The organism is Candidatus Neomarinimicrobiota bacterium, from assembly GCA_030743815.1.
Taxonomy (GTDB): domain Bacteria; phylum Fidelibacterota; class Marinisomatia; order Marinisomatales; family S15-B10; genus UBA2146.
On sequence record JASLRT010000103.1, the window covers coordinates 1 to 44,805 of the forward strand.

Consider the following 44,805-nt stretch of genomic DNA (forward strand, 5'->3'; position numbering starts at 1 on the left):
ACGTCTCGCGGTGAGGGTGGCTTCGGCAGCACCGGTTCATGAGCAAAATTAAAGATAAGAAACTGACGCGGGAAGGCCGCCGGGCGCTAGAGTGGGCCAGTGATAATATGCCTATTCTGGCGACGATTCGGGACCGGTTCGAAAAAGAGAAACCGCTGGCGGGAATAGCCGTCGGAGTGGCTATGCACCTGGAGCAGAAAACAGGTATTTTCCTGAAGACGCTTCAGGCCGGTGGGGCAAAGGTGTGTGCCGCTTCATGTAATCCCCTCACCACAGATGATGCTGTGGCGGCGGCCCTGGCTGAGGAGATGGACGTCTTCGCGTGGTCGGGCCAGACAGATAAGGAATACTACGAATGCCTCGGCTTGGTTCTTGAGTCGGCGCCGATAATCACCATAGACGACGGTGGCGATCTTAACTTACTGCTCCATTCAGAATATCCTGATAATATGAAAGATATTATTGGCGGCTGTGAAGAGACGACCACAGGTGTTCTCCGGCTGAAGGCCATGAGCGACGCGGGAAAACTTAAGATACCTATTCTGGCAGTAAACAACGCCTATTCCAAGTATCTTTTTGATAACCGTTATGGCACAGGCCAGAGCGTTATCGATGCCATAGTATCAGCCACAAATAAGCTCATTGCGGGAAAGACGGTGGTTGTGGTTGGCTACGGTTGGGTGGGACGCGGCGTTGCTTTACGTCTGCGGGGAATGGGTGCGCGTGTCATCGTGGTAGAGACAGGTGCCGCTCTGGGCGAAGGTCCATCAGGCTATCACCGGGGCCTGGAAGCCCTCTACGACGGCAATTGGGTTATGTCAATGAAAGAGGCGGCACCACAGGGAGATATATTCATCACGGCCACTGGAAACAAGCATGTAATCTCTAAACAGCACTTTAGCGCAATGAAAAACAATGCCATCCTTGCTAATGTGGGACATTTCAACCATGAGATCGATGTTGCATCTCTAGAGACAATAAGTAGTGAGAAGTCGGAGGTGATGCCGAATGTGGTGAAGTATCATCTGGAAAACGGCAACTGGCTGATGCTTCTGGCGGATGGACGGCTGGTCAATCTTGTGAGACCGGCAGGACGGGGTCATCCTGTTGAAATCATGGACGGGAGTTTTGCCGTCCAGGCCCTCTGTGCGGAATATCTAGCCGAGAAAAGTGAAGATCTAAAACCTGACGTCTACGATGTCCCTTCATCCATCGATGAAGAGGTCGCCCGCCTTGCTCTGGAGTCCCAGGGAATTTCTCTTCAGAAACCTACGCACCAACAGATTCAATATTCACGTTCGTGGAGAGAGGGTACTTGAGGCAGCGGATGCACGCTTATCCCGCGTATCTATTATTACCTTCTTAGCACTCTCTAAAGCAGTCTGCTAAAAAAGTGTTGACTTCAGCTTTCTCTGTATAGTAAATTCCATGCTGAAATCAGGGGTAAATCAAAACTGATAACAATAGATAGGAGTTAAACGAAAATGGCACTCAAGATTAAGCCTTTAGCTGACCGTGTAGTTGTTGAGCCCGCCGAGGCGGAAGATGTTTCCTCAGGCGGTATTATTCTACCCGATACAGCGCAAGAAAAGCCCCAGCAGGGGAAAGTGATGGCTGTTGGTCCCGGTAAGGTTAGTGATGCCGGAAATCTCATCAAACCTTCAGTGAAGACAGGTGATAAAGTTCTATATGGTAAATACTCTGGAACTGAAGTTACAGTAGATAGCACTGAATATGTCATCATGAAAGAGAGCGATATCCTCGCAATCTTATAGCATAATCATAGTCAATTGAATAAGGAGATTGAGTAATGGCGAAACAGATTGAGTTCAATGCCGAAGCGCGATCCAAGCTCAAGGCCGGTGTAGACAAGCTCGCCGATGCGGTGAAGGTTACTCTCGGACCGAGAGGTCGCAATGTCGTCATTGAAAAGAAGTTCGGTGCTCCTACATCCACCAAAGACGGTGTTACGGTGGCGAAGGAAGTAGAACTTGAAAATAATGTAGAGAATATGGGTGCTCAGATGGTGAAGGAAGTAGCTTCCAAGACATCCGACGTGGCCGGTGACGGCACCACCACCGCTACCTTGTTCGCGCAGGCGATTATCCGTGAAGGGATGAAGAACGTTACGGCCGGTGCGAATCCCATGGAGATCAAGCGCGGTATCGATGCTGCTGTGTCAGTAGTAGTGGAAGAGCTGAAGAGTCAGAGCCGCGACCTTCCGGGAAAAACTGAAATTGCCCAGGTCGCGTCCATCTCCGCCAACAACGATGTGGAGATCGGAGACCTCATCGCCGATGCTATGGAGAAAGTCGGCAAGGACGGCGTCATCACTGTGGAAGAGGCTAAGTCGACTGAAACTTCCCTCGAAGTTGTGGAAGGAATGCAGTTCGACCGCGGCTACTTATCGCCCTACTTCGTGACCGATTCGGAAAACATGGAAGCGATCCTCGACGATCCCAGCATCCTTATCCATGACAAGAAGATTAGTAATATGAAAGATCTTCTGCCGATTCTTGAGAAGAGCTCCCAGGCTGGCAAGAGTATGCTGATTATTGCCGAAGATGTGGAAGGCGAGGCGCTTGCTACGCTGGTAGTGAACAAGCTGCGCGGTACACTGAAGGTCGCTGCCGTCAAGGCACCGGGATTTGGTGACCGTCGCAAGTCGATGCTCCAGGATGTAGCTGTCCTGACAGGTGGGACGGTTATCTCCGAGGAACAGGGCTACAAGCTGGAAAATGCCACGCTCTCGTATCTCGGTAACGCCAAACGGATTGTCATCGACAAGGATAACACTACCATTGTCTCAGGTGCAGGCGAAACAGACATGATTAAGGCCCGCATCAACGAGATTAAGGTTCAGATCGACAAGAGCACTTCCGATTACGACAAGGAGAAGCTGCAGGAACGTCTGGCGAAGCTCTCCGGTGGTGTGGCTGTGCTGAATGTCGGCGCAGCTACCGAAGTGGAAATGAAAGAGAAAAAGGCCCGCGTTGAGGATGCTCTTCACGCTACACGCGCTGCGGTAGAAGAAGGGATCGTTCCCGGCGGTGGTGTCGCTTTGTTGCGGACGCTCGGAAAGGTTGAGAAAATGAAGCTGTCTGACGAACAGATGGTCGGCGCCAGGATTGTCCTTCGAGCTCTAGAAGAGCCGATGCGCCATATCGTTCAGAACGCCGGACATGAGCCTTCAATCGTTGTTCAGAATGTCAAGGAAGGCAAGGGCGACTACGGATTCGATGCGTTCAGCGAAACATACGTACAGATGTTCGATGCTGGCATCATCGATCCCACAAAGGTGACTCGTGTTGCCATTCAGAACGCCAGTTCCATCGCCGGACTAATGTTGACAACTGAGGCGCTGGTTGCTGAGATTCCTGAAAAAGATCCGCCAATGCCGATGCCTCCGGGTGGAGACATGGGTGGCATGGGTGGAATGATGTAATTCACCCGAATTACTTGTAATCATAAAAGCCCTGTTCTTGTGAACGGGGCTTTTTTTTACTCGGATAGCGTCACGGAACTTCTTAACCTTGCCTCTCCTTAATGGGACGCATAAATTAAATAGTAAAAAGTAGGAGATTCTGAATGGGAAAAATTCGTCTTAAAGATATGCTTTTCTACGGCTACCACGGCGTTGACGAATCAGAACAGAAGCGAGGCGGCACTTTTGAAGTGGATCTGGAAATGCGAAAGAACCTGTCTGAGGCTGTTACTTCAGATAGTCTTCATTCTACAGTAGATTATGCTGCCGTTTATCAAACTGTTCACAACTGTCTGACAGGTACTAAGTATTATCTGCTTGAAAGGCTGGCCGGTCACATCGCAAAGACGTTACTGGCAGATTTTGACCTTGACAGCGTTAAGGTTACAGTCAGGAAGAGGCATGCGCCGGTTCGGGGTGTCATGGGTGATGTAGAAGTTGAGATTGAGAGAAAACCCGAAGATTTCAATACGTAAGAAAATTTTCCTGAGTTTTGGGTCGAATATCAACGACCGATACAGAAACTTACAGGAGGCAATTTCCCGGCTAGACGAGTCGGGTCATCTCGAAATCTGTGCTGTCTCGCCAGTGTATGAGACAGAGCCCCTCTACAACACAGATCAGAAGGAATTTCTGAACTGCATGGTAGAGATCACGACTGACGGCTCCCCAGAGAATCTGCTTATGCTGTGCAAGCAGGTTGAGCAAGAAATGGGGAGGGAACCAGACAGTCAGAAGAATGAACCACGAGTCATTGATATTGATATAGTTTTTTTTGATGACAGGGTGATGCAGACAGAAAACCTAACAATACCACACTCGAATTACAGCGAAAGAAAATTTGTTCTAGTGCCGTTATGTGATCTTGCTCCCCAATTTACTTGTCCCCTTTGCGGCGATTCCATCAGCGATATCCTGGCGCGATGTCCCGATACGTCACTGGTGCATCGCTACAAATTGGTGGAGACAGCTTGAGAAACCTCTATTATGTAGCGATTGAAGGTGTTATCGGTGTCGGTAAGACGAGCCTGGCCGAACTCCTTGCCGATCATCTCAATGCAAGACTCATACTGGAAAAGTTCGAAGAGAACCCATTCCTGCCTGATTTCTATACCGACCCTGACCGTCACGCCTTCCAGACACAGCTGTTCTTTCTGCTCAGTCGTTATCGACAGCAACAGGAACTGAGACAGACGGACGTCTTCCACCAACTCTATATCACCGACTATATGTTCGTGAAAGATCGACTTTTTGCTTCTCTCAATCTCGATGAAAAGGAGATGTCGCTTTACGATTCAGTGGCAAGTATGCTGGAGCGGAATGTGCTCAATCCCGACATGGTCATTTATCTCCAGGCAGATACCGACCGCCTGATGCAGAGGATCACTTCACGAGACAGGGATTTCGAGAAAGGAATTTCGCGAGATTATATCGACGCCCTTAACCAGGTCTATAATGAATATTTCTTCCGCTATCAGGAATCTCCTCTCCTTATCATCAATACGAATGATATCGACTTTGTCCATAACCAGAAAGACCTGAAGGAAGTGATCCGCTATATACGTCAGCCTGTAAGTGGCACGAAGTTCTTCAATCCCGCCGCAAATCTCTGATGTTTAAGACAATTCTGATTTTCTTAATGGGTTACCTCTTTTACAGAGTAGTAAAAGGTCAACTTACGGTCAAGAAATCCCAATCCAGGTTCGAGAATGGATCAGAGCGGGAAGAGTCACTGGGAATTTCGGAAGAAGATATTCGGGACGCGAAATTTACTGATATAAACGAAGAGGAGAACTGATGCTGTCATCTATTGAGGTTCTGTATAAGAATCGCCTCGATTTCGGCCTGTTGCTTCTCCGCTCAGTATCAGGATACATGATCCTGGTGAATCACGGCTACAGCAAGATAACCGCCGGTGCCGAGAAATGGGAAAGACTGGGCGGCGCTATGACGAGGCTGGGAATCGATTTTTTTCCAACCTTTTGGGGATTTATGGCGTCCTTCTCGGAATCCTTCTGTGGGGCGTTCCTCATCCTCGGACTTTTCACTATTCCCGCATCATTTCTCCTCTCCATGACGATGTTCGTGGCCGCGTATGGACATCTGGTTACGGGAAGAGGGAGCCCTGAAATGGCGCTCATTTACGGGACAGTCTATCTCACCCTTCTTGTGATCGGGCCGGGCAGATTCAGCCTCGACTGGAAGCTATTTAAGCGAACGTGATGAAAGCGGTACGGATCCACGAACACGGCGGGCCAGATGTTCTAAGATGGGAAGAGATAGCCGATCCTGAATGTCCGCCCGATAGGGTAATCCTCAGAATCAAGGCGAGTTCTATTAATCACCTCGATATCTGGGTTCGCAACGGCTTTCCCGGAATTCCGCTGCCTTTCATCCCGGGAAGTGACGGCAGTGGTGTCGTTCATGAAGTGGGGGCGGAGGTAAAGGATTGGGAGCCGGGAGATGAGGTGATGATTCAGCCGGGAACATACTGCAGTGAATGCAGATTCTGTCGGAGGGGGAAGGAGAATCACTGTATTACATTCGGTATCATGGGCGAATCTGAGGACGGTACCGATTGCGAGTATATGGTTATCGAGCCGAAGTATCTCGGCCGCAAACCGGAATCGCTCTCCTTTGAGGAAGCGGCGGCATTTCCACTCGTGTTTCTCACAGCCTACACCATGTTAGTGCGTCGGGCCCGAATAGAAGAGGGTGAAATCGTTCTGGTGCTGGGCGGAGCTTCGGGCGTCGGCAGTGCGGCGATTCAGATCGCAAAACTTTTCGGATCTACCGTGATTGCCACCGGCGGCAATGAAGACAAACTGGCGCTGTCTACAGAATTAGGCGCAGACCACGTCATCAATCATTCAAAGGAAGTGATCCACGAGAGAGTTGGTGAAATCACCGACAGGTGGGGCGCCGACATTGTGTTCGAACACGTGGGGGAGGCAACATGGAATTCAAGTCTGCGGTCGCTGGCGAAGGGGGGCAGGCTGGTCACATGCGGCGCCACTACCGGTCCCAAGGGCGCCGTCGATATGCGCCACCTTTTTTCCAAGCATCAGTCAGTGATGGGATCAACCATGGGCGATGCTGCTGCATTCACAGAGTTACTCGCCCTCCTCAAGGAAGGACGACTGAAGCCTGTCCTCGACAAGACGTTCCCTATGTCTGAAATTGGCGAAGCTCACCGCTATCTGGAGAGCCGACAGCAACTGGGGAAAGTGGTTCTGGTTCCACGTTAGACGCCGTTGAATAAATGGAGAATCATCGTGTAATGTCGAACCTCTACGTCTAACACATGAAAGGTAAATACGACCGACACATTTTCGTCTGTATCAACGATCGTCCCGAGGACAGTCCGAAAGAGTGTTGTGCTGCCAAAGGGGGAAAGAACATCCGTTTCGAGTTCGTCAAGCTCATCAGCCAGCACGGACTGAAAGGGAAAGTCAGGTCGAACAAATCGGGATGTCTTGATGCATGTGAGCTGGGACCCATAGTGGTAGTCTATCCCGAAGGCTTCTGGTACACTGGGGTGTCGCTGGAGGACGTGCCGGAAATCTTCGAAAAGTCTGTCCTCAAAGGAGAACCGATGGATAGATTGCTGGCGATGGAAAAGACTTGGCAGGAATTAGAGAGAATCAGGGATGGCAGTTAACAGCTTCAATATGTGACGAATTCATTAAAGAGTACTCCTATCACAGACACCATCGATAACCCAGCCAGCCAGAACAGTAGAGAATAGTGCAAGTAAAGACAGGGAACAAATTCCTCGAGGGCTCGCGATTTCACGAGCGGCGACCTTCACTTGACGATCCCCAGTTCTTCTAGAACATTCTTTGTGATCTCAAGTCTCGGCTCCAGTATTTCAGTAAAATTTTGCCCTTCAATGTTGAGGGCAAAGAAATATACATTATCACTCTTCTCAACATAGCCGACATACCAGCCCAGGGCCGCTCTCTGGTCTCCACCCATATTGCCGCCACCTGTTTTGGCGCTTAGTGTATAATCCTCTGTCTGTTCCTGAATCAATATGCTCTTAACTAATTTGATTGTTCTCGGAGAGACCTTCAGTTGACCATTATAGAACTTCTTCAAGAACTCTATCTGTTCCAATGCTGATATTCTAAGGCTGCCGTTTAACCAGAAATTATCGGTGCCGGATGAGATATCTCTGTTTCCATAATCAAAACTTGCCACATAGCTCTTCATCTTCTCACGGTCAATCTGTTTTGCAATATGGCGATAGACCGGCACTACTGAATACTTGATTGCACTCTTAAGATTATGCTCACCTCCCCATGTTTTCGGCCACCAATCTTCTCTTGGATATGCTTGCTCATCCCATCGGACAATTTGATCTGTATCTGAAATGACTCTTGTTTCGAGTGCAATAATTGAATGAGGGATCTTATAGGTTGAGAAGGGTGAATAGCGAGTCTTGGCTCTTTCCTCATTAAAGATTGTATAGATGTTAGATTTCTGATCATGAACAACGATTGTGCCCCGGAAGTTTTTGAAATGCTCATCCAGTTCGTTCTGGGCAGATAAAGCGGAGATCGAAGCCAACAGGACTAAAGATACTACACACATCTTATTCATGAGTCAGTCGATTGATTCTGACTTCTGACCACGTAATGAGTGAATCTACCGGCTTGTATTGTACGCCGTGGGCAACCTGATGCTTGCGCTTCAGTTCCGCCAAAGACGAGGATGGAGAGAGTATGACGCGGTATTCCGATGTCATTTCCGTCGTTTGACCCCCGAGTGGAATTGTCTTCAGGACTTATACAGGCTGTCCGCCATCTCCGCCGAAGTCAGGATCCCCTTGATCATGGCAGAACTGAAGCCTTGATGCTCCATCTCGTTCAGCCCTGCGATGGTGCATCCTCGCGGGGTCGTCACCTTATCGATCTCTGACTCGGGGTGTTCTTCCGCATCTAGGACGAGGGAAGCGGCGCCGAGGGCAGTCTGAGCGGCCAGCAGGAGAGCTTCGTGGGTGTGAAAGCCGATCTCGATCCCCCCCTGAGATGCCGCACGGATAGACCTCAGGAAGAATGCTACACCGCAAGCTGCCAGCGCAGTGGCCGGAATCATGTGATTTTCATTGACGACGAGTGTCTTACCGACGCTATCGAAGATGTGCTGGGCGTGCTCAAGTGTGGGACTGTCACCTTCTGCAGAGGCGAGACAGGTCATGGACTGGCATATAGCAATGGCGGTATTAGGCATAGCTCTCACAACGGGGACGCCGTTGCCCAACTGCTGACTGATCTCCGCGATGGTGACGCCGGTCACCACAGAAATTATCGTATGCTTGTCCGCTTCTAGACTGTCTCTGATTTCTTCTAACAGAGCCACTAGCTGTTGCGGTTGAACAGCAATAACCACTACCTCAGATTCAGCAACAGCTTTGCTGTTATCGGCGTGAACCAGAAAACCGTTCTCCGCATAGTCATCGAGGAGTTTCGGATTTCTGCGAGTGATGGTTATCTGTGACGAAGGAAAATTCCCCGTTGCCACGAAACCTCTCGCCATGGCTGTCCCGATATTGCCACCCCCAAGAATGGCAATGCTTTCTGATTCTGCTTTCTTCTTTTTATTCATAATTGATAGATCCCATGTTTGGTTAGCCCGAAAGTGTTTTTCAATCTGATATGGTAACAGGGAAGTTATTAGATATTTATCTTTTTTCAGTCATTCATTCAACTCGCAAATACGACTCGTTATACGTTTGTGAGATGGAAATAGTTGTCATCCCAGCCAGGCGGATGAAAAGTGCCGGTATGGTATCGGAGTGCAGTGGAACCTGCTTCATAAGTCAGGTGAAAACAAAGTTGACCAGACAGATCACATTACAACGTCAGCAGTCGACCGCCGTCAATAGGAAGGTTGATTCCGTTGATGTAAGATGCCGCCGGTGATGCGAGGAAGGCGATGGCGCAAGCGATCTCCTCAGGCTCCGCAATCCTACCTGACGGAATCTCCCTTTTCCACTCATCAGCGATGACGTCTGCGGATACACCCCGTCTGTCCGCCATTTCCTGAAAGAGTGAGAATAGGCGGGCGGTATTCGTTGTACCTGGGAGGATGTTGTTTACGGTGATCCCGAATGGCGCCACTTCTCTCGACAGCGTTTTGGCCCAACTAGCGACAGCGCCTCGTGTGGTATTGGAGACGCCTAAGTTCGGAATGGGTTGTTTGACGGAGGTTGAAATAATGTTGATAATGCGGCCGTACTTTTCGCTTTTCATTCCCGGCAGAACCGCCTGGGCCATGATCTGGTTACAGAGGAGATGTCTTGAAAATGCCTTGAGGAACGCATCGCTGTCGGCGGCTGTGATCTCACCGGAAGGCGGTCCGCCCGAATTGTTCACAAGGATGTGGAACGGCCCGTTTTCTTCAATGTGAACTGTGATTTTATGGCGCAAATTCTCACTTTCGTCGAAATCGGCACAGACAGTGTCGTGGCCGGCATCTCCCGGCAGCGAATCACGAACCTCCTTCAGCGAAGATTCATTGCGGGCCACAAGAGTGACGGCAGATCCTAAACTTGCCAGTTCCACGGCCGCTGCCCGGCCCATGCCCTGTGTGCTCCCGCAGACGATTGCCTTCTTGTCTGTCAAATTGAGATTCATTATGCAGCTTATCCTTTCTTAATTTCTAGCTGGGTGTAGGTCTACTTACACTTAATTTTAATTTAGCTTCGCCTCACGAATGGGAAAAGTAATTAGCGCAATTCGGTTTCCCCATTTCTTCCTTAACAATTTATCTGTAAATTTGCCATCGCTTTTAATAAATAGACATTAATGAGTGAGGTATAATTTCGTGCGAAAAGTCGTTTTAGCTCTCATTTTAGCTTTCTCTGTCAGTCACACTTCAACGCCCAGGGCGAAACTGGTTGTGTTCATTGTGGTGGATATGATGCGTGAAGACACGTTCGACCGCCTCGGCGATCTTTTCTCAGGCGGATTCAAATATCTTCAGGAAAGTGGCACTTATTTCAGTGAAGCGCGACATGGGATAGCCTATACTGTTACCGGTCCCGGTCATTTCATTCTCGGCTCAGGAAGAAATCCCAGCGCCAGCGGCATTGTGGGCAATTTCTGGTATGATCGTTCCGCAAAGGAGCAAGTATACTGTGTGACCGATCCTGAGACAAAGCTCGTGGGTAACGGGAAATCTCCTGAGGGGAGGAAGGTTTCCTATCGCTATGTGAACTCTGATGCACTGGGCGACTGGGTTAAATCAGCCAATGGTCAATCAAAAGTCTTCGCCGTTGCCGGAAAGGATCGATCGGCGATTCTGTTGGGAGGCAAGAATCCTGATGGTGTTTACTGGTTTAACTTTGACCAAGGTGAATTTATTTCTTCTGATTACTACGGCGCCGCATTGCCTGCGTGGCTCAATGAGTTCAACAGACAGCGTCATCCCGCCGCTTACTTCGGTACTGAGTGGAATCGCCTTCTAGCCGACGAGGCAGTCTATCTGAAGCATTCCAGGGAGGATGATTTCGCACCGGAACGAGACAAGAACGGAGGAGGGGACACAACTTTTCCACATCGTCTGCCGAAAGCGAAGGAGTTCATCAAGCCGGACTACAACCAGTTGTGGAGTTTCCCTTGGTTGGACGAAGTTACACTGAATCTCGCGAGGACCATCGTCGAAGAGGAAGAGCTCGGAATGGACGAAGCTCCGGATATTCTCTGCGTGGGGCTCTCAATCAACGACGGAGTAGGTCACCGTTATGGGCCCTTTAGTCAGGAGCAGATGGATGGATTCCTGAGGATGGACGGCTGGCTGGGCGAGTTCTTTGACGCAATTGATCATCGTGTCGGTCTGGACAATACTCTCATTGTACTCACCGCGGACCACGGCGCTACCATGATGCCGGAAATGGCACAGGACAGGGGCCTCGATGCCGGTCGATTTCGCAAACAATACAAGAACTTCGTTGCTGACTTCAATGCCGCACTGAGCCGGAAGTGGGGTGATGGTGACTATATCGAAGCTGTGGCCGGGTCAGCCATCTATTACAATTATGATCTCTTGAAACAAAAGGGAATTTCGTTGCAGGAGATGGATAGTTCCCTCTTGCCTCTACTTCGAGATCAGGTCTGGCTGGGAAAAGTCTATTCCCGTGCCCAACTTGCTGGCGATGAAGCTCTGGATCAAGCTGGCCTCTTCTGGCGCAACAATTTCCATTCCGAGAACAGCGGCGATCTGTTTCTTGTACCAACGGAAAACTATATTCACATGGACTCGACCGGAACTACTCACGGCACAGCTCACGATTGTGACACGCACATTCCCCTTATCATCGCCGGCTCAGGGATAAAGAAAACTATGCGGCAAGACCCCGTCTGGACAGTTGATGTCGCTCCAACAGTGGCGGCATATCTCGGCATCTCCACCCCCGATGATCTGGACGGGTCCGATCTTGGATTGAGAAGTTCCGTCGACAGCGTAACGACGCATTAGACTCGAAGGGAGTGACATCTTAGTCATGTGTAGAAAACAATCACTGATTTTGCTTGCCGGGATTCTGATCTCAAGCTGTGTTCCTCCTGTTGATGGACCGGTAGAGAGGAGACAGGGGAAGAAGGAGGAGACCAATCCATTCTATTCCGGACCTAATCGTATAATCCCGTTTGCGGAATTAAGTGTAGGTGACATTACTGCGGCGACAGACAGGGCACTCGATGATGCGGAACAGCTTCTGACGAGTATTGTTCGGGCAGAGCCAGAGGGGCGCACTTTTGCTAATACGATGCTGAAGCTGGATGATCTGACTGCAGTTATCTCAAGGGTTTGGAATCCGGCCTATTTGATGGGTGCGGTTCACGTTAATGAGAACATTCGCTCTGAAGCTGACAGCAGTCACGTCCGTTTCTCGAAGTTCGTGAACGAGATGTCGGCGAACGAAGACCTGTACAATGCCGTGTTGACCTATTCCGAGACTGAAGAGGCTGAGAATCTTGAAGGAGAGAAGAGGAAATATTTGGAAGAGACTTTGCTTGGATTCCGTCGCAGCGGATTCGATCTGGGGCAGAAAAAGCGCGAAGAGGTAAAACGGATAAACAATAAACTGTCTGAGATTGGTCTCAAATTCAACAGGAATATCGCTCAGTATCAGGACACACTCTTTGCAACCACGGCGGAAGTGGCAGGATTGCCGCAATCGTACGTGGAGTCTCGAATGCTTCCCGACGGCAAGTGCGCTATTGATATGTCTTACCCTTCATATTTTTCATTCATGGATTTCTCAGAATCCGACGATGCACGCCGCCGCCTGAGCTATAAATTCCTCAATCGGGCGAGAGAGGAAAATCTGGCAGTGTTGGACGATATGATCCGTAATCGGCGTGAGTTGGTCGATGTTCTGGGATACGAAACTTTTGCCGATTATCAGACCGAAGTCAGAATGGCCAAGGATGCGGAGTCTGTCTGGCAATTCGAGAACAATCTGAATTCGTCCCTGCGCCAGAAAGCGAATCGGGACTACGTTGAGATGGTGGTGCTCAAGTCAGAGACGATTGGTCGGCAGGCGACACAAATCCAGCCGTGGGAGAAATACTATTACGACAAGAAGTTGCTGCGGGTGAAGTATCAGGTGGACGCTGAGAAGGTAAAAGAGTATTTTCCAATGGAAAGCGTGGTGTCAGGCCTTTTTGATCTGTATCAGGAACTCTTCGGGCTGGAGTTTAGAGAGGTGGAGAATCCATCGGTCTGGCACGAGGACGTCACCATGTATGAGCTGTACGATAACGCCAGTGGCAACCTGATCGGTCACTTCTATCTTGATCTATTCCCGCGGGCGAACAAATATCAGCACGCGGCACAGTTTGATGTCAGATCTGCAAAAATGTACCCCGCAGGACGGCAGACGCCGGTGGCGGTGCTGGTATGCAATTTCCCGAAGCCCACCGCCGACGAACCGTCTCTTTTGCCTCACGACGATGTAGAAACATTCTTTCACGAGTTCGGTCATCTTCTCCATGCGCTGTTGAACAGAGGTGAACTGGAAGGTCTCTCAGTTCCGCGAGACTTTGTGGAAGCGCCGTCTCAAATGCTCGAAAACTGGGTGTGGCAGAAAGCGTCGCTGAAACGTTTTGCGAGACACTACCGAACAGGTGAAACGATCCCCGACGATCTGGTGGAGAGAATGATCGCCGCTAAAAACCTCAATTCAGGTGTGAATGCACTTCAGCAGGTGTATTATGCCATACTTGATCTTACGCTGCATGACGGCTACTCCCCCGATGACGACCGGTCTACGACTGATATCGTTCGCGATCTGCAGAATGAGATCACGCTTTATCCCTACCAGGATGACACTCACTTCCAGGCGGCCTTTGGTCATCTTTACGGTTACGCAGCGGCGTACTACGGATATATGTGGTCAAAGGTATATGCTCAAGACATGTTTTCAGTCTTTGAGGAAAATGGCATTCTCGATGAGGAGACAGGGATGCGGTATCGCAAAATAATCTTGGAGAAGGGGGGAACGGAGGATCCCCTTGAACTGGTGAAGGCGTTCTTGGGCAGGGAGCTGAACAACGAAGCATTTATGAGGAGTCTGGGACTCTAGGAGGTACATGGAGATGGCAAAAGCGAATAAACTGGCAATCCACGGCGGCACCCCAGTCAGGACCGAACCTTTTCCATCCTGGCCGCGCTCCACAACGGAGATGCGTGATAGTCTTGTCCATACGCTTGAACATGAGAAGTGGGGCGTCGGCAGTGAGGCTGTAAAAAGATTCGAAGAGGAATTTGCAAAGTTTCACGACGCCCGGTTTGCCCTTTCAACCAATTCGGGAACGGCCGCCCTCTGGATTGCTCTCAAGGCGGCAGGCGTGAAGGCCGGGGATGAAGTGATCATTCCCGCGTACACATTCATTGCCACCGCCTCAGCCGTCCTAATGGCGAATGCGATACCGGTATTTGTTGACATTGATGCCGAGACACTCAATATGGATCCCGATCTGATTGAAGGCGCCATCAGCGAAAAGACGCGCGTTATCATGCCGGTTCACATCGCTGGCAATCCCTGTCATCTGACACGTATAGGAGAAGTCGCTGCACGTCACAGAATTGCAATGATCGAAGACGCGGCCCAGGCCCATGGAGCCGAATGGAGCGGAAGGAAAATCGGCGCTCTTGGATCCGGTGGAATCTTCAGTTTTCAGTCGACAAAGAATATGTCGGCGGGAGAGGGCGGCATCATTGTCTCAGATGATGAGGCATTCATCGATACCTGTTTCTCCTATCAGAACGCCGGCCGTGTGCGGAGTGGAGCGTGGTACGAACATCGCTATCTCGGGGGAAACTTCAGATTGTCAGCTTTTCCCGCCGCGCTCCTGCTGGCCCAGTTTGAAATGCTGGAATCAGATATGAATGTGAGGGATGCCAACGCGGCAATGCTCGACGATGCTCTGGAGAAGATTCCCGGTTTGTCATGTCAGAGACGTTACTCTGAGACGACACGAGTATCCCATCACCTCTATATCGTGCTGTACGATAAGTCCGCATATGGGGACACATCGAGGGATGAGTTTATGAAAGCTGTTTCAGCGGAAGGGATTCCGGTCCATACCGGTTATAAGCCGATCTACCGCGAGAAACTCTTCGATCTCGATGAAGAGGAATTTCCCTGGCTGAAAGAGACTGATTTTTCAGCTACAACACTCCCGGTAACTGAACGGGTGAGCGATGAGGAGGCTATCTGGCTGAAGCAGAGTTGCCTGCTGGGGGGAAGCGAAGATACTCTTGATATCGTCCGTGCATTTGAGAAAGTAGCAGAAGTTTATTCCTCAGTATAGATAGTCTCAGCGAAAAGAGAGTGCTTTTTCCCACAGTGAGGAGCAGATGTCTCCGCCTATCTTGCGGGCGATGTGAACATGGATGAGTGCCCGGAACAGGAATCGAACCTGCACCTCCTTACAGAGACATGGTCCTGAACCATGCGCGTCTACCTATTCCGCCATCCGGGCAAAAAGCGGCACGAAATTATGTTCCGCACACACATTATTCAAGGATTAAGCTTGTAATCAGAAGGGCTCAAATCTAAATTCGCTGACCGTCTTGAATGTCTGATGAAATCACAATCGTTACCACTAACCGCAAGGCTTTCCACGATTTTAAAATCTTGGAAAAGTTTGAAGCAGGTATAGAACTCGTCGGAAGCGAAGTTAAAAGTCTGCGCGAAGGGAGGGCCAATCTTAAGGATGCCTACGCATCCTTACGTGAAGGTGAAGTGATGCTGGTTGGAATGCACATCGGTCCATATTCCCATACCAGCCATAGCGGACATGAACCGTATCGAGATAGAAGACTTCTTCTTCATCGGCAAGAAATCCGAAAACTGAAGCGCAAGGTTTCAGCCAAAGGTCATACAATAGTTCCTTTAAAGGTATACTTTAATCGGAGCTGGGCAAAAGTAGAAATTGCGTTAGCTACAGGCAAGAGAAGTTATGACAAAAAAGCGGTAATTGCCCGGCGGGATCAAGAGCGGGCTTTGGAACGGGAACTGAGAAATAAACGTCGAGTGTGATGTCGAATTTTCCACCTATAAAAGAACAGATGAAACTCATCCGGCGCGGGGTGGATGAAATCATTCCCGAAGAACAGTTGGAGAAGAAACTACAGCAAGTCGAGGATTCGGGTGAACCGCTCGTGGTGAAACTCGGATGCGACCCGAGCAGGCCCGATCTGCATATTGGTCACGCCGTCGTCTTGCGCAAACTGCGTCACTTCCAGGATCTTGGTCATCAGTCCGTGCTGGTCATCGGCGATTTCACCGCGCTCATCGGAGATCCTTCGGGGAGGAACAAGACTCGTCCTCAACTAACTGAACAGGAGGTAGCAGAATTCGGCAAAACCTATGTAGATCAGGCGTCCCATATTCTCGATCTTGATACACTGAAAATTGTACATAATTCAAAGTGGCTTAGTGCCATGAACTTCAATGATGTGATCCGCCTATCCAGTCGATACACTGTCGCCAGGATGCTGGAGCGCGATGATTTCGAGAAACGATATCGGAGTGAGGTGCCCATCTCCATTCATGAATTTATGTATCCGTTGGCTCAGGCGATGGACTCAATCCAGCTGAATGCCGATATTGAACTGGGGGGCACCGATCAGAAATTCAATTTACTGGTGGGGCGGGATCTGCAGCGGGATCACGGACAGGAGCCTCAGGTGGTAATCACCACACCCCTGCTGGAAGGGACTGATGGTGTGCAAAAAATGTCTAAGTCTTACGAGAATTATATCGCCATTACCGACAGTCCAAAGGAGATGTACGGCAAGACCATGTCCATACCTGACAACCTCATGGAGACATATTTCGAGTTCGCTACAGATGTCCAAGGGAGTGAATTGACATCTATCCGGAAACAGCTTAAGGATTCTTCTCTAAATCCGAGGGATTTGAAAAGACGATTGGCCCGCGATATTGTGACGCTCTACCATTCTGATGCAGCAGCAGAATCTGCCGAAAGGGAGTTCGATACAATCTTTGTCAGGGATGAAGTCCCTGAAGATATGAAAACTTGGCATGCTGCCGGGAATCCAATCGGGATTCTGGAGCTTCTGGCAGAATCCGGCCTCGCCAGTTCCAAACGGGATGCCCGCAGGTTGATTGAGCAAGGAGCGGTCAGGGTGGACGGGGAGAGAGTCTCCGAGATTACGGCTGAGATTGATGTGGCGGAAGACCGCATCCTGAAAGTAGGCAAACGGAAATTTCTCAAAATTACAAGTTAGATTCATACTGTATCACTTCTCTGTCAGGACGCGATTTGTCTACCGTTGCTTGTATTGTGCCTATCAACAATTGTGCACTCCAGAACTGAATCCCTGCCGATTGTAACTTTCTGCAGTTTGATGAATAACCGTACTCTTCCTATATTTGACAGTTGGAAAAACGTTAATATAGTTAACTGAAATGGGAGTATAATGAGTAAAAACATAGGAGAATTAACGGATAACAATTTTAAGGCGGATGTTTTACAGTCTGATCTGCCTGTTCTTGTGGACTTCTGGGCTGAATGGTGCGGTCCTTGTCATGCTGTTGCGCCTGTTGTAGAAGAAATCGCGGGGGAGTACGCGGGAAAGATAAAAGTGGGTAAAGTAAATGTTGATCATAATCCGGAGACGGCGATGAAATATGGCATAAGGAGTATCCCAAGCTTGCTTGTTTTTAAGGACGGTGATGTCTCTGATCAGATCGTCGGTGCAGTTCCTAAACAGAATATCACACAAGTGTTGGATAAAGTTCTGGAAGAGTAATGGTTAGAAAGGTCGTCATCATTGGTTCCGGCCCCGCGGGGCTCACGGCAGCGCTCTATTGCGCTAGAGCAAATCTCGATCCGATTGTTCTTGAAGGTAATCAGCCTGGTGGTCAGCTGACCATCACGACGGATGTGGAGAATTATCCCGGATTCCCGGAGGGAATCATGGGACCGGAATTGATGGACCTGTTCCGAAAACAGGCTACCAGATTTGGTGCAACATGTGAATTCAAGCATGTCACTAAGGTAGACCTGTCCGAAAGACCCTTTAAGGTTTGGGTCGGTGAAGATGTTTATGAGTCTGAGGTTATAGTTATATCCACGGGAGCATCTGCCAGACTGCTTGGTCTGGAGTCTGAAAAGAAGCTGATGGGGCACGGTGTTTCAGCCTGCGCAACGTGTGACGGCTTTTTCTTCAAGGATAAAGAAGTGATGGTTGTAGGTGGCGGTGACTCCGCCATTGAGGAAGCCAATTTCCTGACAAAGTTTGCCAGGAAAGTTACTGTTATCCACAGGCGAGATGAATTACGAGCCTCGAAAATCATGCAGAAGCGTGCCTTCGATAATCCTAAGATCGACTTTGCTTGGGATGCCGTGGTCGAAGATATATTAGGAGATGCGAAAAAGGGAGTGACTGGAGTTCGTCTGAAGGATACTGTGACGTTTGAAACACGCGAAGTTTCCTGTGACGGAGTATTTATGGCAATTGGTCATACTCCCAATACTTCTCTTTTCGAAGGACAGATTGAGATGGATGATAAAGGATATCTCATCACGCGGAACGGCTCGACTCAGACTTCAGTAGAAGGTGTTCTTGCTGCGGGTGACGTGCAGGATCATGTGTATCGTCAGGCTGTAACTGCCGCCGGCAGTGGCTGCATGGCAGCACTCGACGCAGAAAAATACCTGGAATCACTTCACTAAACCTCCCAACCACCTTACTCGGAACAGCGCCGGCCTAACTACGGACTGGAGAAAAATCCAGCCTTCTGTATGACTCAGTGAAGTCGAAAGGAGTGAATGATGAATAGAATACAAGTTCCGATTTTTGAATTGGAGAACACGCGGGTTGATATTGGTGGAAGGTCGATCCTGAAAATAGGGAAGTTTCAATTCCATCGGGGAACTATCTACGGTATTGTCGGTTCGGTAGGCGCTGGTAAGACGACACTGCTTAGTTTGCTTGCGGGAAGAATGGTCCCCACGGAAGGTTCCGTATTATATGAGAAAGAACCGTTTGAGAAATCTTGGCTGGGTAAGCTTAAGGTACCGACGGATATATATATGCTTGATAATGAAGGTGCTGCCGCACAGGGTTCTGTCACAAGTTTCTTCAAACAAAGTGTGCCGCAACGGCTTGAATATATCCAGAGTCAATACTACTCCAAGCCGGCTTACGCTCAGGATTGGGAAATGGCGGTCAATAAATTGTCGCGCGGACAAGTCTACAGGATGAATATGATTGCTGCTATCGAATCTGATCCCAAGGTGCTCATCGCGGACGATTACGGTCTTCATTTCGACAAATCTATAAGCAGAGATTTCAACCGCCGTATCAATCATAGCGCTAAATCGAGAGGTACGACCGCAATTCTATCAAGCACAAGTATGTTTGATCTCAAGAGTGTAGCCGCAGTTGTGATAACGCTGGACAACGGTCACATTTCTCAAGTTCGCTCTCTGAAAAAATAGAATCTTTTCTTGTGACGACAGGGATCGTATACTCGGAAAGATATAAGGACCACGTGACGGGCTCCTACCACCCGGAATCTCCTGCGCGTATGAGCGCTGTCATGGAAGGATTGAGAAACTCACCGCTATGGACTTCTGTTAAACAGATTGATCCCATCCTCGCCGAGACAAAACTGATACAGTTGGTTCACCCCGAATCTCACGTCAGCAAAGTGAAGGACATCTGTCTCTCTGGTATTTCGTTGCTTGATGGGGGAGACACAACTGTATGTGAAGACTCTTATTCTATTGCGCTGCTGGCGGCTGGCGGTATTAAAGCCGGTGTTGACGGTATTTTCTCGGAAGATATCCGCAACGCCTTCTGCGTGATCCGCCCGCCGGGGCACCATGCGGAACTGACTCAGTGCATGGGCTTCTGCCTGTTTAATAATGCCGCAATCGCCGCTCGCTATGCTCAGCATCAATATGGGGCGGAAAAGATCTTCATCCTCGATTGGGATGTACACCACGGCAATGGGACTCAGCATCTCTTCGAAAATGATGCTACTGTTTTCTATCTCAGTCTTCATCAGTTTCCCTATTATCCGGGGACTGGCGATTCATCAGAAACGGGACGCGGAGACGGTCTCGGAACTACCCGGAACTTCCCGCTGTCCACCGGTTCTGGTGATGAATCTTATCTCGATATTTTCGAGAATTCCATTCCTGAGATTATGACGTCTTTTTCTCCCGACTTGATCATTCTCTCCACTGGATTCGATGCCCATTTTCGCGATCCCCTGGCCAATATGAATGTCTCGACCGAAGCTTTTCACCGCATGTCGGAGGTGGTGGTCAGCCTGGCTGACGAAGTATGTAACGGAAGGATCCTCTCCATACTGGAGGGAGGTTATGATCCTGCGGCCCTTGCGAAAAGTAGTGAAGCTCATGTACAGGCTCTAATGGCAGCCGGCGACTGATCGAAAAGTTATGGCAACAGCTAGGCAAAAGTTTATCCTCATTATTCTCGATGGTCTCGGATTACGGGATGCGCGGGAAGCGAACGCCTTCGTTCTTGCAAGAACACCGATATTTGATCGCCTTTTCTCGACCTGTCCATGGACATCCATCGAGGCGTCCGGAGAAGCGGTGGGGTTGCCGACGGGCGTAATCGGTAATTCAGAAGTTGGACATACGACAATCGGTGCGGGGCGGATCGTCAAGCACGACCTGATCAGAGTAAACGATGCTGTGGATGACAGGTCGCTTGGGAAGAGGAGTGAGTTTGCCGCCGTTATCGACTATGTGCGCCAAAAAGAGTGTTCACTCCATCTTATGGGACTTGTTTCAGACGGGGGTGTTCACAGTCATATTGATCATTGTCTTGAACTGCTCTCTGTTGTTAAGGAAACCGGCCTGGAAAATGTGTGCCTCCACGCCATCACGGATGGCCGAGATACTTCACCTCGTGGCGGCAAGGATTATGTGAGACAGATTATTGACAGAATGAACGAACTTGAGCTCGGGGAAATATCTACCATTACAGGCAGATACTTTGCCATGGATCGAGACAAACGTTGGGACAGGACTGAGAAAGCTTACCGGGCTATGATGGCAGGTGAAGGTGAACCGGCATCAGACGCCATCATAGCGATAGAGAAATCGTACGCCAACGGTGTTACAGACGAGTTTATCGAACCGATAATCGTAACGGACGACTCTGAAAAAATCTCAACTGTCGGCCCAGATGATGCTCTCTTCTGTTTCAATTTCCGCGCTGACAGGATGAGGCAGATATGCCGTGCAATAGGCGACGAGCGGTTTGACAAATTCACTACGGTGCAGCAGCCGGTTTTTCTTACGAGCATGACCAGTTATGACAGTTCATTTTCCTTCCCGGTCATGTTCGAGCCAGTAGAGATTTCACAGCAGCTTGGCACCTTGTTGCAAGAAAGTGGGTATCGACAGCTTCGGGTGGCCGAAACAGAAAAATATGCTCACGTCACCTATTTCTTCAATTGTGGTGAAGAATCGCCATTTCCCAATGAGAAAAGGATTCTGGTGCAATCACCCAGGGTAGCCACATACGATCTGATGCCTGAAATGAGTGCCTACGGAATTCAAGATACAGTCCTGCGTGCCTTTGATTCTGATCAATTCGACTGCGCTGTCATGAATCTTGCCAATCCTGATATGGTGGGTCATACAGGCAATCTTGAAGCGGCTGTAAGAGCGACAGAGGTGTCTGATTCTGTTCTCGGAGAAGTGCTCGATGCTGTTATAGATTCTGGAGCGATGGCGATAGTTACGGCAGATCACGGCAATTGCGAAATGATGATTGATGAGCAGACCGGTGATGAGCACACCGCTCACACGATGAATCCTGTCCCATTTGTCCTTGTGAATGCTGATTCTTCCACGGGTCTGAGGCAGGGAGGCGGTCTGGCGGATGTAGCCCCCACAATACTCGATCTGCTGAATATTCCCGCGCCGGAGGAAATGACGGGGAGATCTCTTCTACTAAAACAATGAAATCTGATCGATACAGAGAGCTGGAATCGCATTTTGAGTCGAAAAAGGTGCTAGTGGTAGGTGATCTTATGCTCGATAATTATCTGTGGGGTGACGCTGACAGAATTTCGCCTGAAGCGCCTGTTCCCGTGGTGAAGATCAGTTCTTCCAGTGCAAACCCTGGTGGTGCAGGCAATGTGGCTTACAACTTGAGTTCTCTTGGAGCGGATGCGCATCTAGTCGGCGTGGTGGGCGACGACAAGGACGGCACCACTCTTCACACAATCCTGAAGAATCTGAAGGTTAACGTGAACGGTATCATCGCAGATCCCGGCAGGCAAACTACGGTGAAGACGCGCATCATAGCTCATAGCCAGCAGGTCGTGCGGACAGATTGGGAAACTTCAGATTATGTGGCGGATGATTTGAAAGATCGATTACTGGCGATAGTGAATGAAAAACTTGCCGTCTGTGACGCTGTTATTCTGCAAGACTACAACAAGGGTGTCCTTTCGCCACAGATGATTGAAGCAATTATAAGCACCGCCCGGGAACAGAATGTTCCTATTTACGCGGATCCGAAGTTCGACCACTTTTTCAGCTATGCGAATGTTACTATGATGAAACCTAATCTCGGTGAGGCTTCTCAGGCTGCCGGCGTTGATCTGACGGCGGAAGGTATACTAGAACAGGAAGGGCCGAAACTTCGTCAAAAACTTGACTGTGAATTACTTCTCATTACCCGTGGTGAAAAGGGGATGTCTCTATTCGATGGAACGGGGCATCGGGCAATCCCAACGAAGGCGAGGCAGGTACACGATGTATCCGGTGCCGGAGATACAGTTATTGCAACCTTCAGCCTTTCTCATATCGCCGGTGGTTCACCCGATGAAGCAGCAGAAATCGCTATTTTTGCGGCTGGCGCCGTGTGTGAAGAAGTGGGTGTTGTACCCATTACAAAGGAGAATCTTCACGAAATCATCATTTCGGATAACGTGTAGCTCAATCCTATTCCGCCGCGTAAGGCCTCTCTCAGTTGTAGCCCTTTCATGCCTGACGAGCTTAATAGCTCAGAAGGATGTGCGCTACGATCCGTGGGATTGGATAACATATAAAAACAGCAACTTCGTTTCATCTATTGCCGAGGGGCAGGAGTATATCTACTTCGGTACCAACGGCGGTGTCGTCCGCTATCACATTTTCGGCAAATTCTGGGACTTCCCCATCACACGCTCTCAAGGACTCCCTGATGATGAGATAACCGCCGTCTACTATGATTTGCAGACAGATATTCTTTGGGCTGCGTCAGAGACTACTTTGAGTCTCTCAATGGACGGAGGACGACTGTGGCATACGACTACTAAAGAAGAACTCGGCTTAAGACCAGCGGAAAGAATCATCAGACTTGGGTCGACATCCATTGATGTCTTGTGTGTCACTACAGGCCAGATACTCAGGATAGACCGTCTCTCTGGATTCGTTATCTCTCCTTACGCTCAGATACCGCAGGAGGATGTAAACTGGGGAAGTCGACCGCAGACCGGGGCCGGGCGAGTGGAATCTGTACTGAACGATTTCACGGCGACACAGGGGTGGGTAAACGACTTGGGGATTTTTCATGGACCGGGGTTTCAGGAAGCAGCCGTTTCAACAATGCTTGTGGATCGGTTTGGCGATATCTGGGTCGGGACATGGGGAGGGCCCATCTTCTACGGCAATTTCCAGATGAGACTTCTGGAACCTCTTGAGTACGGTCCAACGCAGACCAATGCCGAGACTATTTTACCTTCAGCGGACGGTTTATGGACAGCGGGCGTTGCGGCAGGGAGTGACCGATCGGGTATCACACTTTACGATCCCCGGCGCGGAATATGGGATTACTACCGGGACGGTACTGAAATAATGTTTGGTGAGGCCGACGTCCTGTGTGCGGTACTTGTGGAGCAAGAGTGGTGGTTCGGTACAACTTCCGGGATTCAGGTTTTTACGCCGGAGAAAGATTCGTGGTTTCTGATCTCGGAAGCGAAGGGGTTACCTGACATCCATGTTACCAGGATCGCCTATGACGGTCAATATGTTTATGCCGGGACACCCTCGGGAATCGTCAGAATCCAGCCGCTTACGAGAAAGCGAGTGCCGTGGGAACTGGCTGGAGCATTCAGGAATTTGCCTGTCAGAGAACTCCACTGGGATGGTGATTATCTGTGGCTTTCTAGCAGCTTCGATCTCTGGCGGTGGCAATCTTCCGCGGGTGAAAGCAGGAGGCTGGCGTTAACTAATTCAAGATTACCGGGTCTAACTGAAAAAGAGACAGGACTTCTCTCGCCTGTCAGCGCTATTGCATCTTCTGATAGGATGGTTTATTTTGGCGATGAGTTTGGACTCCTCTCCTATGATAAAATCACTGGTAAATGGAGCAGATTTTCTGGCAAAGCAGGTCTCGTTGGTTTTGAGATACTGTCACTGGCGCTGAGCGGGAATCCGTCATCAGACGATGTCATCATCTGGATGGGAACCACAAAAGGTGTTATAGCCTTTAATAGTGCAACAGGATATGTCAGGCATTTTACAGAGAAAGACGGTTTGTCATCTGATAGAGTCCGTACAGTCATCATCGATGGAAAAACAGCGTGGTTCGGAACACCGGAAGGACTTGTTCGTTTTCAGTGGGAGGAGTATCTGAAATGAATCGGTTCTTAGTCTGGGTTACTTTTTTTGCCATTCTGCCGTCGATTGGTCTGTCTCAGAGGTTCAGATCGAAGCAGAAGACACTGGGCATCCCGTATTTCCAGGTTATCGTTCCCGGCTATCCTACCGCAAATCCTGATTCAGTGAGAATTGACGTTATTGCGCGAGTCCCCTTCGACGCCATACAGTTTCTCAAGAAAGAGGGAACATTTGAGGCACAGTTTGAACTATCTATCGACATCCTCAATGAAGATGAAAAGAAGGTTAGCGGTAAGATTTCCAGCTACTCGGTCAACAGTAACGAATTCCGCCAGACGATTTCTCCGAAAAGCTACGAACTGGTGAGAGAGTCTTTTGTTGTTGCTACGGGTGAGTACAGTTGTGAAGTGTCGGTTACGGATAAGGATACGCACAAATCCGGCCACCAGACTATTAAACTTGATCTGATGCGTTTCGGCGAGGGAGTTGCATTGAGTGATTTACTATTGATCGATCCTCAAGACATGAGCGATTTGTCCGCGGGTGGAATTCCACGAATCCCGTATCATCTGACAGGAACTGATACGGTTTTCTATCTCTACTATGAAGCGCGAGTGACTCCAGGGGAATTTGAGCTTACAGTGGATATGATTACGGTGGATGACGAATCACTGAGCAATGAGACATTGACCCGATCGTCAGGTGAAGGAGTCATGAGAGAAATACTCAAACTACTCAGGCCGGCCAGTGCCGGGAACAAGTTTAAGATTCAATTATCGCTTGCCCAGGGAGAGGAGAAATCGACTACAGATATCGTGGTTGAAAGCAGGTGGAGAGGTCTGACATCGCGTGTTTCGAATATGGAGGATGCTATTGAACAGGTCAGATATATCGCCACATCGAAAGAGTACAAAAAACTGAGGAAAGCAAAAAAAGACAAGAAAGAACAGTTCTTTAAGGAATTCTGGCAAAATAGAGATCCATCTCCCGAAACGCCCGAAAATGAACTGATGGATGAATACTATCGTAGAGTTCAATACTGCAACAACAAGTTCGGTTCATGGCAAAACGGGTGGAAGACACCTATGGGAATGATATTCATTCTTTTCGGCCCACCTGACGATATTGAGATAAATCTCCACGCCAGGGACGGCCGCTCTTATCAGAGGTGGCACTATTATGCTATTAGCCGGTCGTTCCTCTTTGTCGATTTTAACGGTTTTGGCGATTACGAACTCGTGGAACCCTACAATTCTCCCTACGGTACACGCCGATTCTGACATGGCCATGAAGCTAGCTGTTATCCCCGGAGATGGAGTCGGCCCAGAAATCGTAAACGAGGCGGTAAAACTTTTGAAAACGGTGGACGAACTCAACAATCTCGGTATCGAAATGATGGAGTTTGATCTCAGCGCCAGTCATTACGCAGAAACGGGGCTGGCCCTTCCTAATACTGTCATTAAGACATTGTCAGAACAGGCGGATGCTGTCTTACTCGGTCCTCTTGGAGATCCCGCCATTTCAGATGGACGCTACGCCCGGGAGGTCGTTTCCGGGCTGGTAACAAACCTCAATTTTCCCATCGTCCTCCGCGAGGTGAAACTCCTGTCAGCTGATCTCTCTCCAATGACCACTCTTGCGGAAGGCGATCTCGATTTTTCACTGATTACTGAGGGGACAACCGGTTTTCAGTCTAACTTGGGAGGGACTGTTGATGCGGGACACGAGAACGAGGTTGTAATAGAGCAGGAGGTCAATACCCGCCGCCGGATTGAAAGGGCGGTACGCTTTGCATTTGACTGGGCAGTCAAACAGGAGCGAAACACGGTGACTATGGTCTACGGAGCGAAAACTCAAAAGTACAGTCAGGAATTGTGGCTGCGTATTTTCAAAGAGGTTGGTGAATCATTTGATAAAATATCCACTGTCACGATTCGCCCCGACGCTTTCATCCAGCGCTTCGTCAACACTCCTGATCAGTTCGACGTGGTTGTCACTGAGCACACGTTTGGCTCGGTAATCTCTTCTCTCGCCACAGCGTTTGTCGGCGGTCACGGACTGGCTTCTGTGGCGCATGTCAATCCAGACGGGAAGGGTCTCTTCCGTCCACTGCATCCGCTTTCGACCAAGTATGCAGGCAAGGATTACGCTAATCCCATGGGCATCATGATGGGGGTTAGTTTGCTCTTGAAGCTAGATGGGCATGCAGAAATCACCAGTTCTATTGAAGCTTCGCTCAAGAAAGCGGTGGAAAGCGGCTGGACCACTCGCGATTTAAGTGGGAGTATGGGAACAAGCGAACTGGGTGACTACATCTGTTCCTATTTGACAGAAAGACACGCATGAAACGTCCGTTTTCGCATTCCAGTCTTTCTTCCTTCGAACGGTGTCCTGCAAAGTACAAGTTTTATTATCTGGAAGGGATCGAGAAACCGCACGAAAGTGTAGAATCGTTTCTTGGGAGGCGTGTTCATGAATCACTCGAATTTCTCTACGGTGAGGTTGGTGACGGTAAGACACTGTTCTTTGATCATATCAGCGATCATTTTAGAAATTCGTGGGAGACCGCATGGCATAAACATATCGTCATCGTTGATCCGCAACTGTCGCCCCGCGACTATTTCCAGATAGGTGAACAGTGCCTGGCGTGGTACTTTAGAACGTATCATCCGTTTGAAGAATCTGTTGAAGGGATCGAGGTAGAAATCGTCTTCAAACTGGCCGAAGATGATAAGTTCAAGATAAAAGGCATTATTGACCGTCTCGATAGAAATGACGGCAAATGGGAGATACACGACTACAAAACTTCCAAACGTGCAATGACTCAAGCCGCGGCCGATAAAGACAGGCAACTAGCCCTTTATCAGATCGGTCTTGAAAATCTGTACGATGAAGTTGAAGAGGTGGACCTTATCTGGCATTTTGTGAGGAAAGGTGATACCGTCCGAACTCGCAAGACCCCGCATCAGATTGATGAGTTGAAATCTTCTATTCGTAAACTGGTAGCAAAGATTGAGGAGCGGATCGTGAGAGGAGGACCTTTTCTGCCACGACCGACACCGCTGTGCAACTGGTGTTATTACTGGGATGAATGCCCCGCCAAGCGAGAGCATAATCCCTTTGTGAAAGCCGGCGCCACAGCCTAATTTCTCCGCCGTTATGATCCAGTTTTCCCGTCGAGAAAAAAATCTCCTGCAGCAACTGTTCGCGCCCGATTCCATAGAAAAATTGATGGAAATCGTCCCGGAGACCAACAAGAGCGACTGGGAAGCGCTGCGAGCTAAAATTGTCGGTGGTGAGGGGAAATCGATCCCACTGATACTTTATGTAGATGGTGCGGCAGATTTGAAGGCCAAAAACGCTGGCATCGGCGGCATTATTTTGCGCAATGATAATAGTAAAGAGGAGCTGTTCACTTTTTCTGATAACATTGGTCAGGCGACAAATAATGAAGCCGAATACAAAGCCCTCATTAGAGGACTCGAATATGCCGCTGAATTGAACGGAACAGACATTGTTGTTTACAGTGATAGTGAACTGATCGTCAATCAGGTGAATCTGGAGTACAAAGTCAAGAACAAGAGGATGTTATCGTTACACAGAAAGGCACGCTCAATTCTCGAAAAGTTCGGGTCGTGGCAGGTGCGGCACATTCCACGCGATGATAACCGGAAGGCAGACAGTCTCAGCAAGATGGCACTGGTAGAAGAACAGGTGAAGAGATGAAAGCATTGATTACGGCCGGTGGTCATGGAACGCGACTAAGGCCTATCACTCACACCAAGAACAAGCATCTCATCCCGATAGCCAACAGACCGATGCTGGCTTACGCCCTGGAGTACGCACACAAGGCCGGTATCGAGGAGGTTGGGATCGTCGTCAACGAGGGTGATAAGGAGATCAGCGCTACGTTTGGCGATGGCAACGATCTGAACGTGAACATAACTTATATCGAGCAGAAGGCTCCCCTCGGATTGGCTCACGTGGTGAAAATAGCTGAATCGTACATCGATGGAGATGAATTCATCTTCTATCTGGGAGATAATATTCTTGTGGGCGGTATAAAGAAATTCATCGATGAATTCCACGAGAATCGTTCGAGCTGTCACCTCGTTCTGAGCAAAGTCCCTGACCCGGAGCGGTTTGGTGTCCCAGAGATTAAGGTCAATCAGATCGTGGCGGTAGAGGAAAAACCGACATCACCCAAAAGCAATTATGCTGTCACCGGCATTTATCTTTACGACCAGAATATTTTTGAGGCGGTGAACAGTATTATACCTTCAGTCAGAGGTGAGCTGGAGATTTCTGACGCCCATCAGTACCTGCTTGATAAAGGACTGAGCGTTACATATTCCGAGATAACAGGGTGGTGGAAAGACACCGGCAAATCAGCGGACTTGTTGGAAGCGAACCGGCTAGTGCTTGACAATGTTGACGGTCCCAGCAGTGCTGAAATTGATAACCAGTCAAAAATGACTGGCCGCGTCGTGTCCGGCACCGGGACAAAAATCGTCCGCAGTACCATAAGGGGACCTGTCATACTGGGTCAAGATGTGATCGTGAAGAATGCCTACATTGGACCTTACACCTCCATCGGCGATCGTTGCAGTATCATCGGAAGTGAAGTGGAATACTCTATCTTTATGAGCGATTCACTGATAGAAGATGTGGGTGTCAGGATAGAAGCTTCCCTGGTGGGTCACGAGGTGAAAATTACGAATTCCAGTACCAGGCCGAAGACCCACAGACTGATGGTAGGAAATCAGGGTAAAATTGAGCTGGCCTGAGGAGAGAGAGGCGATTCACCCTTCCAGGCGTGTCGCTTTCTGCACGCTGGGATGCAAGCTAAATTTTTCCGAGTCGTCTACCGTGGCGCGCGACCTTTTTACAAATGGCTTCCACAAAGTTGATTTTGGCGAGAGGGCGGACCTTTATGTAATCAATACCTGTTCGGTGACGGATAACGCCGAAAGGAAGTGTCGCAAAGTGGTAAGGCAAGCTCTCAGAAGTTCACCGGATGCATTCATAGCGGTTATGGGATGTTATGCGCAACTGCGCCCCCGGGAAATCTCCAGAATTCCCGGCGTGGATATTGTGGTCGGCGCAGATGAAAAATTTAATCTTCCTGCCAGTCTGGATGATCTTAATAAGCGATCCATTCCCCAATACCACAGTTGCGACATTGAGCAGGTGAACACATTTTTCCCTGCCTACTCCGTTGGTGAAAGGACGCGAGCGTTCCTGAAAGTTCAGGACGGGTGTGATTATAACTGTTCTTACTGTATCATTCCCGAGGCAAGGGGCAGGAGCAGGAGTGGCACTGTCCTTCAGGTGATGGTGCAGGCGCGGCGACTTGCGCAGACTGGCGTGAGAGAAATTGTGTTGACGGGAGTTAACACAGGTGATTTTGGCACTTGGAACGGCGAATCGCTCCTTGACCTCATCCAGTCTCTCGATACCATTGATGGTATCGACCGTTTCAGAATTTCGTCCATCGAGTCAAACCTCCTCAGCGATGCAATTATTGATTTCGTTGCCCGATCTGAGAGATTTGTACCTCATTTTCACATCCCACTTCAGTCTGGATCGAACCGGGTTCTCAGCGCCATGCGCCGCAGGTACCATGCTGACCTCTACCGGGAAAAGGTAGCGACGGTAAAAGAGCGTATTCCAGACTGTTGCATCGGGGTTGATGTCATCGTTGGTTTTCCCAGCGAGAGTGAGCGTGATTTCCTGAAAACTTATGAACTCCTTTTGCAAGCGGATATCTCTTACTTGCATGTATTTACCTATTCGGAACGACCGAATACTGACGCGTTGAAGGTTTCCCCGGTTGTACCGCAAAAGGAACGTAGCAGGCGCAGCAAGATACTTCACACCCTTTCCAGTCAGAAGAAGGAGTCGTTTTACGATGATCACCGGGGAAGAACAATGCCGGTTCTTTTCGAGAAATATGATGCTGGAATTCTGTCAGGTATGACAGATAACTACATCCGCGTCGAAACGGTGGGAGAGGAACGGATGATCAATGAGATTAGAAAAGTTCATCTGCTTGAGCAAAAACGAGGATTTTTAAGAGGAGAGCTCGCAAATTGAGTCGTCAACCTTTCGTTTCGGTAGCCGGAAACATTGCCGTTGGTAAAACGACCCTCACCACTATCATCGCCGACCGTCTTAGCTGGCGACCATTCTTCGAGTCCGTGGAAGATAATCCATATCTGTCTGATTTCTACGGCGACATGAAGCGGTGGAGCTTTCACCTTCAGATCTATTTCCTATCCAAACGGTTCATGACGCAGCGTGAGATGGCATCGGGCAATATACCGGCTGTGCAGGACAGAACGATCTATGAAGATGTGGAGATCTTTGCGCGCTCCTTATACGATATGGGAAACATGTCGGATCGGGATTGGCGGAGCTACAAAGATCTTTTTTATGAGATGACAAGTTATCTGGCGAAGCCGGCACTGATTCTCTATCTCAAGGCGTCTACAGATACACTGATGACAAGAATGAAATCGCGGGGGAGGGATTATGAAAAGACGGTATCGCCAGAGTATCTCCACAGACTAAATATGGCCTATAGCCGCTGGGTGGAAAGTGCAGAGGATGAACTGAACATCGTAACTGTTGAGACGGACGGTTTCAACGTCTATGAGGATGAAGATGGTGTCGAAAAAATCCTGGCAAAAGTGCGGCGGGAGTGTGGTTTGGAACAGGCTGAGACAGTCAGTTGACGCGTGGGAATGACTGTTTGATTTAGCAATGATTATTGCGAACTTTAATAAAGCATAACGGAGCAAGCAGATGCAGCTTCGACATTTGATATATTTATTCTTCTTCCTCGGTCTAACACACTTTCTTTCTGCCGGAGATTCCGAGCCGGGAGTTGTTTTCTCAAATGTTTCTCTTACCCGGAGTCAGGACGGGATGATCTATGTAATCATCGATTCAGAGGAGGATATTGCTGCACTGCAATTCTCTCTAGAATATGACCATAATAAAGTTATGATGGGAAAGCCGGCTTTCTTTCCGGACAATCAGCATTTTTCCATTGAAACCGGAGGCGATTCAAGTCTTATGAAAGTTATCGCCTTCAGTCTTGGCGGCAGACTGCTGGATACGAGCGATCCCGTTCTGAAGATTCCTCTCTCTGCTCTCGGTGATTTCGAAGGGGCTATTCCCCTTAACGTGAGGGAGTTTATCGCGTCAGATCCCAACGGAAATAAAGTAAATCTTAAGGTTTCAGCGGGAAAAGTTTTCATTGTGCCGACATTACCAAGGAAGCTCAATTTCAGTCAGAATTTTTCGAGCTTTTCCAGGGGCGAGCCGGTTATCAAACTTGATTTGCCTGAAGCCGCCCTGGTGAATCTCGCCATTTACGATGTCAAGGGGAAAAAGGTACGGATGATCGAAGAGAGGGAGATTCTGGAAGCGGGATTCCATTCCATCACCTGGGATGGGACAGATGCGGAGGGACAACCGGCTTCCGCTGGAGAGTATGTATGTTCTCTCAAGGTAGGCGCCAATTTGCACACTATGAAGATGGTGCTGTTAAGGTAAGCTTTATATATGGCAGTCTACCGGTGATAAACAGAGCATATGTTTTGAACGTAATCACACATACCATTAAGGATTAGATCGTCATGAGAATTGTTGTCATCGGCGCCGGCGAAGTCGGCTATCAGCTTGCCAAAGGTCTCAGTGAGGAAAACCTCGATATTACCATTATAGATATCAATCCTGATAAGGTACATCGTGCCATGGATACTCTGGATGTTATCGCCTTACAGGGAGACGGAGCCAGTCAAGAAGTTCTGAAAGAGGCGCGAGTTCAGGAGGCAGATATTGTTGTGGCTGTGACACGGATTGATGAGGTTAACCTGATTGCCTCGCAACTGTCACATGAATTGGGTGCGCGCAAGATTATTGCCCGGCTAAGAAACACCGATTACAGCAAAAAAGATACCATAATTCATCCTGAAAAATTTGGCATCGATAAGGTAATCCACCCGGAAATGGCAGCAACGGATGAAATCATTCGCCTTGTCATGCAAACAGCGGCCACCAGCGTAGATGATTTCGAAGGCGGGAAGCTTCAACTGATTGGACTTCGACTTAGCAACGGTTGTCCTGTCATCGGAAATGTGTTGGTAGAAATTCGGCAGGAGAATCCCGATTTTGCCTTTAATGCAGTGTGCGTTCTGCGGGGGAATAGAACCATCGTTCCACACGGAGATTCAGTCTTTGAACCGGGCGATATATGGTACTTTCTGGTGAAAAAGGAGCGAGTGGAAAACCTTCTGAAGGTTCTCGGGAAGCATATAAAAGAGACTCAGAATGTGATAATCCTCGGCGGTGGTAAGATCGGCAGGACAGTAGCCCGTTTACTTCAAGACAAAATTGACGTAAGACTCATTGATTCAAATCAGAAGAAGGCGGAAAAGCTGGCCCAGGAACTGGAGAAAACATTGATCCTCCACGGTGATGGTACGGATATCGAGTTCCTCAGGTCTGAGAGTATCGAGGATGTGGACAGTTTTATTGCAGTGACACAGAACGAGCAGACAAACCTTCTTTCGGCCCTTCTTGCGAAACATCTCGGTGTGAGGCAGAGCCTCGTCCACGTATCAACTACTGAGTATATACCTGTCATGAAGGTGATCGGTATGGACAGCGTTGTAAGCAAGAATATGTCAACTGTGAAGGAGATACTCGAATACATCAAGAGTGATGAAAAAATCATAGTCACAGATTTCGAAGACGTTGACGTGGAGGCAATTGAGTTCAGTCCTCAGCCAGGCTGCAAGGCGACACGAAATATTCTAAGTGAGATCAAATTTCCCTCCGATTGTGTTGTGGGTGCTGTGAATCATCACGGTCACATTTCAATTGCACAGGGTGATACTCAGCTCAGTGAAGAAGATATTGTCCTCGTATTCGTCATGCCGGCAGTCCTTCCTAAGATCGAAAAACTTTTCTCATAGCTTCAATGCACGTCCGGAGCATTCTGAATGTACTATCCGCTTTAGTTGCACTCCTTGGGTTCACAATGCTGCTGCCGGCGGTGTGTTCATTGTTCTACGGTGAATCCGATCTCGAAGGAATTCTGATCTCAGCCGGGATTACACTGGCTGTTACGCTACCGGTCTGGTTTTTCACAAGAGGCGAAGTACAGCTGGGGATCAAGGACGGTTTTGCCATTGTTACACTGACGTGGACATGTGTAGCAGCTTTTGGCGCTCTGCCATTCATTCTTACGGGTGCCATCCCAAATATCACGGACGCATTCTTCGAATCGATGTCCGGTGTAACGACAACAGGTGCCTCCATCATTGGAAACATCGCCACACTCCCTCACCTGTCAAACGGAGTTGAAAGTCTGCCACACGGTGTTCTCTTCTGGCGTAGCTTCATCCAGTGGATCGGCGGCATGGGAATCATCGTTTTCAGCATTGCCATCCTGCCTCTCTTGGGTGTAGGCGGCGTGCAGCTTTTCCGAGCCGAAGTTCCCGGTCCTGTACCTGATAAAATCAAACCCCGGGTGCAAGAAACGGCGAAAATTTTGTGGCTTGTCTATTGCGGAGTGAGCTTGACAGAGATGATTCTTCTGGCACTCGGGGGCATGTCCATTTTTGACGCCATGTGCCATACATTTACCACCATGGCTACGGGAGGTTTTTCAACGAAAAATATTAGCATCGGCTATTTCGACAGTTCTTATATCCATTACGTCATCACTTTCTTCATGTTTCTGGCGGGAGTCAATTTTACTCTGCACTGGAGAGCGCTCACGGGCAACATCAAAGAAGGCTATTTCAAAGACGGTGAATTCAAGTTTTACGGTGGTCTGATTCTCCTCTTCACACTATTTGTAATAATCAATAATGTGATCCAGCACGGTACTGTCGGCCACGCTCTTTTCAGAGATTCACTATTTCAGGTTGTCTCTATCATCACCACGACCGGATACGGGACAGCGGACTACACGCTCTGGGGGCCGTTCTCACAGATCGTTTTTCTTCTCCTGATGTTTTTTGGTGGCTGTGCCGGGTCGACTGGAGGAGGGATGAAAATGGCTCGCATCATGGTGGTGACTAAGTACAGCCTCTCAGAAGTGAAACGTCTGCTTCATCCACGAGCCGTCATACCCGTCCGGGTGGGGCGGCGAATGATTGCCGATGAAGTGATCCGTAATACTCTTGGTTTTGTACTGTTTTATGTTTCAATCTTTGTAGGCGTATCGGTGGTGCTCACGGCCATGGGTTTCGATCTTGTATCTGCCCTTGGGGCTACAGCGGCATCGATTGGCAATGTAGGACCGGGACTCGGATCTGTGGGACCGTCAGCAAACTATGCCCATTTCCCCGATCTGGCCAAGTGGCTTCTCTGTTTATGCATGCTTCTCGGGAGGCTGGAAATCTTTACTGTCATTGTCTTATTCAGCCGATCATTCTGGAAACGGTAGAGGCGCTAAAATGTCAACGGTACTGAAAGAAGCCAAAGAGAGATGTGGCGTCATTACCGTCAACAGGCCCGAGGTCCTCAATGCCGTGAATCAGAAAACAATGGAAGAATTGAAAGACGCGTTTATGGACTTCCGCCGTGACAGCGGAGTGGGTGTTATTATTCTCACTGGCGCAGGTGAAAAGTCTTTCATAGCGGGGGCGGATATTACTGAGATGTCATCGGCCAGCGCTACGGAAGCCGTCGAACTCATCACCGGTGGTGAAATGATTTCGACACAGGAAGCGGAGGAGATGGGACTTGTGAACCACGTGGTGCCGCCGGAGGATTTGATGCCTAAGGCGATGGAGATAGCCAATTCCATTCTGAGCCGCGGCCCGGAAGCGGTGAGACTCTCCCTTGAAGCAATTCAGCACGGAATGGAAATGACCCTGGCCGAAAGACTGGATTACGAAGCCAACCTCTTAGGTATTGTTTTCAGTACGGAGGACAAAGATGAGGGGACTACGGCCTTCATGGAGAAGAGAAAGCCGAAGTTTCAAGGCAAGTAGGAGAATCTTACTATGAATGAGAGCGAAACAATTTCTTCTTCAGAACGAGCTTCAGTCTATTCGCAGACTGCTGAAACCAGTGTCTTCGAGAACGGTCTCTTGCGCTGTATTAATCCGGCTACTATGGAGACCATCACGAAATTGAATATTTCCACAGAAAAAGAAATCAGGGAGAAAATTGACAGCCTGAAAGAGGCTCAACAGGAGTGGAGTGCCCTATCATCAAAAGATCGTGCTAAAGTTCTCAAGAAAATGAGGAAACATCTGGTGGAACGGATGGACGAGGTGATGGAGGTGATTCTAAAGGAGACAGGTAAAACGGACTTTGACGGCATTATTGAGATACTGACCACCGTCGAAATCATGCGCTTTGTTTCATCTGCCGGTCCCCGGACACTTGCTTCAGAGAAGCGTTCCATGGGAATCGTCATGAAGACAAAGCGCGGCTCGGTTCAGTATCTTCCCTTCGGTATCGTAGGGATCATATCACCGTGGAACTATCCGTTGATTCTGTCGGCAAGTCCTGTGGTTCAGGCGTTGATGGGAGGCAATGGTGTGTTGTTGAAGCCGTCCGAATACACGCCCCTCACTGCTCTGAAGATGAAGGAAGTTTTTGACGAAGGCGGATTGCCTGCCGGTCTGTTACAGGTGGTGATCGGCGGTGGTGATCTGGGCGAGGCGATTGTTGCATCTCCTGACACGGATCTGATTTGTTTCATCGGCAGTGTTAAGGTTGGCAAGCTGATAGGTGTTGCCTGCGCAGAACAGATGAAACCTGTTATTCTGGAACTAGGCGGAAAGGATCCTCTGATTGTGCTTGCCGATGCCAATATTGAGCGTGCGGCACGTGCCGCCGTCTGGGGCGGCTTTCACAATGCTGGACAGACTTGTATTTCCGTGGAACGCGTGTATGTGGAAGAGGCCGTGGCTGATCAATTCATTGAAAGAGTATCACAGCTTGCGATAGAAACGCAAATGGGGTCTCAGCAGTCGACATGCGATCTCGGGAGTATGACGACCAATCCTCAGGCGGCGAAGGTTTTAGCACAGATCGCCGATGCCAGAAAACGCGGCGCAAATATTATGGTTGGTGGCCAAGAACTTCCAAACCGTGAAGGCCACTTCATTCAGCCTACTGTCGTAGTAGATGTGGATGAGACGATGGAGTTGATGAATCGCGAGACATTCGGGCCGGTAATAGCCATATCGAAGGTCAAGGACGCAGACGAGGCGGTAGACAGGTCGAATTCACTGAGTTACGGTTTGAATGCATCCATCTTCACACAGGATTTGAAGAAGGCGCGGGAGCTGTCGAAACGCATTCAAGCCGGAAACATTTGCATTAATGATGTGGAATCCAACTATCTCTGCGTCAGTCTACCTTTTGGTGGGACTGGTTCCAGCGGGTACGGACGTCTGCAAGGTGTGGAAGGCATCAAGGCTTTTGCTCAGGTGCAAGCCGTTTGCGAAGACCGTTTTGGGCTGAAGAGGGAGCTGTGGTGGTTTCCTGTTTCCGACGGCGTGAAGAAGCTGTTCCGGGCGCTAATCAAGATCTTGTACGGATAGGTCGTTACTCTCACCTGACTGCTTTGTAATCAAGTGAGCAGAAGATTCTAGGCTATTGATTTCTCTCCGGCGGAGGGAAGACGAATAAGAGGGGGGCAAGGGGTTTCACTCACAACAGACCAATAATCGCAACAGTGGAGAGCAGTGGTGAAACAGCGTTTCTTTGAAGGTCTTTTTGGAAGATACATTCTTCCAGGCGTCATAATGCAGTCCGTTCTCATCGGAGGGGGATATGCCACTGGCAGGGAGATCGTTGAGTACGGCGCCCGCTTCGGTTCTCTCGGATGGATATCCGGACTCACGATATTCCTCGGTCTTGCATTTCTCAGCTTTCTTACTTTTGAGCTGGCACGGACCTTTCAGGCCTACGACTACCGTTCGCTTGTGAAACAGGTGGCATGGAGGTTCTGGTTTCTCTACGAGATTGTCTATGTGGTTTTGGGGATCATCGTAATTGCCGTCATGGCGTCCGCCACAGGTGAGATCGTACAACAGACACTGGGACTGAACTACTGGATGGGAGTTGCAGCCATTACCCTGGTGGTAGGTATTTTGAACTTTTACGGCCGCCATCTGATCGAGCAATTCAAGACGTTCGGCACAGCGGCGCTCTATCTTGGCTACATCCTCTTTTCCGTTCTCGTGCTCTCCAGCAAATGGAAGGCGGTGCAAGCCACGCTCGCCAATGGCGACACCTCTTATTCATCGCAACCAGTCACCGCGGCGACTGCCGTTGCTGTGGGGATCGTATATGTGGGGTACAATCTTGTCTTTGCGCCGGCACTCTTCACGCTGAGGCGGCAGTCGACACGTAGAGAGACGTTTCTGTCGGGAATGATCGCCGGACTGCTCATGACACTGCCTTGGTTTCTTACCTACTTTTCTCTCATGGCGTTCTACCCAGATCCTGAAGTTCTCGGCGCCACGGTACCGTGGCTAGTGATGCTAGAGAAGATAGGAGGTACTGCAGTAGTCACGCTCTTCGGTTTTGTGGTAGGGTGGACTTTGATCGAGACCGCCACAGGGATTGTTCATGCCATTATTGAAAGAATGCGAACCCACGCTATCGAAGCCGGCCGCCACCCGTTGACATCTTCACAAAATGCACTCTTTGCCACGGGTATGCTGATTTTATCGGTAGGACTGGCGCGCATCGGAATCGTTGATCTTATTGCTAAAGGGTACTCAGCCATGGCATACGGGATGATTCTCGTATATATTATTCCGCTGATGACGGTTGGTGTCTTTCGTATTATGAAGCCGGGATGGAAACGCGAATTCTGGGCGAAAGCGTGATGTTAAGTAGTGGAATTCTCTTGTAAGATTGATGCTAACTCCTTAGCGTTTGTGTCATCAGTTAGGCATTACAGACTGTGATTTATGATTCAATTAGAAATGCCGATTAAGTAGGAGCTAATCTGTGAATAAATATGCAATTCTTGTAGAAGGCGAGTTCAACTATCTATATGCCAAGACAGCCAATGCCATCCTCCGTTACTGTCCGGAAGAGGTGGTCTGCATTATCGATTCAACCAACGTCGGCAAGACATCGAAAGATGTAATCGGATATGGCGGCGATCTTCCCATTGTGGCCAGTGTGGATGATGCCCTCGCCTACGAACCACGCAAACTGTTGATCGGAATAGCTAATCCCGGCGGTATTCTTCCCGATTCATGGCGACAATCTATCGTCACAGCTATCGAGAGTGAGCTCGAAGTCATCTGCGGGCTTCACTTTTTTCTCAACGATGATCCGGAATTCTCGCGCCTGGCGAAAAAGCATGGAGTGAAGCTCACCGATCTGCGCCGCCCGCCTTCGCCGCTACCTTTTTCTAAGGGGACATGGCAGACCCGCAAGACGCCTGTCCTCCTGACGGTGGGGACCGACTGCGATACCGGAAAGATGACAGCGGCATGGGAGCTGAAGAATCTGCTGGAGGAGAAGGGTAAGACGGCGGCATTCGTTGGCACAGGACAGACAGGAATTCTGTTGGGAGGGTACGGAGCGGCAGTGGATGCGGTAGTAAGTGATTTTGTAGCTGGTACTATCGAAGCTGAGATTGATAAGGTCGGCGAAGATTACGACTTGATTATCGTAGAGGGGCAAGGGAGCATCACTCATATGGCTTACTCAGGGGTAACTCTCGGTCTCCTGCACGGGACAATGCCAGATTTTATGCTTATGGGTCATGAAGAGGAGCGGGAGATGGATACTTTCGACTACCCTATGATAGACTTTGATACAATCATGGATCTTTATCTCAGACTGGTGAGGGTGTTCAAACCGTGCGAAGTGGTGGGGATCGGTCTGCTGACACATCTCCTTAATGAAGAGAAGGCGAAGGCAGCCGTCAGGAAGTATGAAAAGAGATACGGCATCCCGACTACCGATTTTATTCGTTTTGGTTCCAGGGATGTTTTGAATAATATCCTGTCCAAGTTGAGGGATTAACCTGACCGGGTTGACAATGGAATTCCATTACTCTACTTACCGGCTCGAACTGAAACACACGTTTACCATCGCCCGCGGTTCGGAGGATGCGGCTGATATAGTGCTGGTCTATTTCACAAAGGATGGAATTACAGGTGTGGGCGAGGCAGCGCCGTCAGATCGCTATGATGAAGACTGCTTCTCCATCGTGAAGCGGATCAACAGGCTCACTTTCGATGATATCCCCGACGGTGGGACACTCGATGAATGGCTTGATGCCGCTCTGCCCAAGGCCGGCGGTATGCGCTCTCTGGAGACTGCTTTCGATCTCGCTCTTCATGATCTCTATGGCAAGCTGAACGATATCTCCTTGTCAGATTATTTTGGTGCCAATTCGAAGAAGGGATGTATGACCTCCTTTACTATCGGTATTGATGAGAAAGATAAGATCCGCGCCAAGGTGCTAGAAGCTGAGCAATATCCGCTTCTCAAAATTAAATTGGGAAGTGACTACGACAGAGAGATCATCAACACCATTCGGGATGTGACCGATAAGCCCGTCCGGGTGGATGCCAATGAGGGGTGGAACCTGGAGCAAGGCAAGAAAATGTGTGATTGGCTGGCGCAGCGAAACGTAGAATTTGTAGAGCAGCCGCTACCAGCGGACGATCTTGACGATACGGCCAGGCTGCGGGAAGTGTCACCACTGGAGCTGATAGCGGACGAGAATTGTATCGACTCAAAAAATATCCCCGACATCGCCTACGCTTTTGACGGTATTAATATTAAACTGATGAAATGTGGCGGGTTGCGGGAAGCCCATAGAATGATCCAGATGGCGAAGGAGCACGAGTTGAAAATTATGCTGGGATGCATGGTGGAGACGTCTGTAGCAATCACCGCCGCCGCCCATCTTTCGCCTCTGGTGGACTATGCCGATCTGGATGGCAATATTCTTACCAGCAATGATCCATTCGACGGCGTTAAAGTAGAGGACGGTATGCTTATTCTTCCTGACGGTCCTGGATTAGGAGTGGAATTGCATCGATGAGAGTTCTCGGTATCGAACATATCGCCATCGCAACAGATGACCTCGACCGGGATGCGCCGTTCTGGTGCCATGTTCTGAATATCCCGCATCGCACTACGGAAGGTGTATCGGCTGAAGGGGTGATCACTGATATCTACGATACGGGACGAGGCAAGGTTGAACTACTATCGGAACTTGGGGAAGACTCACCCATCCGAAAGTTCCTGGAGAAGCGGGGAAGAGGGATTCATCACCTCTGTCTTGAAGTTGAGAAACTGGACGAGGCAGTTGCTGAGCTGAAGGCCAACGGCATCCGTCTTGTTTCTGATGAGCCGAGCATCGGAGCCGAAGGCTATAGAATCATCTTTGTGCATCCTGAGAGCGCCGGCGGGGTGCTGGTAGAACTGGCTGAAAAGCCGTAGCACTATCTCACAACATATATAGTCGGGTAAGTTTGACCATGTGCTCAGTCATGCTGATATACTACGAGAGATAGATTGACTTCAGCTCATCCTTGAGTCCGAGCAGGTATTCGATCTTCTCCAAACCTATAGATTCCTCATTCACCCTTTGAAACTCACGTTTTAGTTTGGACTGATCTTCATGAGTAAGACGACTGTCCGCCATGGGGTAGAGGATGTTATTTTCCTTATAGATATGATCTCTCAGCAGATAAACAAATCCTCGGGCATTGTCCACGAAGGTTGGGATTACCTTGTGATCACCTTCCCGGTACGATGTAGCAGCTTCTGCCATTTTCTTTACATAATCCCGTCCTACAGTATGTTCCGACAGCATAACAGCAATAGGGCCTTCTTCCGTGGAAAAACCCGCTTCTTCCATGGTGGAGAAAAGGAGATCCTCCTCCTTTCCGTGATGGCATCTGTCTGCAAATTCTCTGATGAATTCTACAATCTGTTCAAGATGATCTGAAGGGACTTCCTGGCCGGATTCAAGATTGTCACAAACCTTGGCAGTGATGTCAAGCATAGCTGTTATGGACTCGTGTTCATCAACAAGTTGTTCTGTCGGTTTCATTGGGGATTTCCTTTCTGTATAATTGTTAGAAATCAGCGTAGATCATTATTTAAATCTTGGCGGAAAATAGCTATACCTCCGTCATCAGACAAGCTGAACCGTCTCCCTCGGATTAGAGTTATAGACTACGGCGTAACGGTAACAATTTCACCATCTAGAGTTGCGCTGTACTCCTTAAGCGGTTCAGTAGCCGGCCCGTTTATGACACTGCCTGATGTGTTGAATCTGCTGCCGTGACACGGGCAGATGGAAACGCCATTCTTGAATTTTTCTATGACACAACTTTGGTGAGTGCACTCGCGGCTGTATGCATTGACGGTTGTTTCGCTGTCACGGTACAGTAAAATGCCTTTCTCGTCAAGGTCGTTTGCACTCAGCGCAAGGGAACCGCCTACTGAGGCGAGAGCCTGATTTTCCGGCAGGGAGAGGTCAATCGTGATTTTCACATCCTCTGAAGAGCCGGTTGGGCCGTCGTCTGAGCATCGCACCGTGAAGATCAGAGTGTAGCTGCCGAGAGCGATGCCGCCAATGCCGTAGAGGGATTTTTCCAGAAAATTTCGACGAGAGCAACGGTCAGTTTCTTTCGCAGTCATTTCTGTTTCACAAGCGCCGATCTCTGAGCTACTCAGCAATCCAAATCTGTTCAACTAAAAGATCGTCCTCACAGAGGATTCGGCCGGTGAACTGGTCGTCCTTTATGAATTCACCTACGCCTTCTGGTGTGCCTGTCATCAGAATATCTCCGTCCTCCAAGCTCAGGAAGCTCTTCGCCTCGTGGAGGAGTTCTTCCGGTTTGTAGATCATCAGTTCAATGCCGCCACGCTGCACCACAGTACCGTTTATCAACAGTTCCATGCTCAAAGTCGACAGCGGACTCTCGATCACTACGAAATCGCTAAAGACGGCCGCACCGTCAAAAGCCTTTGATTTCTCCCACGGTAATCCTCTTGATTTCAGCTTCGATTGAAGAGATCGCTTGGTGAGATCAAAACCTATACCAACGCCGGCTAAATTCTCATCTTGCACGATAAAGGATATTTCAGCTTCAAAGTGAAACCTATCATCATCCGCTGACCGAATATTATCGCTGATGGCCGAATTGGGCTTCAGGAAGATGACGGGCTCGGACGGCATTTGACTCTCCAATTCCCGTACGTGCTCCACGTAGTTCATGCCGACGCAGACGATCTTTGAGGGTACAATCTGATGCGAATCAAATGTGACGTTGTTCATCGAAATCTCTTTCCAGGAGAAGTCAGTCAGTTTCTTATATCAAAGCGATGTTCGGTTCCGCCGTATGTGATACCTTAATCCTCTTCAAATATATTACGCCGCTCTTCTACAAAACTACGCATAAATCGCTCTATTCCCTCATCGAGAAAAGTTCCGATATCCCACACTTCATCGGTGAGAATTTTCTCTTGATCCTCACGAATACAATAGGTGAATGCCTTTTCTGCCATTCCATCCATTCTGAAGATGGTCACTTCATTCCTGAAATACTGATCGCCCTCGAAATGATCGAGCGTCCTTAGAATCTCGTCACTGATGTCATAGTAGACAATACCCCTGACGATTCCCTCCTTCTTGGGAATGATGCCAGGATAATCTGTTCCACTCACACGGAAGATGCCGTAATTGTGTAGTTCAGCTTTTGTCCCATTGAACTTGTGACCTGTGACTGCTCGGATTACCTCGGGTGACTGGAGTGTGCCGTAGCAGAAGAGAGAATTACGCATGCATGATCTCCATATCAGCATCATACTGTGCTACCAATGCTACGCGCTGTGCCAGACCATAGGCGTTGATGGCTTCGGACTTCATGGTGTCTTAGGCCAAGTTTGATCGGCCTTGAGGTGTTTAATGATGTCCATGTGCTTTTCTTCACCACTTTTCTCCGCTACGGCCAGCCAGTAATCCAGCGGAGGACTGGTCCTTTCCTCAAGATTGTTGAGCATGGCGGCCATCATTTCGTGTGGACTCTTGGGCATGGCGACCTCCTCGTGCTATTTGTCTTCGATAATTTCAATCCTGTCTGAAATGTTCGGCACAACGCAGAGAAACTCGAAGGGTCGATCACCTTCTGTTCGGTACCAGTGGGGAGTTCCCGCCGGTATAAGCAAAACGTCCCCCGCCTCTACGCTGTACACTTTTTCGCCTATTCCTACCTTCGCTCGCCCCGTCAGGACATACTGCTCATGTTCAACAGCGTTGGTGTGTTTCGGCATCCCGCCGCCCGGTTCCATTGTGAATTTCCTCATGGCGAAGTTTGGGGCGTCCTCCGGTCCAATAAGTACCTGTATCGTCGTCTTCTTCCCCGATTTTACAGTCATGCCTTGGAAGGAACCACTGGGCGCGACCCGAGGTTTGAATTCAGACTTCATGATAACTGTGATGCTAACGAGGCGGGTTTATTGTGACTTCGCATGTGTTCAAGTCGTGGTCCGAGAGTCTCCTTTCGATCTCCAGGTGACGAATAGATACAGCAGGGCGGGGATAATGGTCACAAGAAAGAATTTTACCATAGGCTCGCCCATTGTGATTATGAAGAAGGCAAAGGCGGCGAAGATGATGAGGCCACTTCCGGCCACTTCCCACTTTAGCGCCACGATGAAGCCCGACAACATGGCTAGGTGCAGCGCCAGCGCGATCCAGACTTTGAGGGGAGGTGATTCTGAGGAGGGGGCGATGATCCATTCAGATACATGATCGACAAAGAATGCACCCCAGAATAGGAAAATTCCTACACCTGAGATGCGCGCCGTCCACCGGATAATGCTCATGCTCAGTTTTGTGTCAAACATGGATGTGGTTCAGGGAGCCGCCCTCACAGATAGGAACTATCCGAACATCATCTATTTGCTCAGGATAAGTATCTTGATATTTCGGAATTCAACAGGATGACTTTCGGCTTGGAAGGCGATATAGCCACTGTTTAGTATTTTATCATCCCTGGCCAGTTTTTTAGCGTCAGGGTCATTTTCGTCAAGCTGAGGTTCAGTATACTCTAATACGATCTCCCCGTTAACCTTGTGTTTGATCCCGGTGCTGCCCCTGACTTCCACTTCTATCTTTACCCACTGGTCACCGTG

49 protein-coding genes and 1 tRNA gene are annotated in these 44,805 nt (G+C 49.2%); 37 read left to right on the forward strand and 13 right to left on the reverse strand.

Features of this window, described 5'->3' with window-relative positions; all coding sequences use genetic code 11:
• Window positions 1-38: 38 nt before the first annotated feature.
• From QF669_08650 to QF669_08690, 9 genes are all read left to right on the forward strand, one after another.
• Window positions 39-1,319: an adenosylhomocysteinase gene (locus QF669_08650; protein MDP6457497.1), complete on the forward strand. Its 1,281-nt coding sequence runs from the start codon at window positions 39-41 to the stop codon at window positions 1,317-1,319.
• Between the two features lie 165 nt (window positions 1,320-1,484).
• Window positions 1,485-1,775 (forward strand): co-chaperone GroES, encoded by a 291-nt coding sequence (groES, locus tag QF669_08655; protein MDP6457498.1) that lies wholly within the window; start codon window positions 1,485-1,487, stop codon window positions 1,773-1,775.
• Window positions 1,776-1,810: 35 nt separating this feature from the next.
• On the forward strand, window positions 1,811-3,445 hold the full coding sequence (gene groL, locus QF669_08660) for a chaperonin GroEL (protein MDP6457499.1): 1,635 nt from the start codon (window positions 1,811-1,813) through the stop codon (window positions 3,443-3,445).
• A 143-nt stretch (window positions 3,446-3,588) separates the two neighbouring features.
• Entirely contained in the window at window positions 3,589-3,960 is a 372-nt protein-coding gene (folB, locus tag QF669_08665) for a dihydroneopterin aldolase (protein ID MDP6457500.1), read from the forward strand.
• The gene (gene folK, locus QF669_08670; GenBank protein MDP6457501.1) at window positions 3,929-4,459 is read left to right on the forward strand and encodes a 2-amino-4-hydroxy-6-hydroxymethyldihydropteridine diphosphokinase; all 531 of its coding nucleotides are present in this window, start codon (window positions 3,929-3,931) and stop codon (window positions 4,457-4,459) included. The genes folB and folK overlap by 32 nt, the downstream gene beginning before the upstream one ends.
• A complete protein-coding gene (locus tag QF669_08675; GenBank protein ID MDP6457502.1) occupies window positions 4,456-5,097 on the forward strand; it encodes a deoxynucleoside kinase in 642 nt (213 codons plus the stop codon). Before folK ends, QF669_08675 begins: the two co-directional genes overlap by 4 nt.
• 184 nt (window positions 5,098-5,281) lie before the next feature.
• A complete protein-coding gene (locus tag QF669_08680) occupies window positions 5,282-5,707 on the forward strand; it encodes a DoxX family protein (GenBank protein MDP6457503.1) in 426 nt (141 codons plus the stop codon).
• The gene (locus tag QF669_08685) at window positions 5,707-6,732 is read left to right on the forward strand and encodes a zinc-binding dehydrogenase (GenBank protein ID MDP6457504.1); all 1,026 of its coding nucleotides are present in this window, start codon (window positions 5,707-5,709) and stop codon (window positions 6,730-6,732) included. The genes QF669_08680 and QF669_08685 overlap by 1 nt, the downstream gene beginning before the upstream one ends.
• Window positions 6,733-6,788: 56 nt before the next feature.
• A complete protein-coding gene (locus tag QF669_08690) occupies window positions 6,789-7,145 on the forward strand; it encodes a (2Fe-2S) ferredoxin domain-containing protein (GenBank protein MDP6457505.1) in 357 nt (118 codons plus the stop codon).
• 146 nt (window positions 7,146-7,291) lie between these two features.
• Here QF669_08690 and blaOXA read toward each other — a convergent pair whose 3' ends face one another.
• The 4 genes from blaOXA to QF669_08710 form a co-directional block, all read right to left on the reverse strand.
• Window positions 7,292-8,089, reverse strand: a complete 798-nt coding sequence (gene blaOXA / locus QF669_08695; protein MDP6457506.1) for a class D beta-lactamase — start codon at window positions 8,087-8,089, stop codon at window positions 7,292-7,294.
• A complete protein-coding gene (locus QF669_08700) occupies window positions 8,082-8,234 on the reverse strand; it encodes a hypothetical protein (protein MDP6457507.1) in 153 nt (50 codons plus the stop codon). Before QF669_08700 ends, blaOXA begins: the two co-directional genes overlap by 8 nt.
• 32 nt (window positions 8,235-8,266) lie before the next feature.
• Window positions 8,267-9,094, reverse strand: coding sequence for a pyrroline-5-carboxylate reductase (gene proC / locus QF669_08705; GenBank protein ID MDP6457508.1), 828 nt, complete (start codon window positions 9,092-9,094; stop codon window positions 8,267-8,269).
• A gap of 248 nt (window positions 9,095-9,342) precedes the next feature.
• The gene (locus QF669_08710) at window positions 9,343-10,125 is read right to left on the reverse strand and encodes an SDR family oxidoreductase (GenBank protein ID MDP6457509.1); all 783 of its coding nucleotides are present in this window, start codon (window positions 10,123-10,125) and stop codon (window positions 9,343-9,345) included.
• A 190-nt stretch (window positions 10,126-10,315) separates the two neighbouring features.
• Here QF669_08710 and QF669_08715 point away from each other — a divergent pair, with 190 nt between their 5' ends.
• From QF669_08715 to QF669_08725, 3 genes are read left to right on the forward strand one after another with little or no spacing between them, the layout of a single operon-like run.
• Window positions 10,316-11,968: an alkaline phosphatase family protein gene (locus tag QF669_08715; GenBank protein ID MDP6457510.1), complete on the forward strand. Its 1,653-nt coding sequence runs from the start codon at window positions 10,316-10,318 to the stop codon at window positions 11,966-11,968.
• 25 nt (window positions 11,969-11,993) lie between these two features.
• Window positions 11,994-14,078 (forward strand): M3 family metallopeptidase, encoded by a 2,085-nt coding sequence (locus QF669_08720; GenBank protein ID MDP6457511.1) that lies wholly within the window; start codon window positions 11,994-11,996, stop codon window positions 14,076-14,078.
• A gap of 13 nt (window positions 14,079-14,091) precedes the next feature.
• On the forward strand, window positions 14,092-15,309 hold the full coding sequence (locus QF669_08725; GenBank protein MDP6457512.1) for a DegT/DnrJ/EryC1/StrS family aminotransferase: 1,218 nt from the start codon (window positions 14,092-14,094) through the stop codon (window positions 15,307-15,309).
• 87 nt (window positions 15,310-15,396) lie between these two features.
• Here QF669_08725 and QF669_08730 read toward each other — a convergent pair.
• Window positions 15,397-15,480: transfer RNA gene (locus QF669_08730), tRNA-Leu, on the reverse strand.
• Window positions 15,481-15,575: 95 nt separating this feature from the next.
• Between QF669_08730 and smpB the strand changes: the two genes are divergently transcribed.
• The 25 genes from smpB to mce all read left to right on the forward strand — a co-directional run bounded on the left by smpB (window position 15,576) and on the right by mce (window position 41,097).
• Window positions 15,576-16,040 (forward strand): SsrA-binding protein SmpB, encoded by a 465-nt coding sequence (gene smpB / locus QF669_08735; GenBank protein ID MDP6457513.1) that lies wholly within the window; start codon window positions 15,576-15,578, stop codon window positions 16,038-16,040.
• Window positions 16,040-17,254 (forward strand): tyrosine--tRNA ligase, encoded by a 1,215-nt coding sequence (tyrS, locus tag QF669_08740; protein MDP6457514.1) that lies wholly within the window; start codon window positions 16,040-16,042, stop codon window positions 17,252-17,254. Before smpB ends, tyrS begins: the two co-directional genes overlap by 1 nt.
• A 192-nt stretch (window positions 17,255-17,446) precedes the next feature.
• Window positions 17,447-17,779 carry a thioredoxin gene (gene trxA / locus QF669_08745; protein ID MDP6457515.1) on the forward strand — a complete coding sequence of 111 codons (333 nt, stop codon included), beginning with the start codon at window positions 17,447-17,449 and terminating at the stop codon, window positions 17,777-17,779.
• Complete coding sequence (trxB, locus tag QF669_08750; protein ID MDP6457516.1) at window positions 17,779-18,705, forward strand: thioredoxin-disulfide reductase; 927 nt, start codon at window positions 17,779-17,781, stop codon at window positions 18,703-18,705. The genes trxA and trxB overlap by 1 nt, the downstream gene beginning before the upstream one ends.
• Before the next feature lie 96 nt (window positions 18,706-18,801).
• Entirely contained in the window at window positions 18,802-19,473 is a 672-nt protein-coding gene (locus QF669_08755; protein ID MDP6457517.1) for an ATP-binding cassette domain-containing protein, read from the forward strand.
• A gap of 53 nt (window positions 19,474-19,526) precedes the next feature.
• A complete protein-coding gene (locus QF669_08760; GenBank protein MDP6457518.1) occupies window positions 19,527-20,432 on the forward strand; it encodes a histone deacetylase in 906 nt (301 codons plus the stop codon).
• Between the two features lie 10 nt (window positions 20,433-20,442).
• Entirely contained in the window at window positions 20,443-21,984 is a 1,542-nt protein-coding gene (gpmI, locus tag QF669_08765; GenBank protein ID MDP6457519.1) for a 2,3-bisphosphoglycerate-independent phosphoglycerate mutase, read from the forward strand.
• Window positions 21,981-22,964 carry a D-glycero-beta-D-manno-heptose-7-phosphate kinase gene (rfaE1, locus tag QF669_08770; GenBank protein ID MDP6457520.1) on the forward strand — a complete coding sequence of 328 codons (984 nt, stop codon included), beginning with the start codon at window positions 21,981-21,983 and terminating at the stop codon, window positions 22,962-22,964. The genes gpmI and rfaE1 overlap by 4 nt, the downstream gene beginning before the upstream one ends.
• Window positions 22,965-23,043: 79 nt before the next feature.
• Window positions 23,044-24,651: a hypothetical protein gene (locus QF669_08775; protein MDP6457521.1), complete on the forward strand. Its 1,608-nt coding sequence runs from the start codon at window positions 23,044-23,046 to the stop codon at window positions 24,649-24,651.
• Window positions 24,648-25,910, forward strand: a complete 1,263-nt coding sequence (locus QF669_08780; GenBank protein MDP6457522.1) for a GWxTD domain-containing protein — start codon at window positions 24,648-24,650, stop codon at window positions 25,908-25,910. Before QF669_08775 ends, QF669_08780 begins: the two co-directional genes overlap by 4 nt.
• Window positions 25,911-25,917: 7 nt before the next feature.
• Window positions 25,918-26,976 carry an isocitrate/isopropylmalate family dehydrogenase gene (locus QF669_08785; GenBank protein ID MDP6457523.1) on the forward strand — a complete coding sequence of 353 codons (1,059 nt, stop codon included), beginning with the start codon at window positions 25,918-25,920 and terminating at the stop codon, window positions 26,974-26,976.
• Window positions 26,973-27,776 (forward strand): PD-(D/E)XK nuclease family protein, encoded by an 804-nt coding sequence (locus QF669_08790; GenBank protein MDP6457524.1) that lies wholly within the window; start codon window positions 26,973-26,975, stop codon window positions 27,774-27,776. Before QF669_08785 ends, QF669_08790 begins: the two co-directional genes overlap by 4 nt.
• A gap of 13 nt (window positions 27,777-27,789) precedes the next feature.
• Window positions 27,790-28,356, forward strand: coding sequence for a ribonuclease HI family protein (locus tag QF669_08795; protein MDP6457525.1), 567 nt, complete (start codon window positions 27,790-27,792; stop codon window positions 28,354-28,356).
• Complete coding sequence (locus tag QF669_08800; protein ID MDP6457526.1) at window positions 28,353-29,417, forward strand: glucose-1-phosphate thymidylyltransferase; 1,065 nt, start codon at window positions 28,353-28,355, stop codon at window positions 29,415-29,417. Before QF669_08795 ends, QF669_08800 begins: the two co-directional genes overlap by 4 nt.
• On the forward strand, window positions 29,404-30,726 hold the full coding sequence (mtaB, locus tag QF669_08805) for a tRNA (N(6)-L-threonylcarbamoyladenosine(37)-C(2))-methylthiotransferase MtaB (protein ID MDP6457527.1): 1,323 nt from the start codon (window positions 29,404-29,406) through the stop codon (window positions 30,724-30,726). Before QF669_08800 ends, mtaB begins: the two co-directional genes overlap by 14 nt.
• On the forward strand, window positions 30,723-31,367 hold the full coding sequence (locus QF669_08810) for a deoxynucleoside kinase (GenBank protein MDP6457528.1): 645 nt from the start codon (window positions 30,723-30,725) through the stop codon (window positions 31,365-31,367). The genes mtaB and QF669_08810 overlap by 4 nt, the downstream gene beginning before the upstream one ends.
• A 70-nt stretch (window positions 31,368-31,437) precedes the next feature.
• Window positions 31,438-32,193 (forward strand): FlgD immunoglobulin-like domain containing protein, encoded by a 756-nt coding sequence (locus QF669_08815; GenBank protein MDP6457529.1) that lies wholly within the window; start codon window positions 31,438-31,440, stop codon window positions 32,191-32,193.
• An 83-nt stretch (window positions 32,194-32,276) separates the two neighbouring features.
• Window positions 32,277-33,617, forward strand: a complete 1,341-nt coding sequence (gene trkA, locus QF669_08820) for a Trk system potassium transporter TrkA (GenBank protein MDP6457530.1) — start codon at window positions 32,277-32,279, stop codon at window positions 33,615-33,617.
• A 65-nt stretch (window positions 33,618-33,682) separates the two neighbouring features.
• Window positions 33,683-35,098, forward strand: a complete 1,416-nt coding sequence (locus tag QF669_08825) for a potassium transporter TrkG (protein ID MDP6457531.1) — start codon at window positions 33,683-33,685, stop codon at window positions 35,096-35,098.
• Window positions 35,099-35,108: 10 nt separating this feature from the next.
• Window positions 35,109-35,648, forward strand: a complete 540-nt coding sequence (locus tag QF669_08830; protein ID MDP6457532.1) for an enoyl-CoA hydratase-related protein — start codon at window positions 35,109-35,111, stop codon at window positions 35,646-35,648.
• A gap of 12 nt (window positions 35,649-35,660) precedes the next feature.
• Window positions 35,661-37,214 (forward strand): aldehyde dehydrogenase family protein, encoded by a 1,554-nt coding sequence (locus QF669_08835; GenBank protein ID MDP6457533.1) that lies wholly within the window; start codon window positions 35,661-35,663, stop codon window positions 37,212-37,214.
• A 147-nt stretch (window positions 37,215-37,361) separates the two neighbouring features.
• Window positions 37,362-38,510: a hypothetical protein gene (locus tag QF669_08840; protein ID MDP6457534.1), complete on the forward strand. Its 1,149-nt coding sequence runs from the start codon at window positions 37,362-37,364 to the stop codon at window positions 38,508-38,510.
• A 124-nt stretch (window positions 38,511-38,634) separates the two neighbouring features.
• Complete coding sequence (locus QF669_08845) at window positions 38,635-39,666, forward strand: DUF1611 domain-containing protein (GenBank protein MDP6457535.1); 1,032 nt, start codon at window positions 38,635-38,637, stop codon at window positions 39,664-39,666.
• Between the two features lie 16 nt (window positions 39,667-39,682).
• Entirely contained in the window at window positions 39,683-40,696 is a 1,014-nt protein-coding gene (locus QF669_08850; protein ID MDP6457536.1) for a dipeptide epimerase, read from the forward strand.
• Window positions 40,693-41,097 carry a methylmalonyl-CoA epimerase gene (gene mce / locus QF669_08855; protein ID MDP6457537.1) on the forward strand — a complete coding sequence of 135 codons (405 nt, stop codon included), beginning with the start codon at window positions 40,693-40,695 and terminating at the stop codon, window positions 41,095-41,097. Before QF669_08850 ends, mce begins: the two co-directional genes overlap by 4 nt.
• A gap of 61 nt (window positions 41,098-41,158) precedes the next feature.
• On the opposite strand, the gene QF669_08860 is transcribed toward mce, so the two are convergent.
• From QF669_08860 to QF669_08895, 8 genes are all read right to left on the reverse strand, one after another.
• Complete coding sequence (locus tag QF669_08860; GenBank protein MDP6457538.1) at window positions 41,159-41,713, reverse strand: hemerythrin domain-containing protein; 555 nt, start codon at window positions 41,711-41,713, stop codon at window positions 41,159-41,161.
• A 125-nt stretch (window positions 41,714-41,838) separates the two neighbouring features.
• Window positions 41,839-42,306, reverse strand: a complete 468-nt coding sequence (locus QF669_08865) for a Rieske (2Fe-2S) protein (GenBank protein MDP6457539.1) — start codon at window positions 42,304-42,306, stop codon at window positions 41,839-41,841.
• A gap of 28 nt (window positions 42,307-42,334) precedes the next feature.
• On the reverse strand, window positions 42,335-42,946 hold the full coding sequence (locus QF669_08870; protein ID MDP6457540.1) for a fumarylacetoacetate hydrolase family protein: 612 nt from the start codon (window positions 42,944-42,946) through the stop codon (window positions 42,335-42,337).
• A gap of 74 nt (window positions 42,947-43,020) precedes the next feature.
• Window positions 43,021-43,452, reverse strand: coding sequence for a gamma-glutamylcyclotransferase family protein (locus QF669_08875; GenBank protein ID MDP6457541.1), 432 nt, complete (start codon window positions 43,450-43,452; stop codon window positions 43,021-43,023).
• A gap of 81 nt (window positions 43,453-43,533) precedes the next feature.
• A complete protein-coding gene (locus QF669_08880) occupies window positions 43,534-43,704 on the reverse strand; it encodes a DUF4287 domain-containing protein (protein MDP6457542.1) in 171 nt (56 codons plus the stop codon).
• Window positions 43,705-43,719: 15 nt separating this feature from the next.
• Complete coding sequence (locus tag QF669_08885) at window positions 43,720-44,097, reverse strand: cupin domain-containing protein (protein ID MDP6457543.1); 378 nt, start codon at window positions 44,095-44,097, stop codon at window positions 43,720-43,722.
• A 48-nt stretch (window positions 44,098-44,145) separates the two neighbouring features.
• Window positions 44,146-44,517, reverse strand: a complete 372-nt coding sequence (locus QF669_08890) for a hypothetical protein (GenBank protein MDP6457544.1) — start codon at window positions 44,515-44,517, stop codon at window positions 44,146-44,148.
• A 51-nt stretch (window positions 44,518-44,568) separates the two neighbouring features.
• A partial coding sequence (locus QF669_08895) for a DUF1080 domain-containing protein (protein ID MDP6457545.1) occupies window positions 44,569-44,805 on the reverse strand: 237 nt, incomplete at its 5' end.

Coding starts and splice junctions, on each gene's coding strand:
- QF669_08650 (MDP6457497.1), top strand. CDS start 39: ATGAGCAAAATTAAAGATAAGAAACTGACGCGGGAAGGCCGCCGGGCG.
- groES (MDP6457498.1), top strand. CDS start 1,485: ATGGCACTCAAGATTAAGCCTTTAGCTGACCGTGTAGTTGTTGAGCCC.
- groL (MDP6457499.1), top strand. CDS start 1,811: ATGGCGAAACAGATTGAGTTCAATGCCGAAGCGCGATCCAAGCTCAAG.
- folB (MDP6457500.1), top strand. CDS start 3,589: ATGGGAAAAATTCGTCTTAAAGATATGCTTTTCTACGGCTACCACGGC.
- QF669_08680 (MDP6457503.1), top strand. CDS start 5,282: ATGCTGTCATCTATTGAGGTTCTGTATAAGAATCGCCTCGATTTCGGC.
- QF669_08685 (MDP6457504.1), top strand. CDS start 5,707: ATGAAAGCGGTACGGATCCACGAACACGGCGGGCCAGATGTTCTAAGA.
- QF669_08690 (MDP6457505.1), top strand. CDS start 6,789: ATGAAAGGTAAATACGACCGACACATTTTCGTCTGTATCAACGATCGT.
- blaOXA (MDP6457506.1), bottom strand. CDS start 8,089: ATGAATAAGATGTGTGTAGTATCTTTAGTCCTGTTGGCTTCGATCTCC.
- QF669_08700 (MDP6457507.1), bottom strand. CDS start 8,234: ATGACATCGGAATACCGCGTCATACTCTCTCCATCCTCGTCTTTGGCG.
- proC (MDP6457508.1), bottom strand. CDS start 9,094: ATGAATAAAAAGAAGAAAGCAGAATCAGAAAGCATTGCCATTCTTGGG.
- QF669_08710 (MDP6457509.1), bottom strand. CDS start 10,125: ATGAATCTCAATTTGACAGACAAGAAGGCAATCGTCTGCGGGAGCACA.
- QF669_08720 (MDP6457511.1), top strand. CDS start 11,994: ATGTGTAGAAAACAATCACTGATTTTGCTTGCCGGGATTCTGATCTCA.
- QF669_08725 (MDP6457512.1), top strand. CDS start 14,092: ATGGCAAAAGCGAATAAACTGGCAATCCACGGCGGCACCCCAGTCAGG.
- smpB (MDP6457513.1), top strand. CDS start 15,576: ATGTCTGATGAAATCACAATCGTTACCACTAACCGCAAGGCTTTCCAC.
- tyrS (MDP6457514.1), top strand. CDS start 16,040: ATGTCGAATTTTCCACCTATAAAAGAACAGATGAAACTCATCCGGCGC.
- trxA (MDP6457515.1), top strand. CDS start 17,447: ATGAGTAAAAACATAGGAGAATTAACGGATAACAATTTTAAGGCGGAT.
- trxB (MDP6457516.1), top strand. CDS start 17,779: ATGGTTAGAAAGGTCGTCATCATTGGTTCCGGCCCCGCGGGGCTCACG.
- QF669_08755 (MDP6457517.1), top strand. CDS start 18,802: ATGATGAATAGAATACAAGTTCCGATTTTTGAATTGGAGAACACGCGG.
- gpmI (MDP6457519.1), top strand. CDS start 20,443: ATGGCAACAGCTAGGCAAAAGTTTATCCTCATTATTCTCGATGGTCTC.
- rfaE1 (MDP6457520.1), top strand. CDS start 21,981: ATGAAATCTGATCGATACAGAGAGCTGGAATCGCATTTTGAGTCGAAA.
- QF669_08780 (MDP6457522.1), top strand. CDS start 24,648: ATGAATCGGTTCTTAGTCTGGGTTACTTTTTTTGCCATTCTGCCGTCG.
- QF669_08785 (MDP6457523.1), top strand. CDS start 25,918: ATGAAGCTAGCTGTTATCCCCGGAGATGGAGTCGGCCCAGAAATCGTA.
- QF669_08790 (MDP6457524.1), top strand. CDS start 26,973: ATGAAACGTCCGTTTTCGCATTCCAGTCTTTCTTCCTTCGAACGGTGT.
- QF669_08795 (MDP6457525.1), top strand. CDS start 27,790: ATGATCCAGTTTTCCCGTCGAGAAAAAAATCTCCTGCAGCAACTGTTC.
- QF669_08800 (MDP6457526.1), top strand. CDS start 28,353: ATGAAAGCATTGATTACGGCCGGTGGTCATGGAACGCGACTAAGGCCT.
- QF669_08815 (MDP6457529.1), top strand. CDS start 31,438: ATGCAGCTTCGACATTTGATATATTTATTCTTCTTCCTCGGTCTAACA.
- trkA (MDP6457530.1), top strand. CDS start 32,277: ATGAGAATTGTTGTCATCGGCGCCGGCGAAGTCGGCTATCAGCTTGCC.
- QF669_08825 (MDP6457531.1), top strand. CDS start 33,683: ATGCTGCTGCCGGCGGTGTGTTCATTGTTCTACGGTGAATCCGATCTC.
- QF669_08830 (MDP6457532.1), top strand. CDS start 35,109: ATGTCAACGGTACTGAAAGAAGCCAAAGAGAGATGTGGCGTCATTACC.
- QF669_08835 (MDP6457533.1), top strand. CDS start 35,661: ATGAATGAGAGCGAAACAATTTCTTCTTCAGAACGAGCTTCAGTCTAT.
- QF669_08850 (MDP6457536.1), top strand. CDS start 39,683: ATGGAATTCCATTACTCTACTTACCGGCTCGAACTGAAACACACGTTT.
- mce (MDP6457537.1), top strand. CDS start 40,693: ATGAGAGTTCTCGGTATCGAACATATCGCCATCGCAACAGATGACCTC.
- QF669_08860 (MDP6457538.1), bottom strand. CDS start 41,713: ATGAAACCGACAGAACAACTTGTTGATGAACACGAGTCCATAACAGCT.
- QF669_08865 (MDP6457539.1), bottom strand. CDS start 42,306: ATGACTGCGAAAGAAACTGACCGTTGCTCTCGTCGAAATTTTCTGGAA.
- QF669_08870 (MDP6457540.1), bottom strand. CDS start 42,946: ATGAACAACGTCACATTTGATTCGCATCAGATTGTACCCTCAAAGATC.
- QF669_08875 (MDP6457541.1), bottom strand. CDS start 43,452: ATGCGTAATTCTCTCTTCTGCTACGGCACACTCCAGTCACCCGAGGTA.
- QF669_08880 (MDP6457542.1), bottom strand. CDS start 43,704: ATGCCCAAGAGTCCACACGAAATGATGGCCGCCATGCTCAACAATCTT.
- QF669_08885 (MDP6457543.1), bottom strand. CDS start 44,097: ATGAAGTCTGAATTCAAACCTCGGGTCGCGCCCAGTGGTTCCTTCCAA.
- QF669_08890 (MDP6457544.1), bottom strand. CDS start 44,517: ATGTTTGACACAAAACTGAGCATGAGCATTATCCGGTGGACGGCGCGC.